General features: G+C 74.1%; 38 protein-coding genes and 1 tRNA gene (2 of these 39 cut by a window edge). 25 read left to right on the top strand and 14 right to left on the bottom strand.

The window, feature by feature from the left end:
• Nucleotides 1–458, bottom strand: partial view of a phosphoglycerate dehydrogenase gene (locus ACY1JF_RS14655; RefSeq protein WP_462705544.1) — the start only. The gene continues 532 nt to the left of window position 1, outside the view; only the first 458 of its 990 coding nucleotides appear in the window; it begins with the start codon at nt 456–458; its stop codon lies off the left edge, out of view.
• A gap of 781 nt (nt 459–1,239) precedes the next feature.
• Nucleotides 1,240–2,238: a LacI family DNA-binding transcriptional regulator gene (locus ACY1JF_RS14650; RefSeq protein WP_462705543.1), complete on the bottom strand. Its 999-nt coding sequence runs from the start codon at nt 2,236–2,238 to the stop codon at nt 1,240–1,242.
• A 305-nt stretch (nt 2,239–2,543) separates the two neighbouring features.
• On the opposite strand from ACY1JF_RS14650, the gene ACY1JF_RS14645 reads away from it, so the two are divergent.
• From ACY1JF_RS14645 to ACY1JF_RS14610, 8 genes are all read left to right on the top strand, one after another.
• On the top strand, nt 2,544–3,890 hold the full coding sequence (locus tag ACY1JF_RS14645; protein ID WP_462705542.1) for an extracellular solute-binding protein: 1,347 nt from the start codon (nt 2,544–2,546) through the stop codon (nt 3,888–3,890).
• On the top strand, nt 3,890–4,375 hold the full coding sequence (locus ACY1JF_RS14640; protein WP_462705541.1) for a carbohydrate ABC transporter permease: 486 nt from the start codon (nt 3,890–3,892) through the stop codon (nt 4,373–4,375). The genes ACY1JF_RS14645 and ACY1JF_RS14640 overlap by 1 nt, the downstream gene beginning before the upstream one ends.
• Nucleotides 4,359–6,377: a hypothetical protein gene (locus ACY1JF_RS14635; RefSeq protein ID WP_462705540.1), complete on the top strand. Its 2,019-nt coding sequence runs from the start codon at nt 4,359–4,361 to the stop codon at nt 6,375–6,377. Before ACY1JF_RS14640 ends, ACY1JF_RS14635 begins: the two co-directional genes overlap by 17 nt.
• A gap of 438 nt (nt 6,378–6,815) precedes the next feature.
• Entirely contained in the window at nt 6,816–7,037 is a 222-nt protein-coding gene (locus tag ACY1JF_RS14630; protein WP_462705539.1) for a ferredoxin, read from the top strand.
• Nucleotides 7,038–7,227: 190 nt separating this feature from the next.
• On the top strand, nt 7,228–8,814 hold the full coding sequence (locus tag ACY1JF_RS14625; RefSeq protein WP_462705538.1) for an ABC transporter substrate-binding protein: 1,587 nt from the start codon (nt 7,228–7,230) through the stop codon (nt 8,812–8,814).
• Nucleotides 8,811–9,761, top strand: a complete 951-nt coding sequence (locus tag ACY1JF_RS14620; RefSeq protein ID WP_462705537.1) for an ABC transporter permease — start codon at nt 8,811–8,813, stop codon at nt 9,759–9,761. The genes ACY1JF_RS14625 and ACY1JF_RS14620 overlap by 4 nt, the downstream gene beginning before the upstream one ends.
• Nucleotides 9,758–10,618 (top strand): ABC transporter permease subunit, encoded by an 861-nt coding sequence (locus tag ACY1JF_RS14615; protein WP_462705536.1) that lies wholly within the window; start codon nt 9,758–9,760, stop codon nt 10,616–10,618. The genes ACY1JF_RS14620 and ACY1JF_RS14615 overlap by 4 nt, the downstream gene beginning before the upstream one ends.
• Complete coding sequence (locus tag ACY1JF_RS14610) at nt 10,615–12,195, top strand: ABC transporter ATP-binding protein (RefSeq protein WP_462705535.1); 1,581 nt, start codon at nt 10,615–10,617, stop codon at nt 12,193–12,195. The genes ACY1JF_RS14615 and ACY1JF_RS14610 overlap by 4 nt, the downstream gene beginning before the upstream one ends.
• A 72-nt stretch (nt 12,196–12,267) precedes the next feature.
• On the opposite strand, the gene ACY1JF_RS14605 is transcribed toward ACY1JF_RS14610, so the two are convergent.
• Entirely contained in the window at nt 12,268–13,932 is a 1,665-nt protein-coding gene (locus tag ACY1JF_RS14605; protein WP_462705534.1) for a (2,3-dihydroxybenzoyl)adenylate synthase, read from the bottom strand.
• A 181-nt stretch (nt 13,933–14,113) separates the two neighbouring features.
• Here ACY1JF_RS14605 and ACY1JF_RS14600 point away from each other — a divergent pair, with 181 nt between their 5' ends.
• From ACY1JF_RS14600 to ACY1JF_RS14555, 10 genes are all read left to right on the top strand, one after another.
• Nucleotides 14,114–20,830: an amino acid adenylation domain-containing protein gene (locus ACY1JF_RS14600; protein WP_462705533.1), complete on the top strand. Its 6,717-nt coding sequence runs from the start codon at nt 14,114–14,116 to the stop codon at nt 20,828–20,830.
• Nucleotides 20,827–26,397, top strand: a complete 5,571-nt coding sequence (locus ACY1JF_RS14595; protein ID WP_462705532.1) for a non-ribosomal peptide synthetase — start codon at nt 20,827–20,829, stop codon at nt 26,395–26,397. Before ACY1JF_RS14600 ends, ACY1JF_RS14595 begins: the two co-directional genes overlap by 4 nt.
• Nucleotides 26,394–27,545, top strand: a complete 1,152-nt coding sequence (locus ACY1JF_RS14590; RefSeq protein ID WP_462705531.1) for a saccharopine dehydrogenase NADP-binding domain-containing protein — start codon at nt 26,394–26,396, stop codon at nt 27,543–27,545. Before ACY1JF_RS14595 ends, ACY1JF_RS14590 begins: the two co-directional genes overlap by 4 nt.
• Nucleotides 27,542–29,620 carry a Gfo/Idh/MocA family oxidoreductase gene (locus ACY1JF_RS14585; protein ID WP_462705530.1) on the top strand — a complete coding sequence of 693 codons (2,079 nt, stop codon included), beginning with the start codon at nt 27,542–27,544 and terminating at the stop codon, nt 29,618–29,620. Before ACY1JF_RS14590 ends, ACY1JF_RS14585 begins: the two co-directional genes overlap by 4 nt.
• Entirely contained in the window at nt 29,617–30,885 is a 1,269-nt protein-coding gene (locus tag ACY1JF_RS14580; protein ID WP_462705529.1) for a cytochrome P450, read from the top strand. Before ACY1JF_RS14585 ends, ACY1JF_RS14580 begins: the two co-directional genes overlap by 4 nt.
• On the top strand, nt 30,882–31,721 hold the full coding sequence (locus ACY1JF_RS14575; RefSeq protein WP_462705528.1) for a thioesterase II family protein: 840 nt from the start codon (nt 30,882–30,884) through the stop codon (nt 31,719–31,721). Before ACY1JF_RS14580 ends, ACY1JF_RS14575 begins: the two co-directional genes overlap by 4 nt.
• Nucleotides 31,722–31,818: 97 nt before the next feature.
• Complete coding sequence (locus ACY1JF_RS14570) at nt 31,819–32,547, top strand: class I SAM-dependent methyltransferase (protein ID WP_462705527.1); 729 nt, start codon at nt 31,819–31,821, stop codon at nt 32,545–32,547.
• Nucleotides 32,544–34,430, top strand: coding sequence for an ABC transporter ATP-binding protein (locus ACY1JF_RS14565; RefSeq protein WP_462705526.1), 1,887 nt, complete (start codon nt 32,544–32,546; stop codon nt 34,428–34,430). The genes ACY1JF_RS14570 and ACY1JF_RS14565 overlap by 4 nt, the downstream gene beginning before the upstream one ends.
• The gene (locus tag ACY1JF_RS14560; protein WP_462705525.1) at nt 34,427–36,184 is read left to right on the top strand and encodes an ABC transporter ATP-binding protein; all 1,758 of its coding nucleotides are present in this window, start codon (nt 34,427–34,429) and stop codon (nt 36,182–36,184) included. The genes ACY1JF_RS14565 and ACY1JF_RS14560 overlap by 4 nt, the downstream gene beginning before the upstream one ends.
• 64 nt (nt 36,185–36,248) lie before the next feature.
• The gene (locus ACY1JF_RS14555) at nt 36,249–37,646 is read left to right on the top strand and encodes a salicylate synthase (RefSeq protein WP_462705524.1); all 1,398 of its coding nucleotides are present in this window, start codon (nt 36,249–36,251) and stop codon (nt 37,644–37,646) included.
• Nucleotides 37,647–38,025: 379 nt separating this feature from the next.
• Here ACY1JF_RS14555 and ACY1JF_RS14550 read toward each other — a convergent pair whose 3' ends face one another.
• Both ACY1JF_RS14550 and ACY1JF_RS14545 read right to left on the bottom strand, forming a co-directional pair.
• Nucleotides 38,026–38,310: a hypothetical protein gene (locus tag ACY1JF_RS14550; RefSeq protein ID WP_462705523.1), complete on the bottom strand. Its 285-nt coding sequence runs from the start codon at nt 38,308–38,310 to the stop codon at nt 38,026–38,028.
• Nucleotides 38,307–38,807 carry a MarR family winged helix-turn-helix transcriptional regulator gene (locus ACY1JF_RS14545; protein ID WP_462705522.1) on the bottom strand — a complete coding sequence of 167 codons (501 nt, stop codon included), beginning with the start codon at nt 38,805–38,807 and terminating at the stop codon, nt 38,307–38,309. Before ACY1JF_RS14545 ends, ACY1JF_RS14550 begins: the two co-directional genes overlap by 4 nt.
• A 67-nt stretch (nt 38,808–38,874) precedes the next feature.
• Here ACY1JF_RS14545 and ACY1JF_RS14540 point away from each other — a divergent pair, with 67 nt between their 5' ends.
• Nucleotides 38,875–40,146, top strand: coding sequence for a multidrug effflux MFS transporter (locus ACY1JF_RS14540; protein ID WP_462705521.1), 1,272 nt, complete (start codon nt 38,875–38,877; stop codon nt 40,144–40,146).
• A 3-nt stretch (nt 40,147–40,149) separates the two neighbouring features.
• Here ACY1JF_RS14540 and ACY1JF_RS14535 read toward each other — a convergent pair whose 3' ends face one another.
• From ACY1JF_RS14535 to ACY1JF_RS14515, 5 genes are all read right to left on the bottom strand, one after another.
• Nucleotides 40,150–40,677, bottom strand: coding sequence for an NUDIX hydrolase family protein (locus tag ACY1JF_RS14535; protein WP_462705602.1), 528 nt, complete (start codon nt 40,675–40,677; stop codon nt 40,150–40,152).
• 49 nt (nt 40,678–40,726) lie between these two features.
• The gene (locus ACY1JF_RS14530; RefSeq protein WP_462705520.1) at nt 40,727–41,401 is read right to left on the bottom strand and encodes an HhH-GDP family DNA glycosylase; all 675 of its coding nucleotides are present in this window, start codon (nt 41,399–41,401) and stop codon (nt 40,727–40,729) included.
• A gap of 2 nt (nt 41,402–41,403) precedes the next feature.
• The gene (locus ACY1JF_RS14525; protein ID WP_462705519.1) at nt 41,404–41,736 is read right to left on the bottom strand and encodes a DUF3140 domain-containing protein; all 333 of its coding nucleotides are present in this window, start codon (nt 41,734–41,736) and stop codon (nt 41,404–41,406) included.
• A 55-nt stretch (nt 41,737–41,791) separates the two neighbouring features.
• Nucleotides 41,792–42,274, bottom strand: coding sequence for a Dps family protein (locus ACY1JF_RS14520; protein WP_462705518.1), 483 nt, complete (start codon nt 42,272–42,274; stop codon nt 41,792–41,794).
• Nucleotides 42,275–42,452: 178 nt separating this feature from the next.
• Entirely contained in the window at nt 42,453–43,262 is an 810-nt protein-coding gene (locus ACY1JF_RS14515; RefSeq protein WP_462705517.1) for an alpha/beta hydrolase, read from the bottom strand.
• Between the two features lie 345 nt (nt 43,263–43,607).
• On the opposite strand from ACY1JF_RS14515, the gene ACY1JF_RS14510 reads away from it, so the two are divergent.
• Entirely contained in the window at nt 43,608–45,122 is a 1,515-nt protein-coding gene (locus ACY1JF_RS14510; protein WP_462705516.1) for a long-chain-fatty-acid--CoA ligase, read from the top strand.
• A 72-nt stretch (nt 45,123–45,194) separates the two neighbouring features.
• Nucleotides 45,195–45,971, top strand: a complete 777-nt coding sequence (locus tag ACY1JF_RS14505) for a sulfite exporter TauE/SafE family protein (protein ID WP_462705515.1) — start codon at nt 45,195–45,197, stop codon at nt 45,969–45,971.
• 9 nt (nt 45,972–45,980) lie between these two features.
• On the opposite strand, the gene ACY1JF_RS14500 is transcribed toward ACY1JF_RS14505, so the two are convergent.
• The 3 genes from ACY1JF_RS14500 to ACY1JF_RS14490 are packed head-to-tail and all read right to left on the bottom strand — an operon-like array spanning nt 45,981 to nt 49,430.
• On the bottom strand, nt 45,981–48,062 hold the full coding sequence (locus tag ACY1JF_RS14500; protein WP_462705514.1) for an MDR family MFS transporter: 2,082 nt from the start codon (nt 48,060–48,062) through the stop codon (nt 45,981–45,983).
• A 60-nt stretch (nt 48,063–48,122) separates the two neighbouring features.
• A complete protein-coding gene (gene cobF, locus ACY1JF_RS14495; RefSeq protein ID WP_462705513.1) occupies nt 48,123–48,899 on the bottom strand; it encodes a precorrin-6A synthase (deacetylating) in 777 nt (258 codons plus the stop codon).
• 24 nt (nt 48,900–48,923) lie between these two features.
• Complete coding sequence (locus ACY1JF_RS14490) at nt 48,924–49,430, bottom strand: DUF309 domain-containing protein (protein ID WP_462705512.1); 507 nt, start codon at nt 49,428–49,430, stop codon at nt 48,924–48,926.
• Between the two features lie 99 nt (nt 49,431–49,529).
• On the opposite strand from ACY1JF_RS14490, the gene ACY1JF_RS14485 reads away from it, so the two are divergent.
• Nucleotides 49,530–49,603 (top strand) — tRNA-Pro (locus ACY1JF_RS14485).
• A gap of 652 nt (nt 49,604–50,255) precedes the next feature.
• Here the strand turns inward: ACY1JF_RS14485 and ACY1JF_RS14480 are convergent.
• On the bottom strand, nt 50,256–53,033 hold the full coding sequence (locus tag ACY1JF_RS14480; protein ID WP_462705511.1) for an AAA family ATPase: 2,778 nt from the start codon (nt 53,031–53,033) through the stop codon (nt 50,256–50,258).
• Nucleotides 53,034–53,230: 197 nt separating this feature from the next.
• Here ACY1JF_RS14480 and ACY1JF_RS14475 point away from each other — a divergent pair, with 197 nt between their 5' ends.
• The 3 genes from ACY1JF_RS14475 to ACY1JF_RS14465 form a co-directional block, all read left to right on the top strand.
• Nucleotides 53,231–55,966: a LuxR C-terminal-related transcriptional regulator gene (locus ACY1JF_RS14475; RefSeq protein ID WP_462705510.1), complete on the top strand. Its 2,736-nt coding sequence runs from the start codon at nt 53,231–53,233 to the stop codon at nt 55,964–55,966.
• Nucleotides 55,967–56,158: 192 nt separating this feature from the next.
• The gene (locus ACY1JF_RS14470; protein ID WP_462705509.1) at nt 56,159–57,148 is read left to right on the top strand and encodes a polyprenyl synthetase family protein; all 990 of its coding nucleotides are present in this window, start codon (nt 56,159–56,161) and stop codon (nt 57,146–57,148) included.
• A 28-nt stretch (nt 57,149–57,176) separates the two neighbouring features.
• Nucleotides 57,177–57,671 carry the start of a tryptophan 2,3-dioxygenase family protein gene (locus ACY1JF_RS14465; protein WP_462705508.1) on the top strand. 1,503 nt of this gene lie beyond the right edge of the window, so the window shows 495 of its 1,998 coding nt (coding positions 1–495); the start codon lies at nt 57,177–57,179; the stop codon falls past the right edge of the window.

Below are 57,671 nucleotides of genomic sequence, written 5' to 3'. Positions count from 1 at the left end.
ATCAGTCCCAGGGTCGCCCCGCGCAATTCGCAGCCCGGCAGCCGACGCCAGCCACCGGTCCGCACGTCCTCCAGGTTCTCGGCGATCCGACGGCCGCTCATCAGCATGAGCAGCAGGGTCATCTCGGCCACGCTGTGCCGGTTCACGCCCGGTGTGTTGCACACGGTGATGCCGAGTTCGGCGGCCGTCGCCAGGTCGATCGAGTCGTACCCCACACCGGTGCGCGAGATGACGCGCAGCCCGGGGGCCGCCCGCAGCACCTCGGCGGTGAAGGGGTCCGCACCCACGATCGCCCCACGCGCGCCGTCCAGCAGCCGCTCCAGCTCGCCCGGGGTGCGGCGCCCGGACCAGGGGGAGTACCGCGGACGGCAGCCTTCGGCACGCAGCAGCGTGTCGACCTCATCGCCGGGACGCAGGTACTGGGTGGTCACCAGCACCTCTGGCTGTGGCTCGGACACAGGAAGACCTCCTTGTCATGTGACGACCCTCATCTAAGACCGGAAGTATCCGTTGTGCAAGATCTGCTCTCATCTAACGATAGTTACTTTAATTTTCCGAGCGCATCTCTTGATTTCTAAGAGTTATGTACGTCATGGTTCGGGAGTTGGAGCGAGCGCCGATCGCGCCCCGGCAGGCCCGCGTGAACGATGAGCCACCTGCTGCCGGTGTCCGGGGGCATGGACCGTCTGACAGCGGCCTCGGTCCACTGCTCGGACGGTCGCGCGGGCGGCCCGCGTACGCCTCGACGGTCGAACCCGGCCTCTTCGGGACGGTCGAGCGTGCCGGCTCGGCCCTCACCGCGAGCGGCCCGTGGCCTGCGCCGCCCCGGTCGGCGCGGGGATGCCACCGGTCCTCGCGGCGGGACGTGTGCTCGTCCCCCACGGAGGGCACCCCACCGCCTGGTGCGCCACCCATCCGCGTCGCGTCCGGCATCGGCCCCAGCGCACCGTCCGACCCGCCGGCGGGATCATCGAGGCCACGCGGCCGACTGCTGGCCGAGGCGGTGAACGGGATGTCCCCAGGCGCCTCGACGGACGTGACCCGGTGCTGTTCGTCGGCGGTTGGCGACGGCGCCGCCACTTCAGGCGGTTGACGCGCCACTGGGCCGACCGTCCGCGTGTTGCCGAGCACCGGCCTCCGCGTCCGCCCCGCCCTCACCGCCCCGCGCGACGGCTGCCCGCCGCCGCGAGCCGGCCCCCGAGCCTCAGCCGACTGCCCACGGCTGGACGCGCACGCCCGTCACGTGGCGGTGCGCCGCCGTGAGGAGTCGCGGACGACGAGCCCGCACGGAACCGTCACGCTTCCGTGATCCTCGTCCGCGGCGCCGCCGAACAGCCGGTGGGCGGCTTCCCTGCCCAGTTCCCCGAGGCGCATGTCGACACTGCTGAGGGGCGGGCGGGAGCCCAGGGTGAGGGCGTCCCAGTCGTCGAAGCCGACGACGCCGAGGTCGTCGGGGACCCGGCGGCCCAGCTCCCGGGCCGCTTCCACGGCACCACGGGCGAGCTGGTCGTTGCCGCAGAAGATCGCGTCGACGGTCGGGTCCTCGGTGAGGAGCATGATCGTCGCTGACAGGCCCCACTGCTCGCTCCACTCGCCGACGTAGGGGCGGGAGCCGGCCGGCGCGAGGCCGTGGGCCGCGAGCGTCCTGCGGACGCTTTCCAGGCGCACCCGTGTGGCGTGGAACGTGCTCGGCCCACTGATGTGGGCGATGCGCCGGTAACCCTGCTCGATCAGGTGCTCGATCGCCTGCCGGGCGCCGCCGGCCTCGTCCGGGACCACCGAGCGGTCCCGCGGGTCGGACGAGGGGGCGTAGGCGTAGACGACCGGCATCCGCGCGGCATGTGTGACCGGTGGCCGTGCGTCGGTGTGCCGGCCCAGCATGATCACGCCGTCCGCCTGGTGCCTGGCCAGCATGTCCAGGTGGCGGCGTTCCAGATCCGGGTCGCCGTGGGAGTCGCACAGGAGCACCGCCATCTGCTCGGAGCCGAACGCGTGGGACGCGCCCATGAGGACGGGCAGGGTGAACCGCCCGACGCCGTCGGCGGCGATGATGCCGACCGTCCGGCTCGTGCCGTTGCGGAGGTTCTGGGCGAAGGCGTTGGGGGAGTAGGCGAGTTCACGGGCCGCCGCCAGCACGCGCCGCCGGGTGGCCTCGTTGACCTGGGCCCTGCCGTTGAGCGCCTTGGAGGCGGTCGAGGGGGACACCTGTGCGCGCCGTGCCACGTCGGAAATGGTCACCGCGCGCTCCATGGGGCCTCCTGTCCGGGTGGGCTGGGTCACCCAAGGTACTTGACACGGTGACCGGCACTCCTGGCTAATGGCGACGGACAACGATTTCGGTCAGCGGTAGTGGGGTGCGCGACAAGTGCCGTTCTCACTGTACTCGCGCGGACGAAATCGTTGTCGGAGCCGATGGGCGCGGGGAGGAAGATGTGCACAACGGAGTGAGCACGTGTCCCACCGTGGCCCTCTTGGCCGTCGCTCCCGCGGCGATGCCGGCGGGGTGCCAGTCCGCGCCCCGGGCGAGCGTGGGAAGCGCGGCGATGGCCACCACCGCGGTCGGCGACGGGACCGAACTGACGCTCTGGACCCGGCTGGCCGCCGACTCCTCGCTCGGCCGGCCGGTGACCCGGTACAACGCCACGCACGGGAACCGGGGCGAGCTCACGTCCGTGCCGGGCGACTCCTGCCCGCGGAAGGCCGGAGCCGCAGCCGGCAGCGGCGCCCTGTCCGGTCCGCTGGCCACCGACGTCGTCCACACGTCCGGGCTCGCCGCGAAGGACGTGCTGCTCGGCCCCACCCGGCGGGTCGGCTCACTGCCGTACCGGGACCGGCCGGCGCCCGGGCCCGTCGAGGCGTCGACCGCCGGCGGGAAGCTGTACGCGGTACCCGCCGTGGAGGACGTCTCCGCGCTGTTCTGCAACAAGGTGCCCTGTGAGAAGGCCGGACCCGGCCCCGGCCGGCCGCCCACCACCCTTGCCGAAGAGGTCACGCAGGCCAAGAAGATCCACGCCCCTGGCGGCGGAGTCCGCGGCTCCTGCTCCGCGGGGAACCGCCCGGGGCGCACCATGCTCACCGGCCGGCCCCCCGTATGGGCCGGCGGCGAGGAGCCACTCGGCGCGGACGGCTCCACCGCACGGCTGGACTCGACCCCGAGCCGGGCCTGGTTCCAGGCGTGGCAGGAGATGTACGACGACGAGGCCGTGCCGGCGGCGGCACGCCAGGAGAACGGGGCGGCCTGGACCGTGGCGTTCCAGGCCGGCACCGTCGGCCCGCAGCGGTTCGGTGCCCTCGGCTGTACCACCCTCCAGCAGGACGACAAGCTCCGGGTCAAAGCGACCGGCAGCCCCGGGAGCGGCGGGAAGCGGTCCGCCTGCGTGGGCGGTGACGTCATGGGCGTCTTTGCCACGTCCGGCGAGGCCGCGCAGGCCCGGGACTTGCTGAAGTGGACCTTGTCGGAGCAGGCCCAGGTGGACGTGGTGGCCGAGAGCGGCGCACTGCCGGTCCGCACCGACCTGGCGGACGACCGCTATGCGGCGGCCGACCCCGGCACCGTGGAGCCGAACAGGCTCGTCGAGACCGGGTACACCCCGTTCCCGCCGGCCTTCGGCCAGGTCTTCACCGGCCCCAACGGACCGTGGCACAAGCTGTTCCGCGACGCCGTCCTCTCCGGTGCCGGTCCAAGACGCTCGCCGAGGACGACCGGGCGATCACGACCGCGCTGCGGATCGGCGGCTGACCGACATGGCCACTGTCGTGCCCGCGCGCGTGAAGGTCTGCGCGCACACCCGCGACCGCTCCCGGGCCGGGATGCTCTTCGCCCTGCCCACCGCCCTTGCCGTCATCGTCTTCTTCGTGGTCCCGCTCGGCCGCCCCCCTGGCCATCCTGATGGTGCCCTGCGCCTCGCTCCCGCTGCCGCTGTACATCCTGCTGGGCTGGCTGGGCCCGCGGAACACCGTCGTCGGCGTGGCGCTCGCCATGACCGCACTCCAGCCCCCCTTCAGCCTCTCCATGGTGCGCGGCGTCTTCTCCGCGCTGCCTCGCGAGATCGAGGAGGCCGACATGGCCGACGGCTGCGGTCTCGGCAGGACCTCCCGGGTGCTGCCCGGAGCGCTGCCCGGCACCGTGACCGTCGCGCTCCACGCGGCCCCGGCCGGCTGGGACGAGTTCATCGGCCCGCTGATCCTCCTCTCCGACGGCAGCAAGGCCACCCTGCCCGTCGCCCTGGTCGCCCCGTGCTCCGGAACCCTCGGACAGATCGACTTCAGCTCCCTGCAGGCGGGCGTCATCATCGCCGCCGTCCCCTGCGGCCTGCTCTTCCTCCTCCAGTGTCACTACGTGAAGGGATTCTCCTCCGGTGCCCTCAAGGGATGACCACACCACCTGGACGTTCGGCAGGGGCAGCGTGACGCTGCAGGCCGGCGCGCCCCGGCAGTTCACCGACCCCGCCCAGCCAGAGCGCCGCTTCCTCCTGGACGAACGCACACCCTGGCATTCCGTCGAGCACACCTGGGGCTCCGGCCACTTGGTGACCGACGCCGGCGCCGGCCGCTGGAACGCACCCGAGTCCGTGGACACCGCGGCCGGCCGCGTCCATGTCCGGCACGCCCCGATCGCCGGCATCACGCCGGAGACGACCCGCTGGGTGGAGGGCGACAGCTATCTGGAGCGGTACGCCTTCACCAACACCGGGCCCACCCGGCGCACCATTCGCGGGCTCGGCATCCAGACCCCCTTCGCCGACCTCTACGAGAACGCGTCGGCCGCCCTGCGCAGCGCTGTGCACGCCCATGTCTTCACCGGCGGCGCCGGGTCCTGGGTACTGGCCCAGCCGGTGCGGGGAGACGGCCGCTGCCTCGGACTCACCCTGCGCTCCGGCCGGCTCGCCGGCTACTCGGTCGAGAGCCGCAACACCAGCACCCTGTCCAACGCCCGGGGACACCTCGTCCTCAACGTGACCGATCACGCCGCCCATCCGACCGCCTTCGGCGGACAGCCCCTCATCGAACTGGCCCCCGGCGACACCCACACCCTGGAATGGGCCCTGGTCTGGTACGAGTCCCCCGAGGACTTCGAACGGCACAACCCCGCGCCGCTCGACACCACCTCGCTGGCCACCGGGGTCGGCCAGGACCTGACCGTCCCGGGCACCGACGTCACCGCCCTGTCCCACCACGTGAGCGTCCGCCGCGAGGGCGACACCACCGTGCTCACCTCCGCCGTCCACGGACCCGTCACCGTCCGCGTCGGCGACACCACCACCGAGGTCCTCTTCCACCTGCCGGTACCCGACCTCGTACAGCGGCGCGTCGCCTACATCGTGGCCCACCAGCGCTCGCCCGAGCGACCGGGCCTGCTGCGCCACGCCTTCGTCCCCGTGGACACCACCACCGGCCTGTCCACCCTGACCAACGGGTGGTCCGACTGGACCGACGGCTCCGAACGCATCGCCATGCCGCTCCTGCTGCTGCTGGCCCGGCAGCGGGGCTGGATCAGCCCGGAGACCGCCGACCCGCTCGTCGACGGCTGGGCCGAGTTCGCGCGGGCCCACCTGCTCGACGACACCCTGGCACCCCGCCGCGGCTCCCAGGCCCACCACGTCGGGGTCCGGCTCTACGACTCCCCGTGGCTGGCCTCGTTCTTCCTGGAGCACCACCGCGTCCACCACCGCCCCGAACACCTGGAGACGGCCGCCGCCATCATCGAACGCGCCTATGAGCTGGGAGCCGGACGCCATCTGGCGATCGGCCTGTCCGAGACCGTCATGGACGTCTCGAACGCCCTGGACGGGGACGGTCAGAAGGAACGCGCGGCGCGGCTGCGCGAGGAGATCGTCCGGTCGGCGCACCACTTCATCGGCCTGGGCGACGAGCTTCCCGAGCACGAGGTCGCCTACGAGCACGCCATCGTCGCCCCGCTGCTGAACCTGCTCATCGACGCCTGGCGCATCACCGCCGACCCCGCGCTGGAGGAGGAGATCGCCGCGCGGCTGCCCTGGCTGCTGGCCTTCAGCGGACGCCAGCCGCACATCCGCCTGCACGGCGTCGCCATCCGGCACTGGGACGGCTTCTGGTTCGGCCAGGACCGGCTCTTCGGCGACGTCTTCCCGCACTACTGGAGCGTGCTGACGGCCGGCGCCCTCTACCGGCTGCCCCCGCGCCTGCGCACCGCGCACACCCGGCACGTCGCCCGCTCCTCCCTGCTGGCCAACCTCGCCAACTACCGCCCCGACGGCTCGGCGACCTGCGCCTTCGTCATGCCCAGCACCGTCGACGGCCGGCCGGCCCACAAGGCCGACCCGCTCGCCAACGACCAGGACTGGCACCTGGTCACCTGGCTCAGACTGGCCCGCGACCACGACGTCCCCCTGGCCTGACACCGCCCTCGGGCACCGGTCGGCGGGGGTGGGAGCAGGGCACGACGACACCGCCGGCCGGCGCTGCGTACGGGCGAGGCCGGCGGGGCCGACGGTGATGCCGCCGGCTCCGAGCGCCTCGTACGACTCCTGGGCGGAGGTGAAGCCGGCCCGCTGGTGCGGGGCGGCTTCACGGCCTTCCGCCGCCGTGTCGGGTGCAGCGGTGTCGCCGGTGTTTCGCGCGGACCGCCCGCCTCCGTGGCGATTTCACACGTGGCAATCATTTCTGACAGGAGGTCACCGCCCCGACGGGCGTGACGACGCGGGCCCCGCGCGTCCGTCGGGGCGGCGTGCGGGGAGGGCCGGTGTGCGGAATCTTATTGAATATGGAAGTCATTACTGATTATGGTGTGGTCGTCAACGGGCGGCCGCGCGGGCGGCAGCAGGGGAGGGGCCCTCATGACCTTGGTGGACCGGGCGTCCGAAGCCCGGAAGATCAGAGCCGAGCGGGACCGGTGCGTGGGGGCCGGGCAGTGTGTGCTCGCCGCGCCGACCGTCTTCGACCAGGACGAGGAGGAAGGGCTCGTACTGGTCCTGGACGAGAAGCCTCCCGCGTCCCAGTCGGACGCGGTGCGTGAGGCCGTGCGGGCCTGCCCGGCCGGCGCCCTGACCCTGGGGTAGTCCGCAAGCGCCGCGGCGGTCCTCGAGCGTCGCGCGACCCCGCGAGCGCCCGGAGGCGACGGGAGCGGTGCACCGCGCCGCCGAGCGCGCTGCCGGCCTGCCGGTCACCGGTTCCCGCCGGGCCCCACCGCACACGCCGTGGCACCTGCCACGGCTTCCTGATCAGCTCAGCGGAACGTCAAGGAGAAGCATGTCCAGACAGATCGATCGCCGTGCCTTCCTTCGCCGCGGCGCGGCGGGGGCCGCGGCTCTGGCGGTGGGCCCCGGCCTGCTGGCGGCGTGCTCCACCGACGAGCCCGCCCCCGACCGCGCGTCCGGACCGGGTTCCTCGCCCCGCTCGGGCGGCACCCTGCGGGCCGCCTTCGTGGGAGGCGGCGCCTCGGAGACGCTCGACTTCTTCAACGGCCCGTCGGCTCTCGACCTGGTGCGGGCCCGAGCCTGGCACGGCACCCTGGGCAACCTGGACCCCAGCGGGCCCGACGGGGTGCGGTACGGCGTGCTCAAGGGCATCGACATCGCCGACGACCTCTCGGCCTACACGCTGCACGTACGACCCGGCGTCCGCTTCACCGACGGCTCCGAGCTGACCGCCGCCGACGTCCTGCACTCGCTCAGCACCCTCGCGGCCAACAGCAAACTGCCCGTGTACCGGCTCGCCGCCGCCAACTTCGACCTCGCGCACGCCAAGGCCGACGGTGACCTGAAGGTCGTACTGCCCACCCTGCGGCCCATCGCCGACGGCCGCATGATCCTCTGTCAGGGCAACTTCCTCGTCGTCAAGGACGGCACCAAGAGCTTCCGCGAGGCCATGCCCAGCTGCGGTCCCTTCCGGCTGACCGAGTTCACGGCCGGCCAGGGCGCGGCGTTCGAACGCTACGACGACCACTACGGCCACGTACCCCACCTGGACGGACTGGAACTGCGGTCGATCGCCGACTCGACCGCCAGGGCCGGAGCGCTCACCGGCGGTGAGATCGACTTCGCGCACGACCTCTCACCGGTCACCGCGCGCACCCTCGGGGAGAACGGGAACGTCGAACTCGTCCCCACCGGGAGCCCGTACCTGGTCGGCCTGTCCTTCCAGATGAACATGGGGGTCAAGCCCTTCGACGACCCCAGGGTGCGCGAGGCGTTCAAGCTCGCGGTCGACCGGCAGGCCATGGTGGACACGGTGTTCTACGGCAACGCCGAGGTCGGCAACGACCTGCCCTCCATCGGCTTCCCCGACTACGCCGAGGGCCTGCCCCAGCGCGCCCACGACCCGCAGAGGGCTCGGGCGCTGCTCAAGGAGGCGGGGGCCGAGGGGATGAGGGTCACGCTGACGACCGGCCCGGAGACGCCGGGCATGGCCGAGGCGGCCACCCTGTTCGTCGAGGACCTGAAGAAGGCCGGTGTCCGGGCGTCGGTGCGTGAACTGCCGGCCGGACAGCTCTACGCGGACTTCCCCGCCTACGCGGCGCTGCCGCTGGCGGGCTCTTACCAGATGCCCGTCCCCGCGCTGTCGGCCTACCAGATGAGCACGGCGGGTGGATCCCCGTCGGCGTTCGGCTGGAAGGACTCCGGGACCGACACCCTCGTGGCGAAGGCCCGCGCCGAGAGCGACCGGGCCGAGGCCAGGAAGTCGGGAACGCGGGCGCAGCGCACGCGCTGGGAGGACGGCAACCAGGTGCTTCCGGTCTTCAAGCCGAACCTGAACGCCCAGGCCAAGGGGGTCCGTGGGATACGGGACGATCTCTTCGAGCAGTTCCCCGGCTTCTCCCGGGCGTCGCTGGCGTGAGCCTGATCGCGTTCGTCGGCCGTCGCCTCGCGGGGGCGGCCGTCCTGCTCGTCGTGCTGTCGGCCGTCGTCTTCGCGGCCACGGCGGTCCTACCGGGGGACGCGGTCAGCGCGGTCGCCGGGGTGGACGCCTCCGAGGCGCAGCGCTCCGGTGTCCGTGCCGAACTCGGGCTGGACCGGTCGGCCGCCGACCGGTACGCGGACTGGGTGGCGGACGCCGTCCGGGGGGATCTGGGCCGGGGCTTCGTGGGGGACCGGCCGGTCGCCGACGTCCTTGCCACCCGCCTGCCCAACAGCCTGCTCCTGGCCGGACTGACGCTCGCGGTCACCGCGCCGCTGGCCGCGCTGCTGGGCCTGTGGACCGGACTGCGCGGGGGCGGCGCCGACCGCTTCGTCTCGACGGCCGCCCAGGTCCTGGCCGCCGTACCGGAGTTCGTCGTCGCCGCGCTGCTCGTCGCGGTGCTGGCGGTGTGGCTGGAGCTCCTGCCGCGTGTGTCCGTCATCCCCCTGGGCGGTACGCCGCTCGATGTGCCGCACGCGCTGATCCTGCCCGTACTGACGCTCAGCGCGGTCGGACTCGCGGTGGCCACCAGGCTCCTGCGGGTCTCCGTCGCCGACGCGGCGGCCACCCCCTACTGCGAAGCGGCACGGCTCAACGGAGTACGCGGAGTACGGCTCGCTGTCCGTCACATTCTGCCCAACGCCGCGGGCCCCGCCGTCCACGCGCTGACCCTCACCACGGGCGCGCTGGTCGGCTCGGCGGTGGTGGTGGAGAACGTCTTCGACTATCCGGGCATCGGCCGGGAACTGCAACTGGCCGTTGCGGCACGCGACATACCCATGGTGCAGGGCATCGCCACCGTACTCGCCGGGGTGATGCTCGCGGTGCTGCTGGTGGGTGACATCTGCGCGCGTCTGCTGGGCGCACGGGAAGGACACGGCCGATGACGACCGTCCTCGCACCACCGGAGAGGCGGGCGCGCACCGCCCGCTCGGGCACCCTCCGGCGCCGCCGGCCACCACTGCTCACCGGGGCGGGCACACTGCTCGTCCTCCTGCTCGCCCTGCTGGGCCCGCTGGCCGCGCCGCACAGTCCCACCGCACAGCTCGCCGCGCCCTTCCAGCCGCCCGGCGGTCAGTTCCTCCTCGGCACCGACGTGCTGGGCCGGGACGTACTGAGCCGGGTCCTCGGCGGCGGTCGCACCGTCGTGCTCACCGCGCTGGCGGGTACGGCCGCGGCCGGGGCCGTCGGGGTGGCCGCCGGCGTCCTGGCGACCATGGTGTCCCGCCGCCTGGGCGACCTGCTGCTCCGCTGTGTCGACGCCCTGGCGGTCCTCCCCGCCCTCCTGGTCGTCCTCGTCCTCGCCGCGGGGTTCCCCGGCAGCGCCACGGCCCTGGTGGCGGCCGTCGCCCTCGCCACCGCCCCGTTCTCGACCCGCGTGCTGCGCGCCGCGGCGGACACGGTGCTCAGCAGCGGGTACGTCGAGGCCGCCCTGGCCCGGGGTGACACGCGCAGGGCCGTACTGCGCCACGACGTGCTGCCCAACATCGCCGGACCGGCGCTGATGGACACCGCGCTGCGGCTGGTCGCTTCCCTGCACCTGACCGCCACCGCGGGATTCCTCGGCCTCGCACCGGGCGGGGCGGCGCCGGACTGGGGGCGCATGGTGAGCGAGAACGTTCCGGGGGCGACACTGGCCGCCGTGCCGTTCCTCGCCCCGGCACTGCCGCTGGTGCTGCTGTCCGTCTGTGTCGGCCTGCTGGCCGGGCGGCTGGCGGACACCGTGGGGAGGGGAGCCGCATGACCGGCCGCGGGGCCGCTCCCCTCCCCGGCGCCGGTCGGCTCGCGGAGATCGACGCCCTGACGCTGGGCCCCGCGGCCGGTGGGCCGCCCGTTGTGCGCGACGTCTGCTTCTCGGTGTCCCGGGGGCAGGTGCTGGGTCTCGTCGGCAGGTCGGGGTCGGGCAAGAGCAGTCTGGCGCACAGTCTGCTCGGCCACGTCCGCCCCGGCCTGCGGGTCCGTGGCGGGACCGTCCGGGTGGCCGGTCTCGATCCGTTCGACCGGGCGGACGTCCGTCGGCTGCGCGGCCGGGTGGTGTCGTTCCTGGGGCAGGACCCGGCCTCGTCGCTCAATCCCGCGCTGCGCATCGGCACGCAGATCGCCCAGGTGGTGCGGCTGCGTTCGTCCGTGGCGGGGAGGGCCGACGTCTCCGCGCGGGTCGGGGAGTTGCTGTCGTCCGTGCGACTGCCGGCCGACCGGGCGTTCCGGCGACGGCTGCCCTGGCAGCTGTCGGGGGGACAGGCCCAGCGGGTCGCCCTCGCCCTGGCGCTGGCCGGGCGGCCCAGCCTGCTGGTCCTCGACGAGCCCACCAGCGGCCTGGACCCGGTCCTGGCGGACGGCATGCGCCAACTGGTGGCCGAGGCCCTGTCCGAGGGGGACCGCGCGGCGCTGCTGGTCAGTCACGACCCGGCGTGGATCGCGTCCGTGGCGGACGACGTGATACGTCTGGAGCAGGGACGGATCGCGGCACGCGGGAAGCCGGGGGCGTCACCGCCCGTCCGGCCGGCCGGGAATCCCCCGGCCGGTGGCCTCCGTCCCAGGGCCCCTCGCGTCACCGCCGCGGGTCCCGCCGCGCCGGGAGGGCTTTCCGCACGGGGGCTGCATGCCGTCCACGGACGGGTCCGTGTGCTGCACGACGTCTCCCTCACCGTTCCGGTGGGTTCCTGCACCGCCGTCGTGGGTGCGTCGGGGTCGGGGAAGACCACCCTCGCCCGATGTCTCGTGGGGCTGCACCCGCCGGTACGGGGAAGCGTCGAGTGGCGGGAGGACGGTGTGCCGCGCGGACGCGGGGCTCCGGTGCAGTTCGTCGCGCAGGACTCCCGCGGGGCCCTCAACCCGCGCGAGTCCGTGGCCGACGCGCTCGTCCGCCCCCTCAGGGGGCTGGGGAACCGGTCGGCCCAGGAGGCGTCCGACGAAGCCGTACGGCTGCTGGGCCTGGTCGGGCTGGGAGCCGATGTACTGACACGCCGGCCGGGGGAGTTGTCCGGCGGGCAGCGTCAACGCGTCGGGCTGGCCCGGACACTGGCCGCCGAGCCGCGTGCCCTCGTCTGCGACGAGATCACTTCGGCGCTCGATCCGCGGACCGCGAGCGGGATCCTGGACCTGCTGGACTCGCTGCGGCGCACGTCGCGCCTGACGGTCGTCATGGTGACGCACGACCTGACAGCCGTCGCCGCCCGCGCGGAGCAGGTCGTCGTCCTGGACGCGGGACGGGTCGTCGAAGCCGGTCCCGCGGACCGCGTCCTGGTGGATCCCGGGCACCCCGTCACCCGGGGACTGCTCGCCCGCGAGGACGGCCCCGCCCTCGCCGTGCCGGAGTAGCCGAGGGCGAGGGGCGTCCCACGGCCGTCGGGAGGAGCACCCCGCCCCGTGGGCGCTCCCGCGCGACACCCCCTACGGCCGGAGCAACGTCCGCGCCAGCGCGGCCTTGTCGACCTTTCCGACGGCGGTGAGGGGGAGGCCGGCCACCTGGACGACCTCGTCCGGTGCCTTGTGTCCGGCCAGCCCGCGCTCCCTCAGATGAGCGGCCACCTCCCGCGTGCCGGGAGCTTCGCCGTCGCACAGCACGAAGGCGACGGACCGCTCACCCCAGCGCTCGTCCGGCACGCCCACCAACGCCGCGGCCGTGATCGCCGGATGCGTGAGCAACTGTTCCTCCACCTCGACGGCGGCGATCTTCTCACCGCCGCGGTTGATCTGGTCCTTGATCCGGCCCACCACCACCAGGTGCCCGCTCGGCAGCCGGCGCACCACGTCGCCCGTCCGGTAGTAGCCGTCCGGGGTGAACGCCGTGCGATCGTGCTCCTCGGCGCGGTAGTAGCCGCGCAGCGTGTACGGGCCCCGGGTGAGCAGTTCGCCCGCCGTGCCGTCCGGCACGGGCCTGCCGTCGGCGTCCACCACCAGGATCTCGTCGTCGGGGGAGACGGGCCGGCCCTGGGTGGTGCGGACGAGGTCCTCGGGGTCGTCGAGGCGGGTGAGGTTGATCAGCCCCTCCGCCATGCCGAAGACCTGCTGCACGGTGACCCCGAGCGCCGGACCGAGCCTGCGGGCGTGCTCCTTTGGCAGCCGCGCACCGCCGACCTGCACCACCGAGAGGCTGCCGAGGTCCCACGAACCGGAGGCGGCCTCGTCCACCCAGTGGGTGACGAGCGGCGGGGTCAGGGAGGTCAGGGTCACGCCCTCCTGCTCGACGAGCGCGAACGCCGTCTGCGGACTGGGATCCGGGGCGATCACGACGGTCCCCCCGGCCATGAGGGTGCCCAGCACACCGGGGCAGGCGAAGGTGAAGTTGAACCCGACCGGCAGCACCGCCAAGTAGACGGTGCGTTCGTCGAGGGCGCAGACCTCGGCACAGGCGCGGGCGTTGTAGGCGTAGTCGTCGTGCGTTCGCGGGATGAGCTTGGGAAGGCCGGTGGTACCGCCGGACAGCAGCAGAAGGGCGACGTCGGCGGGGTCCGCTCCGCCGTCGTGGGCTCCCGGCGCCGGCCGGGCGTCCGGCGCGGTACGGCCGGGCACGGGGAGCGGGGCCGCCCGCAGGGCCTCGAACGGTACGAAGCCGCTTTCCGGACCGGGATCGCCGACCACCACGACCGTCCGGAGCGAGCCGCCCGGCCCCTGCTCCGCCCGTACCCCGCGCATCAGCTCCCGGTGATCGAACCTGGCGTGCCGGTCGGGCACCACACAGGCCACCGCACCCGACACGCGCACCAGATGACCGACCTCCCGGCGCCGGTGGCCGGGCATGGCGTGCACCGGGACCGCTCCGAGGCGCTGCAGACCGAACCAGACGAGCACGAACTCGGCGCGGTTGGGGAGCTGGACCACGACGCGGTCCCCCCGCCCGACGCCGAGCCCGCGCAGCCCGTGAGCGATGCGGTCGGCCTCGCCGTCCAGATCCGCATAGGTCCACCGCCGGTCCCCGTCGACCAAGGCGACACGGTCTCCATGGTCGGTGCTCGCCTGACGCAGACGAGCACCGAAGGTGACCCCCTGCCAGTGGCCGACGGCCCGGTAGTGCGCCGCTTCCGCCTCCGACCAGCCTTTTCGCGTCTCGGTCATGTGGTTCTGCCTCTCTTTGCCGGCCTCGGACCCTGGTGCCGCGGCCTGTTGTGTGACTACGATGTGAAGTGTAGAAACGATAATCATTTCAATCTAGGGTGGTGTTCGGCCCGGCGGGCGAGAGCCCGGTTCCGACGCCGGCCCTCGACAGGCCACCCCATCCGACCGGAAGGCCCCCTCAGTGAGCGATGAAGCAGCCGTCCAGGCGCGGACGGCGGAAGGTGACGGAGCCCTTCACCGGCCGGCCACGGTGCGCGAAGCGGTCGCACGCGCGCTGCGGATGGCGCCCCATGAGCTGGACGACGACCGGGACCTCTTCGAACTCGGCCTCGACTCACTGATGTTGATGTCCCTGGCCGGCACCTGGCGGCGCGCGGGCAGCACGGTCACCTTCCAGGACCTCACCCGCACCCCGACCCTGGCCGCCTGGACGGCCCTGCTGGGGCGGGGAGCCGGCGCTGGGGCATCCGCCACCGCGCCGCCCGCCCCGCTCGACGCGGTGACGGCCGAAGGGCGGACGGAGACGTTCCCGTTGGCGACGATGCAGCACGCCTACTGGATCGGCCGCCAGGACGGACAGCCCCTCGGCGGCGTCGCCGCGCACTTCTACGTCGAACTCGACGGCCACGGGGTCGACCCCGCCCGGCTCGGCACCGCCGTGCGGGCGCTCGTGCTGCGGCACGGCATGCTGAGGGCGGTCTTCGACGAGGAGGGACGGCAGCGCTTCGGCGCCGCGGGCCCTTCCCTCGCTGTCCACGACCTGCGGGAGCACACCACCGACGATGCCGAGGCCGAGCTGGAGCTGCTGCGCGAGCGCAACACCCACGCCCGCCCCGACATCACCTCCGGTGACGTCTTCCGGGTGGCCCTGTGCCTGCTCCCCGACGGCCGAACCCGGCTGCAGATCGACCTGGACATGATGGCCGGTGACGCGCTGAGCCTGCGGGTCCTCCTGTCCGACCTGCGCCGCTTCTACGAGTGTCCCGACGACCAGCCCCGTGAACTCGCCCTCGACTACCGTCGTTACCTGGCGGAACACGACGCCCGACGGAAGGCGGAACGCGAGCGGCACGCCGCCTGGTGGCGGGAGCGACTGCCCACTCTGCCCCGCGCTCCGCGCCTGCCGACGACCGTCGACCCGCTGACGCCGGTGAGCGCCGACGACACCGCGCTCACCCACTCCCGCCGCCTGCACCACTGGCTGGGCCCCGCCGACAAGGCCGCGCTGATCAGCGCGGCGCGCCGGCACGGCGTCACCCCCGCCGCCGCGCTCGCCACCGCCTTCGCCGAGATCGTCGCCGCCTGGAGCGACAGCCGGCGCTTCCTGCTCAACCTGCCGCTGTTCGACCGGGAGATGTTCACCCCGGACGTCGCAGGTCTGGTCGGAGACTTCAGCAGCTCGATCCTGCTCGACGCGGACATGAGCGCGTCCCTTCCCTTCTCCCGGCAGGCCCGCGGTCTGCAGGAACGCCTGCAAGAGGGCATCTCCCACGGCGCGTACGGCGGGGTGGAGGTACTGCGCGACCTCGCGCGCCTCGAGGGAGCCCCGGTGCTGGCCCCGGTCGTGTACACCAGCGCCATCGGACTGGGGGAGATCTTCGAGCAGGACGTGCAGAAGTCCTTCGGCCGACCCTCCTGGATCATCTCGCAGGGCCCCCAGGTCTGTCTGGACGCCCAGGTCACCGAACTCGACGGCGGCCTCCTCCTCAACTGGGACGTGCGGGACGGCGTGTTCGAGGCCGGTGTACCGGACGCCGCGTTCGACGCCTACCGCCGCCTCGTCACCCGCCTGATCACGGACCCCGGCACCTGGGCCCGGCCGGTGGACGGCCTGCTCGCCCCCGACGTCCTGCCGAGGCGGGCGGTCGCGGCGCTGCCCCCCGCCCCCGTCCCAAACCGCGCCCTGCACACCCGTTTCTTCCGGCTCGCCGAGACCGAGCCGGGCCGCACCGCGGTCGTCCGTACCACCGGCGACACCCTCACCTACGGCGAACTCGCCCACGCGGCCCGGCAGGTCGCCGCGCTCCTGCACGACCACGGCGTACGGGAGGGGGACACCGTCACGGTGACCCTGCCCAAGGGCGCCGACCAGATCACCGCGGTCCTCGGCGTACTGGCCGCGGGCGCGGCGTACGCTCCCGTCGGCGTGGAACAGCCCGCCGTGCGCCGGCAGCGCATCCACTCCGTGGCCGGTGCCTCCGCCGCCCTCACCGACCGGGACCACGCCCCCCTCTGCGCGGACGTCCCGGTCCCGGTGCTGCTCCTGGAGGAAGCGACGGGGTTCCGGCCCGCACCGGTCGCACGGCCTGACCCCGCCCTGCCCGCCTACGTGCTGTTCACGTCAGGCTCCACGGGACTGCCCAAGGGCGTCGAGGTGTCGCACCGGGCGGTCGTCAACACCGTCGAGGCGATGGCGGAGCACCTCGGGCTCAAACCCGCCGACCGCACCCTCGCGATCTCCGCGCTCGACTTCGACCTGGCCACCTGGGACATCTTCACCCCGCTGTCTCTGGGCGGTCAGGTGGTCACCGTGGGACAGGACCATCGCCGGGACGCCCACCACTGGGCGCGGCTGGTCCGTGAGCACGGGGTGACGCTGGTGCAGTGCGTGCCCGCCCTGCTGGACCTGCTGATGGCCGCGGGCGAGGACGAGGGCCTGGGGGACTCCCTGCGCATGGTGCTGCTCGGCGGGGACTGGGTCGGGCTCGACCAGCCCCGCAGGCTCCGCGCGCTCGTACCCGGCTGCCGGTTCGTGGCGCTCGGCGGCATGACGGAGGCCGCGGTCCACTCCACGGTGTTCGAGGTGCGGGAGACCGACCCGGCCTGGAAGTCCGTCCCCTACGGCGTCCCCCTGCGCAACATGCGGGCACGGGTCGTGGACGGGCGGGGACGCGACCGCCCCGATCTCGTCCCCGGCGAGCTGTGGATCGGCGGCCCCGGCGTGGCCAACGGCTACCGCGCGGACCCCGAGCGCACAGCGGAACACTTCGTCGAGTACGACGGCGAGCGCTGGTACCGCAGCGGTGACCTGGCCCGGTACCGGACCGACGGGACACTGGAGTTCCTCGGACGCGCCGATCACCAGGTGAAGATCGGCGGCCACCGCGTCGAACTGGGCGAGGTCGAGTCCGCGCTGGAGGACGACCCCGCCGTCCTGCACGCGGTCGCCACCGTCCTCGACACACCGGTACGGCACCTGGCCGCGGCCGTCTCCGCACGCGGCGGGGCACCCGGCCCGGACGAGGTCCGGCTTCGGGCGGCGCGACGGCTTCCCGCCTACATGGTGCCCGAGCGCGTCCTCGTCCTGCCCGGCCTGCCGCTGACCGCCAACGGCAAGCTCGACCGGGCGGCGGTCCACCGGGCGCTGACCGAGGCCGCCGGGCAGCAGGGGCCGCGCACGTCGGCGCCGGCCGGTCCGGTCGAGACCGCCGTGGCGGCCGAGTGGGCAGAGCTCCTCGGCGTAACCGGAGTGGGACGGGAGAGCAGCTTCTTCCTGCTGGGCGGTGACTCGCTCGTCGCGACCCGGATGATCGGCCGGCTGCGCGCCGCCGGGTTCCCCGGAGCCCGCGTGGCCGACCTGTTCGCCCACCCCGTGCTCCAGCACTTCTGCGAGACCCTGCGCCCCGCGGCGGCCACCGAAGCGGAGCCGTCGCCCGCTCTGGTGCCCGACCCGGACCACGCCCACGAGCCCTTCCCCCTCACGGACGTCCAGGCCGTCTACCACACCGGCCGCGACCCCCGCTTCACCCTCGGCGGCGTCGGTACCTGGCACTACACGGAGTTCGACGGCACGGATGTCGACCTGGAGCGGCTGGAGCGCGCCTGGAACACCCTTGTCCGGCGGCACGGGATGCTCCGCGCGGTCGTGGCGGACGGACACCAGCGCGTCCTGCCCGACGTGCCACCGGTGCGCGTACCGGTGGAGGAGGCCCGCCCCGGTGGAGCGGCCGAGGCACTGGCCGGGCTGCGCGCCCGCCTGTCCCAGCAGGTCCGCGACCCCGCCCGGTGGCCGCTCTTCGCCATCGAGGCGGTGCGCTACCGCGAGGACGAGGGCACCGAGAAGCGCGACGGCCAGGTGCGGACCCGTATCGGCGTCGGCCTGGACTACCTCGTGCTCGACGCGCTCTCCATCACCACGCTCTACGCCGAACTGAGCGCGCTCTACGCCGACCCGGATCACGAACCGCCGCCCGTGGACGTGTCGTTCCGCGACTACCTGACCCGCCTCCCGGCCAACCCGGAGTCGACCGCGCGGGCCCGCGCCCACTGGCGGACACGGCTGTCGGAACTGCCGCCGCCCCCGGCCCTGCCCCTCGACCGGGACCCGGCGGCACTCGACGCGCCCGTCTTCACGCGGCGCCGGCTGAGCCTGCCCGCCGAGGACTGGCAGGCGGTCAAGCGAGAAGCGGCCCGGCACGGGCTGACCCCCTCCACCGTCCTGCTGGCCCTGTACGCGGAGGTCCTGGAAACCTGGAGCGGGACCGACGCCGTGACCGTCACGCTCACCCTCTTCAACCGGCGGGACGTCCACCCCCACATCCAGCGGGTGCTGGGGGACTTCACTTCCCTGTCCCTGGCGGGTCACCGGCGCGAAGGCGTGTCCTGGCTGGCCGCGGCAGTCGCCCTGCAGCGGCGTCAGGCGGAGGACCTGGACCACGCGGACGTGCCGGTCGACTGGCTGCTGCGGGAGTTCGGCCGCCGCACGGGCACGGTGGACGCCGCCGCGCCCGTGGTGTTCACCAGCGCCATCGGCGTCGGGGACGCGACGCTGGCCGCACCGGGCACCGGCTTCCCCGCGAAGGTCTGGGGCATCTCCCAGTCCCCGCAGGTCTGCCTGGACAACCAGGTCACCGAGGAGTCCGGAAACCTGGTCGTCACCTGGGACGCCGTCGACGAACTGTTCGCCGAAGGGGTGCTGGACGCCATGTTCGGCGCCTACGAACGGCTGCTGCGGCACGCCGTGGCCGGTGACTGGGACGCACCGCTGCCCGACCCGCTGCCCGCCTCCCAGTACGAACGGCGGGCCGCCGCGGCACGGGAAGCCGCCCTGGAACCGGTGACGCCGCGCCCGCTGCACCAGATGTTCTTCACCCACGCGACGGCCGCCCCCGGCCGCACCGCCCTGGTCACGACCGCGGGGCAGGAGGTGACGTACGGAACACTCGCCGACCAGTCGCTGCGGACGGCCGCCGCGCTCGTGGACGCCGGCGTGCGGCCGGGAGACCTGGTCGCGGTCACCCTCCCCAAGGGACCGGAGCAGATCGCGGCGGTCCTCGGCGTGCTCGCGGCCGGCGCCGCCTACGTGCCGCTGAGTTTGGAACAGCCCTCCGCACGGCTGGAACGGGTGCGCGCCGCCGCCGCTTTCCACGTGGTCGTGGGCGAGTGGCCCGCTACAGGAGGAACGGCCCCCCGCACCCTGTCCTTCGCGCACGCGCAGGGCCACGAGCCGCTGCCCGCGCCGCGGGCGACGCCTCCCCGGGCACTCGCCTACGTGATCTTCACCTCGGGTTCCACGGGTGAGCCCAAGGGGGTCGAGATCACCCACGCAGCGGCCTGGAACACGATCGCGGACATCAACGCCCGGCACGGCGTCCGCGGGGACGACCGCGTCTTCGCCCTGTCGGCGCTGGACTTCGACCTGTCCGTGTACGACATCTTCGGCCTGCTCGCCGCGGGCGGTTCCCTCCTGCTGCCCACCGAGGACCAGCGCCGTGAACCGGCTCGCTGGCCCGGCCTGCTGGAGCGGTACGGCGTGACCGTGTGGAACACCGTGCCCGCCCTGCTCGACCTGCTGCTCGACACCGACGAACAGGGCGGCGGGGAAGGCGGCCCGACGGGAAAGCTGCGGACCGTGCTGGTCTCCGGCGACTGGATCGGCCTCGACCTGCCCGTCCGGCTGAGGGCCCGCACCGCGCGGTCCTGTTCCTTCGTCGCCATGGGCGGGGCCACGGAAGCCGCCATCTGGTCCAACACCCTCACCGTCAACGAGCTGGACCCCCGGTGGGTCTCCATCCCCTACGGACGGCCCCTGACCGGGCAGCACTACCGCGTGGTCGGCCAAGACGGCCGGGACTGCCCCGACTGGACGCCCGGCGAACTGTGGATCGGCGGCGCGGGACTGGCCCGCGGCTACCTCGCCGACCCGGCCCGCACCGCCGAGAAGTTCGTCACGCAGGGCGGCCGGCGCTGGTACCGGACGGGTGACCTGGGCCGGTTCCGGGGCGACGGACTGCTGGAGTTCCTCGGCCGGCTCGACAGCCAGCTGAAGATCGCCGGGCACCGCATCGAGGCGGGAGAGATCGAGGCCGCCCTGGAAGCACACCCGGCGGTGGCGCGGGCAGCCGTCGTGGCCGTGGGGGAGCGCGCCGCCAAGCGCCTGGTCGCCTTCGCGGTACCGCAGGACCTCACCGCGGGCGCCGCACGCGCTGAGGAGCGGGATCCCCACGGGCCCGTCGAGGACCCCGGGCTCACCGAGAGCCTCTTCGCGCTGCTGGCCGAGAGGGTTCCCGGCTACGCCGTCCCGTCCCGCATCCGGCTCCTGCCCGCGCTGCCCCTCACCGCGAACGGCAAGGTCGACCGGGCGGCCCTGGCCGCTCTGGCGGGACCGGAGACGGTGTCCGCGGGGGCCGAGCCGCCACGCGGCCGCACCGAGGCGGTCCTCGCCGGACTCTGGAGCGAGTACCTGCCGCACTGGGTGCCGGACCGCAACGCCAACTTCTTCACCGCCGGCGGCGACAGCCTCACCGCACTGCGCCTGCTGACCGCGATCGAGCGCCGCCTCGGGGCCGCCGTGCCCGTCCGGCGCTTCTTCGCCGCACCGACCGTCGCCGCGCTGGCCGCGGACGTCACCCGAACGCTCGCGGCCCACGAGACCGCCTACGAGACCGGAGAGCTGTGAACATCGCTGAACTGCTGGCCCGCTACGCCGACGACGGCGTGGTGCTGTGGGCCCAGGACGGACAACTGCGTTTCCGGGCCCCCCAGGGCCGGCTCACCGACACGCACCGAGCCGAACTGCGCACGCACAAGGAAGCCATCCTGCGCCACCTGGAGGCCGGGGAACCGGCCCTGGCCGCTGACCCCGACAACCGCCACGAACCGTTCCCGCTGACCGACATCCAGGCCGCCTACCTCGTCGGCCGCACCGACGCCTACGCCTACGGCGGCGTCGGCTGCCACGCCTACGTCGAACTGGAATACCCCGACCTGGACGTCGACCGCGTCACCTCCGTGTGGCGGGAGCTGGTCCAGCGGCACGACATGCTCCGCGCCGTCGTCCACCACGACGGCTACCAGCGGGTCCTGGCCGACGTGCCGGCCCTCGACGTCGGAGCCGACGACCTGACCGCGTGCCCGCCGGCCGGAGCCGAGGAGGAGCTGCGGCGCACCCGGGCGCGGCTGTCCGCCCGCCAGGCGCCCACCGACCGGTGGCCGCTCTTCGACGTGCACGTGACCCGGACCGCCGAACGAGCCGTACTCCACCTCGCCTTCGACATGCTCGTCGTCGACCACGCCAGCCTGCGCGTCCTGCTCGCCGAGTTCCAGCGGGGCTACGGCGGCGCCGCCCTCTCCGACGCACCGCACATCACCTTCCGCGACTACGTCCTGGCCCGCCGCGCCCTCGCCGACAGCGACGCGCACACCCGCGACCGCACCTACTGGCAGGGCCGCCTCGACACCCTGCCACCCGCTCCGGAACTGCCCCTCGCCGAAGCCTGGGAAGCAGCGGTGAGCGATCCGGGGGAGACCGGCCCCACCACGGCTCCCGGCAGCCCGGTCACGTTCCGGCGCCAGGAGACCCTGCTGTTCGCCGCCGACCGGGACCGCCTCGCCGAACGAGCCGCGCGGCGCGGGCTGACCGTGTCGACGGCCCTGCTCACCGCGTACGCCGAAACGGTCGGCGCCTGGTCGCGCACCAGCCGCTTCACGCTCAACGTGCCCACCGTCGACCGGCCCGCCCTGCACGAGGACATCGGCCGCCTCGTCGGCGACTTCACCTCGCTCGAACTGCTCGCCGTGGACCTGGACGCCCCGGTCACCTTCGCGGAGCGGACGAGGACCATCGGGGAGCGGCTCCTCGAAGACCTCGCACATCCCCTGTTCACCGGCTCGGAGGTGCTCGCCGAGCTCTCCCGCAGGGCCGGCGCGCCGGTACTGATGCCGGTCGTCTTCACCAGCGCCCTGGGCACCGGCGCCACCTCCGAGGGCGTACCCCCCGAGGTGACGTACGCCGTGACCCGGACACCGCAGGTATGGCTCGACTGCCAGGTCATGCGCCGCGGCGACGCGCTGAGCCTGTCCTGGGACATCCGGGAGGGCGCGCTCGCCCACGGGGTGGCCGACGCCATGTTCGAGGCGTACACGGCACTCGTACGGTCGCTGTCGGCCGCGGGCGAAGCCGGGGAGGCCGCCTGGGACGCCCCGGCACGCATCCCCCTGCCCGAGGCACAGGCGGCACGCCGGCGCGCGGTCAACGCGACCGAGGGGCCCCTGCCGGACGCCCTGCTCCACGAACCCGTGCTCGCCCGGGCACAGGCCGCACCGGACGCGATCGCCGTCCGCACTCCCGAACTCGGCCTCACCTACCGGCAGCTCGTGGCCCGCGCGAGCGCTCTCGCCGAGGCACTGACGGCAGCCGGGCTGCGCGGCGGGGAGCCCGTGGCCATCTGGGCGGACAAGGGCTGGGAGCAGGTCGTCGCGGTCCTCGGCGTCCTCATGGCGGGCGGCGCCTACCTGCCCGTCGACACCGCCCAGCCACCGGCCCGCCGGGACACGATCATCACGGACGCGGGCGTCCGCACGGTCCTCACCCAGTCCTGGCTCGCCGAGGTCGACGACCTGCCGGAGAACGTCACGGCCGTCGCCGTCGACCTCCTGCCCGAAGACACCGCGGCCACGCCGGGGGAAGGCGGAGCGCGGCGCCACCCGGACGACCTCGCCTACATCATCTACACCTCGGGCTCCACCGGCACACCCAAGGGCGTGATGATCAGTCATCGCGCCGCCCTCAACACCGTCGAGGACATCAACCGCCGCTACGCCGTCACCGAACGCGACCGCCTCCTCGGCATCGCGGGACTCGGCTTCGACCTGTCCGTCTACGACCTGTTCGGGCCGCTCGCGGTGGGCGCCACCCTCGTCCTGCCCGAGGCCGGCCGGCGAGGCGACCCCTCCCACTGGGCCGAGCTGGTCCGCGACTACGGGGTGACCGTGTGGAACTCGGTCCCCGGTCAGCTCCACATGCTGTGCGACTGGCTCAGATCCGAGCCGCCCGCCGACGACACCTCGCTGCGGCTCGCGCTGATATCCGGCGACTGGATACCTGTCTCGCTGCCCGACCAGGCCCGCGCCCTCCTGCCGGGGCTGGAGATCGTCTCCCTCGGCGGCGCCACCGAGGCCTCCATCTGGTCCATCGCCCAGCCGATCGGGGACGTGGACACGGCCCGTCCGAGCATCCCGTACGGCAAGCCCCTGACCAACCAGACGTTCGCCGTGCTCGACCGGCATCTGCGGCCCCGCCCCGAATGGGTGCCGGGCGAGCTGTACATCGGCGGCGCCGGCGTCGCCCTGGGCTACTTCGGCGACGAGGAGCGCACGGCACAGCGGTTCCTCACCGACCCCGACACTGCGAAGCGGCTCTACCGCACGGGCGACCTCGGACGGTACCTCCCCGACGGCACCATCGAGTTCCTGGGCCGCGAGGACGCCCAGATCAAGATCCGTGGATACCGGGTCGAGCTCGCCGAGGTGGAGGCCGCCGTACAGGCCCACCCGGCGGTCGCGGCGGGTGCCGTCGTGGTCGACGACTCCGCGGCGGGCGGACGACGCCTGGCCGCGTTCGTGGAGAGCGCCCGCAAGGACGGTGGGACGACCGGTCCTTCCGGGGCGGCCCCCGGGGGCGGCGACGAGTCCGCCGCGGCGGGACGGGCCCAGGCGCGCGAGGCGGCGGCCGACGCCGTGAGCGAAGCCTCCGCGGCCGTCGACGCCGCGCGGCTCACCGACTTCCTGGCCGCCCTCGACGAGGTGGCGATCGCCGAGATGACGCGCGTCCTCGTCGCCTCCGGAACGTTCGCCGACGAGGTGCCGCGCACGGCGGAGCAGGTGGGCACGGCCCTGCGCGCCACCCCCCGGCACCGGCACATCGTCCGGCGTTGGCTGCGCGCCCTGGCCGCCCGCGGCCGGCTCACCCACCGGGAACCGGACGGCACCTACACCGGCCTCGTCCCCGTCTGCGGCACCGAGAGGGAGCGTCTCTGGCAGCGGGCCGCAAAGCTGGAGCACGAACTCGGCTGGAGCACGGAGCTGCTCACCGTCATGCGGACCTGTGCCGAGCGGCTGCCCGAGCTGGTCTCCGGCGAGACGGGCGTCCAGGAACTGCTCTTCCCCGGCGCGGCCACGGAGGTCGCGGACGCCGCCTACCGGGACAACCTCGCCATTCGGCACCTCAACCGAGCGGTGGCCGCCGCGCTGCGCGAGATCGCCGCCGGTCACACCGGCGAGGAGCGGCTGCGCGTCCTCGAAGTGGGCGGCGGCGTCGGCGGCACCACCGGCGAACTGGTGCCCGTCCTCGCCGAGTACGGCGTCGACTACCTGTTCACCGACGCCTCCGCGTTCTTCCTGAACGAAGCCCGCGAGCGCTTCGCCGACCACTCCTGGATCCGCTACCAGCGCTTCGACGTCGACGAGGACCCGCGCGCCCAGCACCTGCTGCCCAACACCTTCGACGTCGTGATCTGCGCCAACACACTGCACGCCGCCGCCGACGCGGACGCCGCCCTGGGCAGGCTGCGGGAACTGCTCGTCCCCGGCGGACAGCTCGTGTTCGTGGAGAACACCCGCGACGAGAACCTCCCGCTGCTCGTCTCCATGGAGTTCCTGGAGGTCGCCGGCCGGACCTGGACCGACGTGCGCGCGCACACCGGCCAGTCCTTCCTCACCCACACCCAGTGGCGCGAACTCCTCGACACCCACGGGGCGTCCGAGGTCACCTCACTGCCCGACGCCCGGGACGCCCTGGCACTCACCGGCCAGGAAGTCTTCTTCGCCACGCTGAAGGACGACCGGTGTCACATCCCGGTGGGCGAGCTGGCCCGCACGGCGGCCACCCGGCTCCCGGAGTACATGCTCCCCTCGGTGTGGCAGGTCGTCGACACCCTGCCCCGCACGGCCAACGGCAAGACCGACCGCGCGCGCCTGCGGACCTGGCTGCCCCGCGAGAACGCACCGGCCGTCGTGGACGAGCAGCCGAGGGACACACTGGAGAGCAGCCTCGCCGAGCTGTGGACGGAACTCCTCGCGGTCGAACGCGTCACCCGGAATGACGACTTCTTCGACCTCGGCGGCGACTCACTCCTCGTCGCACGCATGGTGGGCCGGCTGCGCGAACGCGTGCCGCAGGCGGCCGACCTGGAGTGGGAGGTCGTCCTGCGCCACATGCTGCGCCGCCCCACGGTCGCCGGCCTCGCCGGGTTCCTGCGCGGCCTGGCCGGCGCCGAGGAGACGCCCGCGGCGGCCGTGCGCACGGACCCGGTGATCCACCTGCACGGCGCCCGCTCCGACGGCGAGCCGACGACCGTCCTGGTACACGCGGGAACCGCGACGATCATGCCGTACCGGGCGCTGATCACCGAGATCAGGCGCCGCTCGCCGGGCCTCGCCGAGGTCGTCGGTGTGGAGGTCCCGGACCTGAACGGGTTCCTGGCCGCACCACCGGAGGGACTCATCGAGCAGATGGCGGCCGACTACGCGCGGGCCCTGACGGCGGACGGGCGCAGCCGCTTCCACGTCGTCGGCTACTGCCTGGGCGGCCTGATCGCCACCGAGGTCGCCCGCGACCTGGCCGAGTCCGGGGCCGAGGTGGAGAGCCTCACCGTCATCAGCAGCCACAGCCCCCGCTTCCGGCTCGACGACGAACTGCTCGCCGAGTACTCCTTCGCCGTCATGATGGGCATCGACCCGGCCGCCCTCGGCTTCCCGGGCGACCAGTACCGGGTGGCCGCCGCGGCCGACGCCGTCCTGGCCGCCAGCCCCGGTGTGCTGCCGGACGGCGGACTCGCCGCACTGCCCGAGGAGTTCGAGGATGTCGCGGGCTGCTTCCGGCGCCTCGCCGAAGTCCCCCGCGCCACCCGGATCGCACGGATGTGCGAGGCGGTGCCCGCCTCGGCCGGCACCTACGCGCCCGACCACATGACCCGCCTCTTCCTCGCCTTCCGCCAGAGCGTCTTCGCCATCACGCGTTACGACGCCGAGCCCTACGCGGGTGACATCACCTTCCTGCGCCACGACGGCGCCTACCCCTTCCCCGGCAGCAAGGACGCCGTCACCGCCTACTGGGAGGAACTCACCCTGGGCGACCTGGACATCGTCGACATCGGCGGCGACCACTACAGCTGCCTGTCCGTCGAGCACGCGCCCGGCATCCTCAAGACCCTCGGCGAGCTGACCCAGGGGGCGATCACCCGATGACCAGGCCCGTGATCGGGGTCCTCGGCGCGTCCGGAGCGGTCGGCCGGGCCGCCGTGCGGGAGCTGCGCGCGCTCGGCCACACCGGGCTCCGCCTGGGAGGGCGGACCGTGTCCGCGCTGCGCGCGGTCGCCGAGGAGGAGCCGGCCGGCCACGACGAGACGGTCTGGGCCGACGCCACCGCACCGGACGGCCTGCGCGCCTTCACGGAGGGCTGCGACGCCGTGCTCAACTGCGTCGGCCCCACCTACCGACTCCGCGCGACGGTGGCCTTGGCGGCGCTCGCCGCCGGTGCGCACTGCGTCGATGTGGCCGGGGACGACCCGGCCGCCGAAGACCTCCTCAAGGGTGGCGATCCCGCCCGCGACGGCCGCGCCGTCGTCCTTTCGGCGGGAGCGCTGCCCGGGCTGTCGAGCCTGCTGCCGCGCTGGCTGGCCGGGCGGGGACTGGACGGCGTCACCGCTCTGACCGCGTACTGCGGTGGCCTGGAGCCCTGTTCACCGACGGTGGCACACGACCTTCTGCTCTCCCTCACCTCCGGCGGCGCGGACGGTGCGGCCTACGGTGAGGCGCTGGCGGCCGTCCGCGGCGGGCGCCGTGTGCCGCGCGCCCTGCGCACCGACGAGGACACGGAACACGAGGCGTTCCCCGGCCGGGTCGCCGTGCAGCCCTACCTCAGCGGCGAGAGCGAACGGCTCGCCACCGTCCTGGGCCTGGACCGGCTCGACTGGTACAACGTCCACCCCGGTCCCGCCGTACGCACGCTGCTCAACGTCCTGCCGGCACGTCTCGCCGCCGGTGACGACCCGGACCGGCTCGCGGAAAGGCTGATTCTCGCCGCCGGCCTCGACCTGGCCGGGCGCAGGCCCTACTACGTCATGGACTTCGCACTGGCGGGCACCGCGGCCGGGCGGCCGGCGACCGCGGGACTGACTCTGCGCGCGGCCAGCAGCTACCGCCTCACGGCGGCGGTGGGCGCGCTCGCGGTGGACGCGGTCCTGCGGGGCGAGGTCACGGCGGGCGTGCACTTCGCCTGTGACGTGCTGGACGCGGACACCGTGGTCGGACACCTGCGGTCACACGGGGCGGCCGACTTCCGGCTCACCGGCGCGGCGGCCGACGCCGACCAGACGGAAGAAGGTGTGCTGTGAGTGAACCGTCGCCGCTGCGCGTGGTGGTCTGCGGCACCAACTTCGGCCGCTTCTACGCCGAGGCGGTACGCCGGCGCCCCGGATACGTCCTGGCCGGCGTCCTGAGCCGGGGGTCGGCGGCCTCCCGGGCGTACGCCCAGAGCCTCGGCGTCCCGTTCTTCACGGCTGTCGACGACCTCCCGGCGGACGTCGACGCCGCCTGCGTCGCGGTGAGTTCCTCCATATCGGGCGGCCAGGGCACCGAGCTGGCCCGGGCACTCATGGACCGGGGCGTCCACGTCCTCCAGGAGCATCCCGTCCACCTCACCGAGCTGACGGGCAACCTGAGACACGCCCGCGAACAGGGAGTGCAGTACCGCCTCAACACCCACTACCCGCACGTCGCCCCGGTCCGCGCCTTCGTCGAGGCGGCCCGTCGGCTCGTCGCACTGCAGCGACCGCTCTTCGTGGACGCCGCCACCCCGGTCCACCTGATGCACCCCCTGGTGGACATCCTCGGTCAGGCGATGGGCGCGTTGCGGCCCTGGCGGTTCGCGGACCCGGCGCCGCTGCCGGCCGGGACCGGGCCGCAGCCGTTCCGCTCCCTGCACGGCGTGTTCGCCGGCGTGCCCCTCACCCTGCGGGTGCACCACCAGCTCGATCCGTCCGACCGGGACAACCACGCCCTGCACTGGCACCGGATATCCGTCGGGACCGAGGGCGGAGTGCTCACCCTGGCCGACACCCACGGTCCCGTGCTGTGGAGCCCCCGGCTGCACATCGGGCGGGACGCGGACCGGCGGTTCGTGCTGGACGGTCCGGGCACCGGCCGTCTGGGGCTCGGGACCACGGCCGTGGTCGGCACCCCGGGGTCCTTCCGTACGGTCTTCTCCGACCTGTGGCCCGAAGCGATCGGCACGGCCCTGGACGGACTCCGCGACGCTGTCGCGCGGGGCGGCGACACCTTGCGCGCCGGCCAGTACGACCTGGCCGTGTGCCGCGTCTGGACCGACCTCGCCGCCCGGCTGGGACCACCCGAGATCGTCCGGCCGGCCACGCCCCGGCCCCTGGCGGTCAGCGACCTCTTCCCCGTGGCGGAAAAACCCTCGCGCGACACCACGGCCCGCCCGGAACCCGCCCCGCCTCCCGGCGGCCGGTCCGTCGCAGGTCCGCTCCCCGCCGGAGAGCCGGCCGGCCCTTCGGCGAAGACCGCTGCGGCCCGGTTCGCGGACGCCGCCGCGTACTCCCCGTCGGCCGAGTTCTTCGACCTCGTCGCCGCCGGGCACACCGCGACCTCCAGTGCCCCCGCGGTCGCCGCCCTGCTCGCCGACGCCGATCTGAGCACCGGACCGGTCGTCGACATCGGCGCGGGCACCGGTCTGGTGACCGAGGCCGTCGCCCGGGCCCGGCCGGACGCGGAGATCATCGCCTGCGAACCGTCGGTCGGCATGCGCGCCGTGCTCACCAGCCGGGTCTTCAGCGACGAGGACCTGCGCGCCCGGGTGACCGTGACCGCGGACTCCGCCCCGGACCTGGAACTCCCGGACCAGATCAGCGTCGTCCTGCTCTGCGGAGTGCTCGGCCACCTCGACGCCGAGGAACGGGCCAGGCTGTGGGCGCGGTTGACCCGGCGGCTGGCGCCTGACGGGCTCGTGATCGTCGAACTGATGCAGTTCGAGGGTCCCTCGGCTCTTCCCGAGACCCGGCTCGCCACCGCCAGAGCCGGACGCCATCGCTACGAGTGGTCGTTCGGCGCGGCACCGGACGACACGGACGACACGGTGATGCGCCTGCGCTCCACCTGGCGGGTCTACCGGGACGACGCTGCCCGGGCGGAACGGGTGGTACGCGACTCCTACCGCTGGGCGCCCCTCGGACTGAAGGACGTGGTGGCCGAGTCCGGCCTGACGGCACGTGCCCTGCCCACCCGTCCCGGCGCCCCTCCGCTGGCCGTGCTCACCCGGACACCGCACAGCCCCGGCACGGACGCCGGGCCGCGACCGCCGCGCCCGCGGACCGCGTCCGGCGGTCCGAACGCCCCGCGCACCGCCACTTCACCCGCCCCTCCTCCACCGACGGCCAGGAGCACCCCATGAACACCCCCGAGAACTCGACGGCGCCCCACGTCCTCGGCCCGCCGCGCGCGGACGCCGCGCCGGAATCCGCTGCCCCGCCCCGGGACTTCCCGATCCGGCGCGGCTGCCCCTTCGCCGCGCCCGCGGAGTACGCCGCCCTGCGCACCCACGATCCCGTCGCCCGTGTCACCCTGCCGACCAAGAAGGAAGCCTGGGTGGTCACCCGTTACGACGACGTACGCGAACTGCTCTCCGACCCCCGTGCCAGCGCCGACATCCGCCGCCCCGGCTTTCCGGCCCTCGGCGAGGGCGAACAGGAGGCCGGGGCCAGGTTCCGCCCCTTCATCCGCACCGACGCCCCCGAGCACACCAAGTACCGGCGGATGCTCCTGCCGGTGTTCACGGTGCGCCGGGTCCGGGCGATGCGGCCCGCCGTACGGGCACGGGTGGACGAGATCCTGGACGGCATGCTCGCCGCCGGCGGCCCCGTGGACCTCGTCTCCGCCTACGCCAACGCCGTCTCCACCTCGGTGATCTGCGAACTGCTCGGTATTCCACGCGAGAACCTGGAGTTCTTCCGGGACGTCACCCGGATCTCCGGGTCCCGGAACAGCACCGCCGAACAGGTCTCCGAAGCCCTCGGCGGCCTTTTCGGCCTGCTCGCCGAACTGGTCGGCAAACGGCGGGAGGAGCCCCGCGACGACCTGATCTCCCAGCTCGTCACCGAGCACCTCGTCCCCGGCCACGTGACCATGGACCAGCTGCTGTCCACCCTCGGCATCACCATCAACGCCGGCCGCGAGACCACCACCAGCATGATCGCCCTGAGCACCCTGCTCCTCCTGGACCGGCCGGAACTGATGGAGGAACTGCGCCACGACCCTTCCCTCATGCCCGCCGCCGTCGACGAACTCCTGCGCGTCCTGTCCGTCGCCGACTCCATCCCCCTGCGCGTGGCCGCCGAGGACATCGAACTGTCCGGCCGGACGATCCCCGCGGACGACGGCGTCATCGCCCTCCTGGCCGGAGCCAACCACGATCCCGAGCGGTTCGACGAGCCGGAGCGGGTCGACTTCCACCGCACCGACAACCACCACGTCGCGTTCGGCTACGGCGTCCACCAGTGCGTCGGGCAGCACCTGGCCCGGCTGGAGCTGGAGGTCGCCCTGGAGGCACTGGTCCGACGCGTCCCCACCCTCCGCCTCGCCGGGGACCGGGACGACGTCGTCGTCGTCAAGCACGACTCGGCCACCTTCGGCCTCGAAGAACTGAGGGTGACCTGGTGACCGTCCCACCGAAGGCGTCCGCGCGGCCCCGTGCCCGCGCCACCCGGGCCGACAGCCCCTGGACCAGGCGGTGGAGCGGCGGGGCCGTCCCCCGGTACACGCTCGTCTGCCTGCCGCACGCGGGCGGCAGCGCGGGCTTCTACCGGCCCTGGGCCGCGCTCCTGCCCCCCGAGGTCGAACTCCTCGCCCTCCAGTACCCCGGCCGCGAGGACCGCTTCGAGGACCCGGAGGCCGCCGACATGGGCGAGCTGGTGAGCGCGGTGGCGGACGCCCTCCAACCGCTGCTCGACCGGCCGTACGCCCTCTTCGGACACAGCATGGGATCCGCCGTGGCCTGGGAACTGGCCCACGAGCTCACCGGCCGCGCACTCCCCGGCCCACGCCGGCTGTTCGCGTCCGGCCGGGCCGCTCCCGGCACCGCGGTGACAGGAGATCTGCACCGCCAGGACGACGAGACGCTGGGCGCCGAACTGGCCCGCCTCGGCGGTACCAGCCGAGAGGTCCTGGACGATCCCGGGCTGCGCTCCCTGGTCCTCAGGGCGGTACGCCACGACTACCGGATCATCGAGACCCACCGGCCGGCGGACCGGCCGCCGCTGTCCTGCCCCCTGCACGTCCTGACCGGCAGCGCGGACCCCGAACTCGGCGAGGAACGCAGCCGCGACCGCGCAGGCGGCTGGGCGGACCTCACCACCGCCCGCACCGAGGTACGGGTCTTCCCCGGCGACCACTTCTACCTCACCCCCCGGCGCCGCGAGGTCGTCGCCACCGTGCTGCGCAGGCTGGATCCCTCGCTGACCACCGGCGGCGCACACACCTGGCCGAGCACCCCGTGAGCCGTGACCACGCGGCCGGGCCGGTCCCGCGCCCCACGCCCACCTGCGCGGCCACCCGCGCACGGCCCGCCGTGCCCGCCCCCACCCGGAGAACGTCGTGATCGACTACTACTCGACCTCGGCCGAGTTCTACGAGCTGGTCGCCACCCGGCACACCGCCAGCAGCGGCCCGCCGCTGACCCGCGTCCTCATGGGCCTGGACGTGTCCCACGGCCCCGTCCTGGAAATCGGCGCGGGCACCGGGCGCGTGACGGAGGTCATCGCCTCCGCGCTGCCCGGGGCGGAGATCCTCGCGGCCGAGCCGTCGGCCACCATGCGCGCCATGCTCACCTCCCGGGTCGCCCGCGACCCGGACCTGCGCAGGCGCGTGACCGTCGTCGACGGGGCCGCCCAGGACCTCGTCCTGCCCGAACGGCTCTCCGCCGTCGTCATCTTCGGCGTGGCCGGTCATCTCACCGCCCCCGAACGCGTCGCGCTGTGGAAGCGGCTCGCGGACCGCCTTCCGGACGGCGCGCCCATCGTCGTCGAACTGATGGGTGTGTCCTCGCCGCGCGTCATCCCTCCCGTGATGTCTCTCAGGGAGACCATCGGACGCCAGACGTACGAGTGGTGGATCGGCGGAGAACCCACCGGGGGCGACGCCATGCGGTTCACCACCACCTGGAAGGTGCTGCGCGACGGCCGCACCGTGCGCGAGGTCTGCGACACCTACGACTGGCACACCTTCGACGTCGCCCGGCTGGCCCGCGAGGCCGGCATGACCAGCCGCCGCATCACCGAGGCCGGCGGCAGGCCCATCCCCGAAATCGGAGTACTCGTCAAGTGAAGTCACAACCGCCCGAGCCCGGCCCGGCCCCGGCAGCCCCGGACCCCGCTGCCGGCGGCACGGGCACTCGCGTCACCCCGCCCCCGCTGCGCGCGCTCGCCGAGCCGGTCCGCGGGCGGCTGGCGTCCGCCATGGTCCTCCAGACCGTCGCCGCCCTCGCCGGAGTGGTCCCCTTCATCGCCGTCTCCCGCATCGCCGAGCGGCTCACCGGCCAGACCCCGGCCGACGGTGACGCCCTGTGGCCGCTGGTGGCACTGGCCTGCTCGTCGGGCTTCGCCGCCCTGGTGTGCGGCACGGCGGCCGGTGCCCTCGCCCACATCGCCGACAACGACCTCCAGCTCGCCCTCCGTCGGCGGCTCGCCCGGCACATCGGGCGGCTGCCGCTCGGCCGGCTCGTCGACCGGGGCACCGGCGAGGTCAAACAGGCCGTGCAGGACGACGTGAGCGCGCTGCACACGCTCTTCGCCCACACGCTGCTCGATGTCGTCGCGGTTCTCACCGCCCCCGTTCTGGCACTGGCCTACCTGTTCACGGTCGACTGGCGTCTCGCCTTCGTCAGCGTGGTGCCCCTGCTGCTGGGCGTGTTCCTGTTCAGCCGGGCCATGGCGGGCGCGGCGGCACAGATGGCCGAGTTCGGTGCCGCGGTGGGCCGGATCTCCGTCGCAGCCGTGGAGTTCGCGTCCGGCATCGCCGTGTTCAAGAGCTTCGGGCGTGGGCGCAAGGCCCACGAGCGTTTCGTCCGCGCCACCGAGGGCTTCGCCGACTTCTTCTCCGGCTGGGTCCGGTCCACCCTGGCCAGCTCCACCGCCGCGGTCCTGGTGGTGGCACCGGCCGTGGTCCTGCTGCTGCTGTCCGTGCCGGGCGCGGTGCTCGTCACCCAAGGCCGGATGACCGGCGCCGAACTCGTCCCCTTCCTGCTGCTCGGCCCCGCCGTCGCCGCGCCCATGGGCGTCGTGGGCCCCCGCGTCCAGCAGATCCGGGCCGGTCAGGCCGCCGCCGTGCGCATCACGGAGCTGCTGCGCGCCCCCACCCTCCCCGAACCCGCCGACCCCGCCCTGCCTGACGGTCACCACATCTCGATGCGCGGGGTGTCCTTCTCCTATGACGGGCAGACCGACGTCCTCAGCGGCGTCGACCTCGATCTGGCCCCCGGAACGGTCACCGCGCTGGTGGGACCGTCCGGTTCCGGCAAGTCCACCCTGGCGTCACTGCTGCCCCGCTTCCACGACGTCACGGCCGGCACGGTGACTCTCGGCGGCGCCGACCTGCGCGACATCCCCGCGACCGAGCTGTACCGCCGGGTCGGCTTCGTCCTCCAGGACGTACGGCTCCTGCGGGCGAGCGTCGCCGACAACATCCGCCTGGGCCGCCCCGACGCCACCGACGAGGAGGTCGAGCGGTGCGCCCGCGCCGCCCGCATCCACGACCGGATCACGGAGCTGCCGAACGGCTACGCGACCGAACTCGGCGGGACCGTCACCCTTTCCGGCGGGGAGGCACAACGCCTGTCCATCGCACGGGCGTTGCTCGCCGACGCCCCCGTCCTCGTCCTCGACGAGGCGACGGCGTACGCCGACCCGCACTCCGAGGCGCTGATCCAGGACGCGCTGTCCGCGCTCGCGGCCGGCCGCACCCTCCTCGTCATCGCCCACCGACTGCCGACGATCCGCTGTGCCGACCGGATCGTGGTCCTGGAGGACGGACGCGTCACCGAACAGGGCCGTCACGAGGACCTGCTGGCAGCCCGGGGCCGGTACGCCGCGCTGTGGGAGGCCCAGGGCGCCACGGGCCCGTTCGGGAGCGACGGCACGCCGCACCACCGGTCCACCCCCGCGGGGACCGACCGCGCGGCGGACGACATCCGGGAAGGAAGCGCACGATGATCCGCCAGCTCTACCGCGTCCTGGGGCCGGAAGGCTCCCGTCCACTGAACCGGCTGCTGATCCTCCAGTCGGGCGCGGCCGTTCTCCAGGGCGTCGCCTTCGCCCTCCTCGTGCCCGTCCTCGAGGCCCTGCTCGGCACGGACCCCGACGACGTCTGGCCCTGGCTGTCGGCGTTCACCGGCTGCGTGCTCGCCTACGCGGCGCTCCAGGGCGCCGCCCTGAGCGGTGGGTTCACCGTCGGCTCCCGGCTCTCCCGGGTGCTGCACCGCCGATTGGCCGACCAGGCGCTGCGGCTGCCGCTCGGCTGGTTCACCGCCGGCCGCACGGCCGAGTTCAGCAGGCTGGCCGGCCAGAACGTCATCCAGGTGATGAGCACACCGGCCCACCTGCTGCGCCCCTTCATCACCTCTCTCCTCACCCCGGCGACGCTCGTCGTCGCCACCTTCTTCTTCGACGTCCGCACCGCTCTGGTGCTCCTGGTCTGCGCGCCCGTGCTGTTCGCCGTCCAGCAGGCCGGCACGTCGCTGATGCGCCGGCTCGACCTCGGCCGCGACGCCGCGATCGGCGAGTCCGCCGACCGGGTGCTGGAGTACACCCGCAACCAGCCGGTCCTGCGGGCGTTCGGCCGGACCGCGCAGGGGTACGGAGCGCTGGAGAAGGCCCTGGTGGCCGAGGCACGCGCCGACCGGCGGCTCATCGCGCGCGGCCTGCCCGGCCTGGTCTCCTTCACCTTCGCCACCCGGCTCGTGTTCGCCCTGCTGCTCGCACTCGGGGTGTCCTGGCAGCTCGACGGGTCGCTCACCGCGCCCACCCTGCTGGCGCTCCTGGTCCTGCTGGTCCGCCTCATCGACAGCGTGTCGTCCGCCGCCGAGGCGGGCGCGGGCATGCGCATCGCCCGCAACACCCTGGACCGGGTCGGCGCCGTCCTCGACGAACCGCCGTTCCCCCAGCCCGCCCAGCCGAAGACACCCCGCGACGCGAGCGTGGAGTTCACCGGGGTGGGCTTCAGCTACGAGGACGGGACGGCCCACGCAGCCGCGGCACGCCCGGTCCTGAACGACGTGACCTTCCGCCTGCCCGAGCGCAGCATGACCGCGCTGGTGGGGCCCTCCGGCGCGGGCAAGAGCACGGTCGCCGCGCTGATCGCCCGCTTCCGGGACGCCACGAAGGGCACCGTGCGCATCGGCGGCGTCGACGTCCGCGAGATCGCCGCCGACGACCTGGCCGCCCATGTCTCCCTCGTCTTCCAGGACGTCTACCTCTTCGACGGGACCATCGAGGAGAACGTCAGGATCGCGGCCCCGGACGCCGGCTTCGACGCACTGGCCGAAGCCGCGGCCCTGTCCGGCCTCGACCGGGTGATCGCGGAGTTGCCCGACGGCTGGGACACCCGGGTGGGGGAGGGCGGCGCCCGGCTGTCCGGCGGGCAGCGCCAGCGCGTGTCCATCGCCCGCGCGCTGCTGAAGGACGCGCCGATCCTCGTCCTCGACGAGGCCACCGCCGCGCTCGACCAGGAGAGCGAGGCGCTGTTCGCCGAGGCCGTGCGCACCCTGGCCGGCCGCAGGACGCTGCTGGTCATCGCGCACCGGCTCGGCACCGTCGTGCACGCGGACCAGATCCTGGTCCTGGAGGACGGCGGGATCACCGAGCGGGGCACGCACGACGACCTGGTCGCGGCAGGCGGAACCTACGCGTCCTTCTGGCAGCGGCGGGCACGGGCCCACGGCTGGCGGCTGGAGGCGGCACGGACATGACCCCGCACCCCGCACCAGCGACCCACCGGACCCAGCCGCAGCGTCACAGGGAAGGCACGACACGATGAGCACCGCTCTGAGGAACAGCTGGGACTCATGGGCGGGTTCCGTCCCCCCGCTCGCGCGCTCGAGCACCCTGGAGCCCTGCCACGACCCCGCGGCCGCCGCCACCCGCCTGGCCCGAGCCGCTCTCGCCGGCCAGTACGTGGTCTACGAGGCAGCGGACGGTGTCTGGTACTTCGCCGCGGGCGCTGCCGTGGAGCTCACCGCGCACCCGGCCACCATCACCGCGCGGGCGGCGGGGCGCACCTGGACCTCTCCCACCGGCGGCAGGCCACTGACGGTGTTCGCCGACGCACTGGGCGCCCTGTCCGCGGCGCACGGCGGCGGGCGTCACTTCTACGGCTGGGCCGCCTTCGAACTCGCCCACCTCCTCCACGCCGACCCCGGGGCCACCGGTGACGGCCCACTGCTGCACGCGCTGGTCCCGTCCGTCGAGGTGACCCTCACCGGCGACCGGAGCGTGGTCCGCGCGGTGGACGAGGCGTGGCTCCGCAAGGTCGCCGACCTGCTGGCGGAGCCGACGTCCGGACAGCTCCCGGCCGACGGGACGCCTCCGGAGGGCACCGAACGGATCATCGCGGCCGGCGCCGCCGCCTACGGCAGCGCGGTGTCCCGGACGGTCGAGGACATCCGCGCCGGGCTCCTGGAGAAGGCCGTCGTCTCCCGGAAGGTCCCGCTGCCCGCCGGACCGCCCGTGGACTTCCCCGCGACCTACCTAGCCGGCCGCCGGGCCAACACACCGGCCCGTTCCTACCTGCTGGATCTCGGCGGCTACCGGGCGGCCGGGTTCAGCCCGGAGACCGTCCTGGAGGTCGGGGAGAACGGCCGGGTCAGCACCCAGCCGCTCGCCGGCACCCGCGCCCGCGGCACGGACACGTCGGAGAACGAGCGCCTGCGCGCGGAACTGCTCACCGATCCCAAGGAGATACACGAGCACGCCGTGTCCGTGCGCCTGGCCTGGGACGAGATGGCGGCCGTGTGCGGACCCGGCTCCGTCGCCGTGGAGGAGTTCATGACGGTCCGGCCGCGTGGTCCGGTGCAGCACCTCGCCTCCCGGCTGACCGGCCGGCTGCGGTCCGGCGCCGGGCCGTGGGACGCCTTCGCCTCCCTCTTCCCCGCGATCACCGCCACCGGCGTCTCCAAACGCTCCGCCCTCCGGGCACTGGCCCGCCATGAGGAGGGGCCCCGCGGTCTGTACGGCGGCGCGGTCTTCCGGGGGAGCACCGGCGGAGCCCTCGACGCCGCCCTCGTCCTGCGCACCCTCATCGGTGAGGGCGACGAGACGTGGCTGCGCGCGGGCGCGGGAGTCACCGCTCAGTCCAGCCCCGAACGCGAGATCGAGGAGACCTGCGAGAAGCTCCGCAGCGTCGCCCCGTACCTGAGGTTCGCCCCGGGCTGACCGCGGCCCGCGTGATCCAGGCGCCCCTTCGGCGGCCGGGACCGGGCCCGTCTCGCCGGAACGCCGGGCGCGGCGGGCCTTCCCGGAAGGAGGGTCCGGCCCGGTCCCGGCGCGGCACCGGCCGGTTCGGGCGGGAAGCCGGCGGCGCCCACGCCCCTGGCCACCGTGTCCAGCCGGGCCAGGCCGCCGAGGGCGGCGGCCACCGGCACGGGCTCGGAGACGCCGGAGGAATCGGCGGGGAGGCGATGGAGCGGGTTCCGGGAACCGGTCGGGGACCACACGGTGCGCGCGGGCGGACGGGACGCGCGGTAGCGCGCATGGCGCACCCGTTCTCCCCCCTGAGGACGGGCGAGATCGTTTCTGAGGGGCGACCGGCGGGTCAGGGGCCGTGGGCTCCGGGGCGCGGTGCCCGGACGCAGACGGTGATCCGCGCCCCGTTGACACGGGTCGTCCCGTGCGCGCGGACGCGGCGCCGCAGGGTGTTCGTCCTCGCTTCCTCCTGTGGGCCGGCCGGCGCGTGCGCGCCCGCCGGGTCGCGGACCACGACGATCCGGTCGAACGCCAGCATGCGTGCCGCCACGTCGCGGGCGGGAAGCTCGACCCCCGCGAGCGTGTTCGACGAAACGGGGTCCTGCGCCAGGGTCAGATCCGTGCCCCGGGTCACCGCAGGTCCCGGCGGCTGTTGCCCTCCATGACCTCCACCAGCCGCCGCAGCGCTTCGAGGACCCGCTCCCGGTCCTCCCCGAGCCCTGCCAGCAGCCGCCCCTCGACGGCCAGTTGCCGGGGGAAGAGGTCGTCCACGGTCCGGGCGCCCTCCTCGGTGATGGTCACCAGCACCGAACGCCGGTCGGCCGGGTTCGGCGTACGCGCGATCAGTCCGCGCTTCTCCAGTCTGGCCAGCGTCTTGCTGACCCCCGCCGGTGACAGGCCCAGGCGTTCGGCGAGCCGGCGGGCGATGACCGGCCCGGTGGCGTGCCGCAGCGGCACCAGGGTGCCGATCTCGGCCGGGGTGAGACAGACACCCTCGTAGAGCGGGTCGAGGGCCTGGTCGAGCAGCCCGACCGCGTGCTTGAGCGCGGCCACGACCTCCATCGGCGAGGTGTCGACTCCCGGGAGCCGCGCCGTCCACCGGGCCCGGGTCTCGGCGGGGGAGGGGAACATGCGGCCGCCTCTCACTGGGCAGGACAGAGTTATGTTTACCGGTGAACCATTGGTTACCGTTGTGCTCATGGTATCGCCGTCCCCTTCACGAACCTCCGCGCCCGCCGGGCCGGCCGCCCCCGCCGTGCGCCCCGCGCTGCTGGTCACGGTCCTGGCCGCGCTGACCGCCGTGGCCCCGCTCGCCATCGACATGTACGTGCCGGGTTTCCCCGCCATGGGAGACGCGCTCGACGCGAGCAGCTCGGCCGTCCAGCTGACCATGACGGCGTTCCTCGCCGGCCTGGTCGTCGGGCAGTTGCTGATCGGACCGGTCAGCGACAGCCTCGGACGCCGCCGGCTGCTCCTCGCCGGAACCGCCGGCTTCGTCGTCTTCTCCGTGCTCTGCGCCGTCGCCCCCGGCATCACCCTGCTGACCGCCGCCCGCTTCCTCCAGGGCGTGGCCGCGGCGGCGGGCATGGTGCTCGCCCGCGCCGTCCTCACCGACCGCTTCCACGGCGCCGACCTGCCCCGCTACTTCGCGGTCCTCTCCCAGATCATGGGCGTCGCCCCGGTCGCCGCGCCGGTACTGGGCGGGGCCGTCCTGTCGGCCTCCACCTGGCGCGCGGTCTTCGCCGTCCTCGGCGTCATAGGCGTCCTGCTGCTGCTCGCGGTGGTGCGGGCCGTTCCCGAGTCCCTGCCGCCCGAGCGGCGCCACGGCGGCGGCGTCGCCAGCACCTTCCGCGCCATGGGAGCCCTCCTCGGCGACCGGCCCTTCATGGGGTACGTGCTCGTCCTCGCCTGCGTCTCGGCCGCGCTGTTCTCCTACATCAGCGGCTCGAGCTTCGTCTTCGAGGAGATACACGGCGTCTCCTCGACCCTGTACTCCCTCATCTTCGCCACCAACGCCCTCGGCATCCTGTCCGCCGGCTTCGTCTTCGCCAGGCTGGCCGGACGGCTGCGGCTGGACACCCTGCTGTCCGCGGGCGTCGGCGTCGTCGTGCTCGGCGCGCTGGCGCAGCTGCTGCTGGCCGTCACCGCGGGGGAGACCCTCGCCGGTACCTGGGCGACGCTGTTCGTGACCTGCTTCGGCATGGGCATGGTCTTTCCCGGCACCATGAGCGCCGCCCAGGCGCTCGCCCGGCACGCCCCGGGAGCGGCCTCCGCGCTGCTCGGCGGGTTCCAGTTCCTCTTCGGCGCCGCCGCCTCGCCGCTGGTGGGGCTGTTCGGGGAGGACAGCTCACGGCCGATGGCGACGATCATGCTGATCAGCGCCGCCGCGGCGGCGCTCGCCCTCGTGGGACTCGCCCGCCCCTGGCAGGGGCGCGGCGGACCGGAGGGCGGCCGCCGGGGCGTCCGCTGAGCGTCAGGCCACGCAGCCCACGTGTGCCAGCGCCTGCTTCAGCAGGACGCCGTGACCGCCGGGCATCTCGCTCTGCACCGCCGCTGACAGCGCCTCCTGGGGGCTGAACCAGACCAGGTCCAGCGCGTCCTGCCGGGGCCGGCAGTCGCCGGTCACCGGCACGACGTAGGCGAGGGAGACCGCGTGCTGGCGCGGGTCGTGGTACGGGGTGATGCCCTGGGTCGGGAAGTACTCGGCCACTGTGAACGGCTGGAGCGAGGCCGGGACCCGGGGCAGCGCCACCGGGCCGAGGTCCTTCTCCAGGTGCCGCAGCAGGGCGTCGCGGACCCGCTCGTGGTGCAGCACCCGGCCCGAGACGAGGGTCCGGCTGACCGTTCCGTCGGGGCCGATGCGCAACAGCAGGCCGACGCTGGTGACTTCGCCGCTGTCGTCGACCCGCACGGGCACGGCCTCGACGTACAGGATGGGCATACGGGCGCGCGCCGATTCGAGCTCGTCGGTCGTCAGCCAGCCCGGCGTGGTTTCGGTCATGTCAGACATCGCTTGATCATACTTTCAGCGCCCGCCGCCGGGGAGTACGTCAGGCCGGGAGCTTGTCCGGCGTGAGCCGGCCGGCCCGCTCGCGGGCGTCCTGCGCCACCTTCTTGTCCACCGACGCCCGCACCAGCGCGGCGGCGAGCGCCGCCGGGTCCGTCCGCCCGGCGGCGGCCAGCAGGCGGCCGGGGTCCGCGGGCAGCCCCAGGCGTTCCGCGCCCCGCAGCGCCTTGCGGTCCAGATACGGCGCGGCCTCCGGCCAGACCCGCTGGACCTCGCGCAGGAAGATGTCGGCGCCGGTCGGCCCGATCCCGGGGAACTCCTGGAGCAGCCGGCGCAGCACCGCTACGTCGCCGTCCGCCTCCTCGCGGAGCCGGCGCAGGTCCCCGCCCCAGCGGTCGCCGAGCAGCTCCGCCTCCTCGCCGAGCTGGGTGGCGGTGCGTTCGTCGTAGCGCCGGTAGCCGCCCCGGCCCAGCGCGTCCACCCGTTGCCGCCAGGTGGCCTCCGCCATCCGGCGGGGGTCCCGCAGCCCCGCCTCGCGCAGGGCGCGGGCGGTGGCCACGGCGACCGAGCCGCGGATGCGGGCGCTGAGCAGATGGGCCAGCACCAGCAGGTGATAGAGCGGCTGCGGGGTGTCCTTCAGCCGGACACCCGCCTCCTCGGCGTACGTCCGCCCGTGCGCGCCGACGAGTTCGCGTACGACGCGCGCGTCGCGGTCCACGGCTACCCCTTGAGCGGGTCGTGGCCCAGGGTCATCAGCCGGTGCCGTCGCCCGGCGTCCTCGGCCGCGGGCTCGTTCTCCACGTCCGCCTCCTCGGTGACCGTGTCCACCACCGCCCGCATCACGCCCAGATCGTCCTCGGTGAGGTCGGTGCGGCGTTTCTGGAGGATGGCCAGGACATGCTGCCCGGTGGGCGAACCCGCCTGGTCGGGCAGCGGCTCGGTCGCCTCGTCGGCGTCGCTGACCCGCAGCCAGGCGGACAGCTCGGCGGAGGTCATGTTCACCACGCGGTGGAAGTCCTCCCACAGCGCGTCGAGTTCCAGGGCGTCGGCCATGAGGTGCCCCTCTTCGTGGTGCGTGCGGTACGTGCGGTGCGGGCGGCTGCGCCGGTCAGTCCTCCTTCGGCCAGTTCTCGGCGTCGAACATCCAGCGCTGCTTCTCCAGTTCGGCGGTGATGGAGATCAGCAGGTCCTGGGTGACCGGGTCGGGCTCGTCGGTGGCCTTGATCCGCTCCCGGAGCCGGGCGATCGCCGCCTCCAGCGTCTCGCTCATCAGCGCGACGGCGTCCTCGTCCCGCACCCAGCCGTCCTTCGGGGACGGCAGCGTGAACGCGGACGCGATCGTCTCCGGGCGGCCGTCGGCCGGCATCCCGAGGGCCGCCGAGCGCTCGGCGACGGTGTCCGCGTACTCCCGGGCCGTCGAGACGACCTCGTCGAGCTGGAGGTGGATCGAGCGGAACCGCGGCCCCACGATGTTCCAGTGCACCTGCTTCCCGATCAGGGAGAGCCCGAGAAGATCCACGAGCGTGCTCTGCAGCGCGTCCCAGGTGACCTGACGGGCCGGCTCCGGAATCGTGCTCTTCACGACAGTCATACGGTGCTGCTCCTCGCGGCGTCGGTGGTGTGGTCGGAGCGTGCCGGACGCCGGATCCGGGCGCGGATCCGCTCAAGGGGACGTGGGGTGTGAGGCCCTCCCCGGCGGGGCCGTGCGGCGCGACCGCTCCATGGACACCCGTGTGCCCCGGCGGTACCTGCGCAAACAACCGGGCGGCTCAGCGGGCGAGCACGCAATCCAGGAAGGCGGTCAGGTCCGCGAACACCTCGGCGCGGTGCGTCTCCAGGAACACCTCGTGCCGGGCGCCCGGACAGATCCGCTCCGTCAGCTCCCCGCCGCACAGCCGCTCGACGCCGGGGCGGCTGCCGGACAGCGGCACCAGCCGGTCGTCGTCGCCGTGCAGCCACAGCAGCGGGAGCCGGCCGGCGGTGCCGCCGTCGGCGACGGCGTCCAGCGTCCGTACGAACGCCTCCACCGTCGGCCGCTTCATCGGACCGTGCCACACCAGCGGGTCCGCCGCGTACGCCGCCCCGACCGCCGGGTCCCGGGAGAGCGCGGCCGGGCTGATCGGAGTGTCGGGGATCTCGTCCAGGGCGAGCAGCCGGCGGGGCAGCTCCCAGTCGCCGATCACCGGACCGGACAGCACCAGCGCGGCGAGGTCCTCCGGGTGGCGCTGGGCGTAGCGGGCGGCGATCAGCCCGCCCATGGAGTGCCCGATCAGCACGGCCGGCAGGCCCGGGTGGGCGCCCCGGGCCAGCTCCGCCACGGCGCGCACATCGGTGACGACGTCCTCGAAGTCCTCGATCAGCACCCGCTCGCCGTCCGACCTCCCGTGCCCGAGGTGGTCGGGCCCGTACACGGCCGCGCCGTGCGCGCTCAGCACGCCGGCGACCTCCCCGTAGCGGCCGAGGTGCTCGCCGTACCCGTGCGCCAGCAGCGCCACGTACCGGGGACGCGCGGCGGGCCACTCGTGGACGGCGATCCGTCCCCGGGTTCCGGTCAGGGTGTGCTCGCGGGCCTGGGGCATCGGTCCTCCGGCTGCGTCGGTGAAGGGTCCGGGAGGGATCTTCCCAGGGAGCGGCCGGGCGGTCTATAGTCCAAAACTAGCAGTGCTAATTAACGGTCGCCGTGGACCGGCCCGCCGGCGCGGGCGGGGCCACCGGGCGGCCGAGCGACGACGGTCAGGAGTCCCTCGTGCGCCCCGTACCCTTCCCGGCCGCCCGCCGCGCCCCGGCCGCCGGGCCCCGTGCCGCCCGGCCCGCCGGACGCCCCGGCTCCACCGCCCGCGCCCGCACCGCACGGACCTGACCCCGTCCGCCCGCACGCCACCGCCCCGAGCCCGCAGAGCCGCAAGGAAACGGAGCAACACCCCATGGCAACCCTCTCCGTCGCCGCGATCCTCGCCGAGAACGCCCGGCGCCGCCCGCACAAGGAGGCCCTGGTCGAAGGGGACCTGCGGCTCACCTTCGCCGAGGTGTGGCAGCGGGCCCTCGCCCGCGCCGGGGCGCTGACGGGACTCGGCGTCCGCCCGGGGGACCGGGTCGCGCTGATGGCGCCCAACACCGTCGAGTTCCCGCAGGCGTACTACGCCGTCGCCGCGGCCGGCGGTGTGGTCGTCCCGGTCCACCTGCTGCTGTCGGCGCAGGAGGTGGAGCACGTCCTCACCGACAGCGGCGCCACCCTGCTGCTGTGCCACCCGGCGCAGGCGGACACGGGCGCGGCGGCGGCCCGCGCCGCCGGGGTGCGGGTCATCACCCTCGGCGAGGAGTTCACCAAGCTGGCCGCCGGTGCCGAGCCGCTCACCTCGTACGTCGCCCGCGAGGCCGACGACCCCGCCGTCGTCTTCTACACCAGCGGCACCACCGGCGTCCCCAAGGGCGCCGTGCTCAGCCACTTCAATCTGGTGATGAACGCCACCGTCAACGCCTTCGACGCCAACGACATCCGGCCCGACGACGTCGCGCTCGGCGCGCTGCCGCTCTTCCACGCCTTCGGGCAGACCGTCTCCATGAACTCCGTCTGGCGGGCCGGGGCCACCCTCGTGCTGCTGCCGCGCTTCGACGCGGCGCGCGCGATCGAGCTGATGGTGCGGGAGAAGGTCGACACCTTCCACGGGGTGCCCACCATGTTCGTCGCCCTGGCCGCCGCGGCGGCCGAGGCCGAGGCGCTCCCCGCCCTGCGGGTGTGCGTCTCGGGCGGCGCCTCGCTGCCGGTCGCCGTGCTGGAGCGGTTCGAGGCGGCGTTCGGCGCCAGGATCTACGAGGGGTACGGACTGTCGGAGACCTCGCCGGCGGCGGCCGTCAACCAGCCGGTGTTCGGCGCCCGGCCCGGCACCATCGGCCACCCCCTGTGGGGCGTCGACGTGGAGATCGCCCGCGCCGAGGTGGAGGGGCGGATCGAACTGCTGCCGCCCGGTGAACTCGGCGAGGTCGTCATCCGCGGCCACAACGTCTTCTCCGGCTACCTCGGCCGCCCCGAGGCCACCGCCGAGGCGCTCGTCGACGGCTGGCTGCGCACCGGCGACCTGGGCACCAAGGACGACGAGGGCTTCCTGCGCATCGTCGACCGCAAGAAGGACGTCATCATCCGCGGCGGCTACAACGTCTACCCGCGCGAGGTCGAGGAGGTCCTCGTCCGCCACCCCGGCGTCGCGCAGGCCGCCGTCATCGGGCTCCCGGACGACCTGCACGGCGAGGAGGTGTGCGCCGTGGTCGTGCCCGCGCCCGGCGCCGGCCCGGACGCCGCCGGCATCACCGAGTGGTCCAAGGAGCGCCTCGGCCGGCACAAGTACCCGCGCCGCGTGGAGTTCGCCGACGCGCTGCCGCTCGGCCCCAGCATGAAGGTGCTCAAGCGGGAACTGCGGGCGCGGTACGCCGACGCCGGTTAGGGCCCGGCCGGGAACCGCCCGGCGGGACGGCCCCCACGGCACCGGACGGACGCGCATAGCATCAGTCCCGTAATGGACATGATGACGCACTGGCACCTCACCGGCTGGGAGTTCGCGGCGCTCGCCCTCGCGGCCCTGCTCGTCGGCTTTTCCAAGACCGCCGTGAGCGGGGCCAACACGGTCAGCCTGGCGATCTTCGCGGCGCTGCTGCCCGCCCGCGCCTCCACCGGCGTCCTGCTGCCGGTGCTGATCGCCGGGGACGTGCTGGCCGTGCTCACCTACCGGCGGCACGCGCACTGGCCCACGCTGTGGCGGCTGTTCCCGGCGGTCGGGGCGGGGGTGGTCGCCGGCACCGTGTTCCTGAGGGGGGCCGGCGACGGCGCGGTGAGGATGTCGATCGGCGTCATCCTGCTGGTGATGGCCGGAGTGACGGTGTGGCGGCGGCGGACGGCCGGGGAGCGGGAGCGGCCACAGGAGGAGACCGCCACCCGGACCGGCCGGCTCAAGGCCCGCTCGTACGGCGTGCTGGGCGGCTTCACCACCATGGTCGCCAACGCGGGCGGCCCGGTGATGTCGATGTACCTGCTCTCCGCGGGGTTCCGCAAGCTGGGCTTCCTTGGCACCTCCGCCTTCTTCTTCCTGATCGTCAACGTCTCCAAGCTGCCGTTCAGCGTGGGGCTCGGCCTGATCGACGGGTACTCGCTGCTGCTCGACGCCGCACTCGTCGTGTTCGTGGTGCCCGGCGCGCTGCTCGGCACCTGGGCGGTGGACCGGATCGACCAGAGACTCTTCGAGCGGCTCGTCATCGCGGCGACGGTCCTCGGCGGCCTGCAACTGCTGCTGAGGTGAGAGGGGTGGTCAACGCCCGGCGGTCGCGCCGGCCGGCCGCCGCGCCCGCTGCGGCAGCCCGCTGCTCAGGTCCTCCACCAGCATCCGCTTGGCGATCGCGTCGACCGCAGCCCGGATCTCCGCGTCACCGGGGCGGCCGATGTCCCCCGCCACCCGGTCCTCCAGCCACGCCGTCCAGGCCCGCGCGATCACCGCGGCCTCACGGGCGCCCGCCCCGGTGTGCGAGAGCAGCGAACCGTCCCGGGTCAGGTACCCCTCCTCCACCATCCGGTCGAACACCGGCAGCAGCACCTCCGGCGGCACCCGGTGACGCGCGGCGATCAGACCGAGACCGGCGTGCCCGACCAGCCGCGTGAACAGGTCGACCTGCATCACCGCCCACGCGCCCGCGACGTCCAGGCGGGTGTCGCTGTCCGCGATGATCCGGCGCGCGGTCTCCAGCCGCGTACCGCCGATGATCTTCCCCACGGACGCTTCGAGCACCCGCCGGGAGTCGGTGTCGTTGGGTGAGGCGAAGCCCTCGCCCATGTCGGTGGACCCGGCCCGCGCGCTGTCGCGCAGCGGCACCTGTCTGAGGAACAGCGCGACCACGAAGCCGAGGCCCGCGACCGGCACCGTCCACAGGAAGACGGTCTGGATGGTGTCCGCGTAGGCACCGATGATCGGCGCGGCCGCCTCGGACGGCAGCCGGTGCACGCCCTCCGGGCTGGTCGCCGCCCGGCTGATGGTGGCCGGATCGGCGGCCCCGGTCGCCGCCGCCGAGGCGATCCCGTCCCGCAGGTCGGAGGTGAGGGAGTTGGCGTAGATCGTGCCGAAGACGGCGGTGCCGAAGGAGGAGCCGAGCGTACGGAAGAAGGTCACGCCCGAGGTGGCGGTGCCCAGCTCGGCGTACTCGACGGTGTTCTGCACGGCGATGACCAGCACCTGCATGCACAGCCCGAGGCCGGCGCCGAGCACGAACATGTACAGCGACTCCAGCGCCGCGCCGGTGTCCGGGCCCATCAGGGACATCAGGTACAGACCGAGCGCCATCACCAGGGCGCCGGTGATCGGGAACAGCCGGTACCGTCCCGTCCGGCCGACCACGGTGCCGCTGAGGACGGAGAAGGCGAGCAGCCCGGCCACCATCGGCAGCGTCCGCACCCCCGAGACCGTGGCCGAGTCGCCGTCGACGTACTGGAGGTAGCTCGGCAGGTACGTCAGCGCCCCGAGCATGGCGAAGCCGACGATGAAGCTGAGGACCGAGCAGACCGTGAACACCGGGTTGGCGAACAGCCGCAGCGGCAGCATCGGCTCGGCCGCCCGGCTCTCCGCCCAGCAGAACAGCGCGAGCGCGGCCACCCCGCCCGCGAACAGCCCGATGATCACCGGTGAGCCCCAGGCGTACTGGTTGCCGCCCCAGCTGGTGGCCAGGATCAGCGCGCTCGCGCCGATCGCGACCAGCGCGATGCCCAGGTAGTCGATGACCGGCCGGAGCGCCGACTTCACCACCGGGATGGCGCGGGCGGCGGCGAGCACGACCACGGCCGCGACGGGAACGTTGACGTAGAACGCCCACCGCCAGGACAGGTGGTCGGTGAACAGCCCGCCGAGCAGCGGCCCGACGACCGTGGCCACGCCGAACACGGCCCCGATGGCGCCCTGGTACTTGCCGCGCTCGCGCAGCGGGATCACGTCGGCGATCAGCGCCATCGCGGTCACCATCAGCCCGCCCGCGCCCACTCCCTGCATCGCCCGCCAGACGATCAGCAGCATCATGTTCGTGGCCAGCCCGCACAGGAACGAACCCACGATGAACACGATCGCCGAGACCTGGAAGACGGCCTTGCGTCCGAACAGGTCGCCGAACTTGCCGACCAGCACCGTCGCGACGGTCTCGGCGAGCAGGTAGGAGGTGACCACCCAGGACATGTGCTCGGCCCCGCCGAGGTCGGAGACGATCGTCGGCAGGGCGGTGCCGACGATCGTCTGGTCCAGGGCCGCGAGCAGCATGCCCAGCACGATCGTGACGAACACGACGTCGCGCCGCCGCCGGTCCAGTACCGGCGGCTGGGCGGCGGCGGTCCGCGGGCTCTCCTCGGCGACGGTCACACGGCCACGGTCACACCGCCGGCTTGGCCACGCACGCGGGCCCGGTCCGGCCGGGTGCCCCTACCCGCCGCCGGGGGCGCGGCGCAGCAGATACGTGTCCATGATCCAGCCCTTGCGCTCCCGGGCCTCGGCGCGCAGCCGCTCGATCCGCGGCGCCGCCTCGGCGACCGGACCGGAGTCGAGGATCTCGTCGGGGGTGCCGAGATAGGCGCCCCAGTAGATGTGGACGTCCTGGTCCGCGTAGGCCCGGAAGGCCTGCCGGGCGTCCAGCATCACCACCACGTCGTCCACCCCGTCGGGGAAGCCCTCCTCGGCCAGCCGCCGCCCGGTGGTGATCTGCACCGGCCGGGCGACCCGGTTCAGCCCGGTGCGGTGCCGGGCGGCCAGCGCCGAGACACTGCTGATCCCCGGGACGACCTCGTAGCCGAACTCCACCGACCCCCGCTCCAGCACCTCCTCCAGGATGCCCAGCGTGCTGTCGTACAGCGCCGGGTCGCCCCACACCAGGAACGCGCCGGTCCCGTCCTCGCCCAGCTCCTCGGAGATCAGCCGCTCGTAGACATCGGCGCGGGCGGCACGCCAGTCCTCGACGGCGGGGGAGTAGGCGCTGCCGCCCGCCGCCCGGTCCCGCTCCGGATCCCGCGCCTCCACGACGCGGTACGTCCCCTGCGGCACATGTGCCCGGAGCATGTCGTGGCGCAGCCGGGTGAGGTCGGCCTTCACCTCGCCCTTGTCCAGGACGAAGAACACGTCGGTGCCCCGCATCGCCCGCACCGCCTGGAGGGTGAGCTGCTCGGGGTCGCCCGCGCCGATACCGATGACATGGATCTTCCGCACCCCCCGAGTCTGCCGTACGCCCGTTCAGCCGCGCAGCCGGGGTGCGCGGGCCGCCGCGTCCACGGGCGTGCCGCCGCGCTCCACGTCCTGCGCCAGCTCCCGCGCCCACCCGGCGACGGAGGCGAGGTCGATCCCGTACGGCCGCCGCTGCGCGGCCCCGGCCGCCCACGCCTCGACCGCGCCGGCGCCGCGCCGCAGCAGCCGGGGCCCGCCCGTGACGTTGCCGCGGGCCGCGTGCGTCAGCCCCACCGCGAGCTGCGCCAGCCCCCGCCACAGCTCCCGGTCCTCCTCCGGCCCCGACTTCCAGGCGTCCTCGAACACCTCGTGCGCGTGGAACGGCTTCCCCTCGTCCAGCAGCCGCTGCGCCTCCACGACCGTCTCCTCGGGCTCGCGCACCACGCCCTCGGGCTGCCGGGGCACCCCTTCCGCGCCGTACGGCAGGGGCCTGCCGAGTCCGTCCCTCGGCCGGGCGTTGCGCGCCCTGCCCTCGTCGTCGCGGTCCCGGTCCCGGCCGGCGGATGCGCTGTCCATGCGCCGATTGTGCCGTGCCGGAGCCGCTCACGGGGCACCCCGGGGTGTGCGGTAAAGTATGGACCGCGTGATCGCGCGGAACGCCGTGCGCGACCGCACCGGGACGTGGCGCAGCTTGGTAGCGCACTTGACTGGGGGTCAAGGGGTCGCAGGTTCAAATCCTGTCGTCCCGACTGGAGACAGTCGCAGGTCAGGGCCGGTTTCGGAGAGATCCGAGACCGGCCCTTGATCGTTCTTGGGGACCAGTGGGGGACCAGTAGGGTATGTGGCGTTCTTGACCGGGGCAGCGGGCCATGGGGAGCGGGCGTGGGGCGCGGCCCGCGGTGAGGTGTGCGCGCAGCGCCGCACCGGCGGCCGTGGTCGTGCGGACGTCGGGGGGAGACAGCGCTGGGCGGTGACGAGTGATCCGTGGCCTCCCCCATGACCGCGCGCCGGCCGTGCTGGCGGCCTGCGGCTCCTGGGGGCTGTTCGCGCTGTCCCTGACCGGTCCCGAGAAACCCGGGGGCGTGATCGCACCGGCATACCGGTGCGATCGCCACGCTGCTGGTGGCGCAGGCCCTCGCGCCGGCTCCCGGCGCCGCCGTCCGGCCGCCTGCCCACACACGGTGGTCGCGTTCCAGCCGCTGGTGATGGTCCTGCTGGATTCCACGGACGCGATCCGCACCCCGCCCCAGCTCATCGCCGCCCGCCTCCAGGCCGGGCGCCGAGCGCGGGGCCGCCGTCCGGCCGGGGGCGCAGCGGCTGTGCGGTACGGCCCTGGACACCGACGGTCAGGGGCGACGAAACGGCTGGTCGTCATGGTAGGGGCCCGGCCGGGAAGCCGTGTCAGACCGCGTACTCACCGGTCAGCATCGCGGAGGCGAGTTCGACCCGCGAACGGAACCCGGTGCGTTTGAAGAGTCTGCCCAGCCGGCTCTCCACGCTCTTCTCGCTGCACCCGAGCGCGACCGCCAGTTCCCGGTTGGTCAGCCCCTCGGTGACCAGGACGGCCAGCAGCCGCTCGTTCTCGGCGGTGGTGAGGCTCCGGCCCGGCACGGTGACCTTGCGCGCGCGCATCAGGTTCCGCAACTGCGCCCTGCGCAGCAGCGCGTCGAGGTCGCCGTAGAGCGCGTACGCCTCGTGCAGCAGCGACGGGTCGGCCAGCCCGTAGCGGACCACCGCGGCCAGCGTGTCGGCCTGCTCCAGCGGCTGCGCGCGCTTGCGCGCGAGCCGTACCGCGGCGGTCGCGGACCCGTGGTCGCGGTGGACCGCGGCGGCGGCGAGCAGGTGGGACAGCCGGGACCGGCCGGTGCCCAGCAGCTCGGCGACCTCGCGCGCCTCCTGCGCGCACCGCCGCGCCGCCGCCAGGTCGCCCGCCGCCAGTTCCGACTCCGCCTTCAGCAGCCACAGGTCGTCCGTGCCGACGACCAGACCGCCCCCGGCGGCCAGGGCGAGCGCGTCCGTGACGACCTGATCGGCCCGGTCGGTCGCGCCCAGGGCCCGGTCCAGGTACGACTCCGGCACGGCCAGCAGATGGAGCATCACGGGCTGCACCGTCCGCGCCCGCTCGATCACCTCGCGCGCCCCGGCCAGCCGGCCGCGCGCACCGAGGATGGCGCTGGTCTCCCGGCACATCAGGGTGTGGGTGGGCAGGTCACCGATCGACAGGCCGACGGCCAGGCTCTCCCGGGCCAGACCGAGCGCCCGGTCCCACTGCCCGCTCTGGCTGTCCGCGACCACCCGGTCGGGAACGGGCCGGTAGGCGGAGGGCAGCCGGTGCACCGCCAGCACCTCCGCCGCCCGGTCGGGATCACCGAGCAGCATCAGCACCCGGGCCAGCTGCGACAGCCGCTCGAAGCGGTGCCGCGCCCCTTGCGTCCACAGCGGCCACCGGGTGGGCGCGGCGACGGCCCGCTCGAACAGTTCGGTCCTGCCGAGGACCGCCTGGACGCACTCGCTGAACAGCAGCCCCAACGCGGTGACGACATCGTTGTCGCCCCGCCAGGAACGCTGCTCGGCCTCCAAGTGCTCGTGCGCCTCCCGCCAGCGGTCCAGGTGGCACAGGGCGATGCAGCGGGTGAGGGCCCGGTGCCCCTCCCCGCCCGGGAACGAGCGCCAGCCGCCGGTACAGATCTCGGCGAGCGCCGCCATGTCGGAGGTCCCGCCGAGCGAGGCCACGTGGACCAGCTCCATCTCCAGCAGGGACTCCGGGGAGACCAGGTCGGCGTACTCGGACAGGACCGTCCACGCGCTCTTCAGCGCCTCGTGGTACCGCAGGTGGATCAGACAGGTGGAGGCGTGCATGATCAGCGCCTGGGCACGCCGCTCCGGCTCGGCGATCAGGTCGACGGCGGCGCGCAGCCAGCGCTCCGCGTGGTACCCGTCGTCCAGCAAGGCGGCGGTGCCCCTGGCGAGCAGTTCGACAGAGGCCCGCCCGGGGTCCACGAACCGGCCGGCGGCGACCAGTTGCTCCGGCAGGTACCGGTCGTCCGCGGCGTCGGCGCCCGCCCAGATCGCGGTGACCGCCAGCTGGGCGAGCCTGCGCCGCTCGTACGGCCCCAGGCAGGTGACCAGCGCGGACGCCAGCAGCGGCACCCGGAACCTCCAGTGGCCCGGCCCGGGCCCGTGCCGCAGGACCCCCTCGGCGTACAGCTCGGCCAGTGCCGCGCTGACCTCGCCCTCCGTCGCGCCCACCGCCTCGCCGGCCAGCCGGGGCGCGGCGGAGCCCAGCGGATGCAGTACGGCCATCGCCTTGGCCACCGGCCAGACCCGCCCGCCCAGTTGCTTGAGGTACTCCACCGGCGGCAGGTCGGACGGCAGCGACGGCGGCCGGTCCGACGCCGTCAGGTAGGCGTGCCGGTCGAAGACGCGCAGCGAGCCGCTCCTGCGGTGCCCCGCCAGGGCGGTGAGCACGGCGGCGGGCCTGCCGCGGCACTCCCGGCCCAGGTAGGCGAGCAGCGACGCCGACGGCTTGGCCTGCACGTACTGGGTGGCCAGGGCGCGCACCTCGGACCCGTACAGCGGACGCAGCGGCACCACCTCGGCGAGCCCGGCGGCGCGCAGCCGGTCCAGCGCGGCCCGCTCGCCCGGCGGGTCGGCCGGTGAGGGGCGGAGCGCGCAGACGAACGTGACCGGTCCGCCCGCCAGCGCGCGGACCAGGGGCAGCAGTACGGCACGGGAGTCCGGGTCGGTCCACTGCGCGTCGTCGACGAGGACGGTGAGCTTGTCGCAGGCGGTGAGGGCCGCCCGCAGTTCGGCGGCCAGCAGGCGGCCGGCGTCCCGGCCCGGCCCGGGGGCGGCGGCCCGCACCGCGCGTCTGACGTCACCGCCCGGGTTCCCCGCGGTGAGTTCGGCGGCCAGCCGGGACGCCAGGGAGCAGGGACGGTCGCGCTCGGCGCGCGCCACCCGCAGGGTCAGGGTGGGCAGGTCCCGGGCGGTCAGCTCGTCCTGGACGGCGGCCAGCACCGCGCCGCGCCCGATCCCGGTCGGGCCCGTGACCAGAACCAGCGGGGCGGCGGCCGGTGAGGTGGCGATGTCGACGATGTGCGCGACGGAGGTGCCACGGCCGTACAGCGGTTGCGCCGCCCGGCCCCGACCGGACGCGCCGCGCCAGTAGTTGATCACCGAAGCAGTATGCCCAGAGCGCCGGTCCGGTAGCACCTCCCGACGTTACAATCGCGTTGTTGACAGGCAGTTGACAGCGGGGCGAGCCGCCTCGGACGTCTCCCGGACACCTGGGCCCGAAGGGGCGGTGGGCCGGGGGAGTCCACGCCGCACCCGGCGGCACACGGCGTCACAGGCGCCACGAGAGGAGGCCCGCGGTGGCCCGAGCACGTGCCGCGATCCGGGGCAGGGATCAGGAACTGGCGGTACTGCGCGAGGCGTCGGCAGCCGGCGGTGGCGCTCTGGTCGTCCTGAAGGGACCGGCCGGTATCGGCAGGACCGCGTTGCTGGAGGAGGCCGAGCGGTCACTGCGCGCGGCCGGGGTCCGTGTCCTGCCGGTGCGCCCGGGCGCCGGCCCGGACAGCCGCGGTGACGACGCGTTCGCCCTCGCGCCGCTGGTGCGCGCCGTGCGCGACCGGTTCGAGCGGTTCCCGGAGGCCGGGCACGGTGACGCGCTCGGCACGGTGGCCCGGCTGGGCGAGGCGGCCGGACAGGGCACCGGCGGATGGCGGCCGGCCATGGGGACCGCGCTGGGCAACCTCTTCGAGAGGATCGGCGGCCGGGGCCGTACCGCGGTGCTCGTCGACGACGCGCACGCGGTCGCCGAGCCCGCCCCCGTGCTCACCGCCGCCCGCCGGGCCGGCTGCCTGGTGCTGGCCACCTGCGACGAGAGCGCCGCACACGCGCCGGGAACCGCCGAACTGCTGGCCGCCGCCGACCGGGTGGTCACGCTCGGACCACTGGCCGACGACGTCGCGGAGTCCCTGGCCCGCCGCGCCCACGGGGCACGCCTCGACGAGGCCGTGCCGGACCGCCTGCGCACGGCCCTGGGACCGCTGTTCGGCAACCCCGGCACCCTGCTGGGCACCCTCGCCGATCTGCGCCGGCGCGGCCGGCTGACCCTCTTCCGCGGCCGGCTGTGCCTGCGCGCCCCGACCGCTCCGGTCGGACTGCCCGCCGGTCACCACCTGTTGCGCCGGACCGCCGCCCTGGGCGCCCCGGCGGCGCGGCTGCTGCACTCGGTCGCCGTGTGGGACGGCATGAACGTCGACGACCTGCCGCTGTACGCCGAGGTGACCGGAGCCCGTCTCGACGACTGCGGCCGGCTGCTCGACCGGCTGGTCGACGCCCAGGTGCTGGTCGTCGACCCGGCGGGCGGGCTGAGCTGCCGGTGTCCGGCCCTGGCGGCCCGGGCCATTGAGGACGCGGGCGGCGACCGCGGTGCCGCCCTGCACGCGGCGGTCGCCGAGCGGCTGCTGTCCCGGCACCGGCGGGGCGGCGGGACCGACCCCGGGGCGCTCGCCGACCACATCGCCCGCGGCGGAGCGGCCGTCGTACTGGAACCGCCGATGGTCGCGTGGCTGCTCGACCGGGTCGCGGACGCCGAGCCGGAGCGGCCGGAGAGCGCCGCCCGGTGGTGCGTGGCCGCGCTGCGCCGCATGTCCCCGCAGGAACCGGAGCACGCCCGTACGCTGACCAGGCTGATGCACCTGGTCGCCCGGACGGGCCGGTACGAGCTGCTGGGCGACGTGCTCACCCAGTACGCGGAACAGGGCTGCGCCCAAGGCTCCCTGGTCCGGATCCGCCTCGCCGCGGTCCTGGTCGCCCTGCACTCCGGCCGGCCGCCCGCCGGGGACGCCGTGCGGTCGCTGCTGGACTTGGGGACCACCGGCCGGGAGCCGGCCGGATTCGCGCAGTGGTGGTTCGGCCGTCCGACGGCGCCCGGCCGGGAGCCCGTGCCGTGCGGAACGGCTGAGACGGCGGCCGACCCCCACGACCCGGCCGGACGGATGGCCCTGCTGAGCACCGCGCTGAGCGGTGACCCCGGCGCCTACGAGCGGGCCTGGCGCCGCTCCGGCCGGGCGGTGTCCGCCCCGGGACCGGGCCGGCCGCCCGCCACGGGCCCGACGGTCGACGTCGTCACCGTGACGCGGCTCGTCCTCGGCGCCCACCACCGCGCCCCCCTGGCCGGTGTGCTCGCCGTGTACCAGCGGGTGGTGCGCGGCTACGCGGGTGCCGACTGGAACCGGGCCATGTCCGCCGTACGGGAACTGGAACTGTCGGACTCCGAGGAGACGCTGGTGCACCACGCGGCCCGTCTGCTGGCCGCCGACATGTACGTCGCCCGCGGCGAGCCGCGGCAGGCGGCCCAGTGGCTGGCCGACGTGGCACCGGTCCCCGGCGTCGCCGTGATGCGCGCCTGGGCGCGCGTCGGTGTGCTCGGCAGCGCCGGTGACGACCGGCGGGCGGTGCGACTGGCCCTGCGGGTGAGCCGCCGGCTGCGCCGGGCCGGACTGCCCGAGGGCCTGCACCTGCTGCTGACCCGGGCGGTGCGGATCGCCGTGTTCGCCGACGACCGGGACGGCGCCGCCGAGCTGCTCCAGGAGATCGAACTCCTGCCCGCCGAGGCCGGGACGGTGGAGCGGGAGAGCCTGTTGCTGGCGCGCGGACTGGTGCACCGCGACGAACGGCGGCTCCGGCTGGCCACCGACCTGACCCGGAAGCGGGGCGACCTGCCGTCACTGCTGGCGTCGTGCCTCGTCATCGCGCGGTTCGCCGAGGACCCGCGGCCCTGGCTGCGCGAGGCCCACGCCCTGGCCACCCGGTGCGGCGCGTCCGCGCTGCTGGAACGCGTCCGCGCGGTGACCCGCGAACGGGGGGTTCCCGCGCCGCGCGCCCGCGGCCAGCGGGAGGCACTGGCGGTCACCGAGCGACGCGTGATCGAGCTGATCGGCGAGGGCCTGACCAACCGTCAGATCGCGTTGCGCCTGGAGGTCAGCGAGAAGACCGTGGAGAACCACCTGACCCGTCTGTTCGCCCGCACCGGCTGCCGGTCCCGCGTCGAACTGGCCGCGGCCAGCCTGGCGGGCAGGCTGGCGCGGACGGAGAGTTGAGCGCGGCTTCGGGGCCGGTTGCGGCTGTCGTCCCTCCGGCCCCTCCGACGGCCCCGCCGGCCCCCGTCGGGCCAGGCCGGAGCCAGGCCCGGTCCTGACTCCGGGTCAAAGATGCCATCCCTGGGGACCACTCGGGCCGAGGCCGGCCGCCGGTGACGACAGCCCTGGTACGGCCTGCCTAACGTCGTGTTCATGACCGACATCGATGTGCCTCAGGTCGCTGATCCCGAGGTGGCGTACATCGTGCGGACCGAGGTCGAGAACCGGTGGCCGCACGACGTTTCGGGGCTCGACGAACTGGTGCGGTACGGGCTGATGCCCTTCGGCAAGATGATGGGCCCCTGGCTGGTGATCCGGTCCAGTCTCGCGGTGGGAGGTGACATGGCCACCGTCCTGCCCGCGGCGGTGGCCGTCGAGTGCGTGCAGGTCGGCGCGATGATGCATGACGACATCATCGACAGCGACGGGGAACGGCGCAGCAAGCCGGCCGCGCACACGGTGTTCGGGCCGGCGGCGGCGATCGTCGGCGGGGACGGACTGTTCTTCCACGGCTTCGCCGCCCTCGCCGAGTGCCGGCAGGCCGGGGCCTGCCCGGCGCGCGTCGCCCGGGCGCTGACCGTGCTGGCCGAAGCCGGGCTGCGGATCGGCGACGCGGCCCTGCGGGAGATCCGGATGAGCCGGGGCATCTGCTCCGTCGACACCTACCTCGACATGATCGCGGACAAGAGCGGCGCCCTGCTGTGGATGGCCTGCGGGGTCGGCGCCACCCTCGGCGGCGCCGACGACACGGCCCTGAAGGCGCTCAGCGAGTACAGCGACCAGCTGGGCATCGCGTACCAGATACGCGACGACCTGATGGCCTACGACGGGACGCGGGCGGGCAAGCCGAACGTCTCCGACGTCCGCAACGGCCGGCCCACCCTGCCGGTGCTGCTCGCCCACGAACGGGCCGCCGCGCACCAGCGGCGGCGGATCGAGCGCCTGCTCGCCGACGTCTCCGTACCGGTCACCGAGCGCTACGAGGCCATGGTGGAGCTGGTCCACGCCCACGACGGCGTCGCGGCGGCCCGCGAGGTGTCGCACCGTCATGTGCGGATGGCCGCGACGGCGCTCCAGGCACTGCCGCCCGGCGTGCACCGGGACGCGCTGATGGACCTCACCGTGCCCGGCCGTCTGGTGTAGCGCGGAACCACCCCGAGGAGTTGGCCCGATGTCCTCCCCGACCTACGCGTCGTACCTGCGTCTGGACGAACTGCTCTCGTTGCAGCAGCCGCTCACCCCGGCGGAACAGCGGGACCTGAGCGACAGCGAACGGCTCTTCATCGTCGTCCACCAGGCGTCCGAGACCCTGCTCAGCCAGGCACTCGTCGACCTCAGGCACATCGAGTCCGCCCCGTGCGGACAGCGGTGCCTCACCGACCGGCTGGAGCGCGTGACACGGCTGGTGGACGCCCTGACCGGGCAGTTGACGCTGCTGCGCCACACGCTGCGCCGGGAGGACTTCCTGCGGTTCCGGGACCGGTTCGGTACGGCGAGCGGGCTGGACTCGGAGCAGTTCAGGGAGCTGTTCACCCGCGTCAGGCGGCTGACGAGGAACGGCGGCGAGGACCGTACGCCGCAAAAGGACCGGCTGGTCGGCGAGCTGGACGACGCCGTACGGCGGTGGCGGAGCACACACCTGGAGATGGTCAGGCACATGCTGGGC

Source organism: Streptomyces sp. SYSU D01066-1 (assembly GCF_054956795.1).
The sequence above is the reverse complement of the archived record's forward strand: the minus strand, read 5'-3'. Positions and strand labels throughout refer to the sequence as shown.

What these genes read in the sequence shown, in the direction of transcription:
- ACY1JF_RS14610 (WP_462705535.1), top strand. Translation starts at nt 10,615, where the DNA reads ATGACCGGCCGCGGGGCCGCTCCCCTCCCCGGCGCCGGTCGGCTCGCG.
- ACY1JF_RS14505 (WP_462705515.1), top strand. Translation starts at nt 45,195, where the DNA reads ATGGACATGATGACGCACTGGCACCTCACCGGCTGGGAGTTCGCGGCG.
- ACY1JF_RS14470 (WP_462705509.1), top strand. Translation starts at nt 56,159, where the DNA reads ATGACCGACATCGATGTGCCTCAGGTCGCTGATCCCGAGGTGGCGTAC.
- ACY1JF_RS14615 (WP_462705536.1), top strand. Translation starts at nt 9,758, where the DNA reads ATGACGACCGTCCTCGCACCACCGGAGAGGCGGGCGCGCACCGCCCGC.
- ACY1JF_RS14555 (WP_462705524.1), top strand. Translation starts at nt 36,249, where the DNA reads ATGAGCACCGCTCTGAGGAACAGCTGGGACTCATGGGCGGGTTCCGTC.
- ACY1JF_RS14580 (WP_462705529.1), top strand. Translation starts at nt 29,617, where the DNA reads ATGAACACCCCCGAGAACTCGACGGCGCCCCACGTCCTCGGCCCGCCG.
- ACY1JF_RS14645 (WP_462705542.1), top strand. Translation starts at nt 2,544, where the DNA reads ATGGCCACCACCGCGGTCGGCGACGGGACCGAACTGACGCTCTGGACC.
- ACY1JF_RS14490 (WP_462705512.1), bottom strand. Translation starts at nt 49,430, where the DNA reads ATGGACAGCGCATCCGCCGGCCGGGACCGGGACCGCGACGACGAGGGC.
- ACY1JF_RS14590 (WP_462705531.1), top strand. Translation starts at nt 26,394, where the DNA reads ATGACCAGGCCCGTGATCGGGGTCCTCGGCGCGTCCGGAGCGGTCGGC.
- ACY1JF_RS14640 (WP_462705541.1), top strand. Translation starts at nt 3,890, where the DNA reads ATGGTGCCCTGCGCCTCGCTCCCGCTGCCGCTGTACATCCTGCTGGGC.
- ACY1JF_RS14535 (WP_462705602.1), bottom strand. Translation starts at nt 40,677, where the DNA reads ATGACCGAAACCACGCCGGGCTGGCTGACGACCGACGAGCTCGAATCG.
- ACY1JF_RS14540 (WP_462705521.1), top strand. Translation starts at nt 38,875, where the DNA reads ATGGTATCGCCGTCCCCTTCACGAACCTCCGCGCCCGCCGGGCCGGCC.
- ACY1JF_RS14515 (WP_462705517.1), bottom strand. Translation starts at nt 43,262, where the DNA reads ATGCCCCAGGCCCGCGAGCACACCCTGACCGGAACCCGGGGACGGATC.
- ACY1JF_RS14545 (WP_462705522.1), bottom strand. Translation starts at nt 38,807, where the DNA reads ATGTTCCCCTCCCCCGCCGAGACCCGGGCCCGGTGGACGGCGCGGCTC.
- ACY1JF_RS14560 (WP_462705525.1), top strand. Translation starts at nt 34,427, where the DNA reads ATGATCCGCCAGCTCTACCGCGTCCTGGGGCCGGAAGGCTCCCGTCCA.
- ACY1JF_RS14525 (WP_462705519.1), bottom strand. Translation starts at nt 41,736, where the DNA reads ATGGCCGACGCCCTGGAACTCGACGCGCTGTGGGAGGACTTCCACCGC.
- ACY1JF_RS14520 (WP_462705518.1), bottom strand. Translation starts at nt 42,274, where the DNA reads ATGACTGTCGTGAAGAGCACGATTCCGGAGCCGGCCCGTCAGGTCACC.
- ACY1JF_RS14510 (WP_462705516.1), top strand. Translation starts at nt 43,608, where the DNA reads ATGGCAACCCTCTCCGTCGCCGCGATCCTCGCCGAGAACGCCCGGCGC.
- ACY1JF_RS14630 (WP_462705539.1), top strand. Translation starts at nt 6,816, where the DNA reads ATGACCTTGGTGGACCGGGCGTCCGAAGCCCGGAAGATCAGAGCCGAG.
- ACY1JF_RS14625 (WP_462705538.1), top strand. Translation starts at nt 7,228, where the DNA reads ATGTCCAGACAGATCGATCGCCGTGCCTTCCTTCGCCGCGGCGCGGCG.
- ACY1JF_RS14605 (WP_462705534.1), bottom strand. Translation starts at nt 13,932, where the DNA reads ATGACCGAGACGCGAAAAGGCTGGTCGGAGGCGGAAGCGGCGCACTAC.